Here is a 56,089-nt window from a genome sequence, read left to right on the forward strand (position 1 = left end):
ACCAAGAGCTACGACAAGCTGATGGAAGAGTTCGGCGGCAGCGACGACAACTGAGGCGCCCGCCGAATCAGGCTTGAATTAAGAATCAGCCCCGGAGAATTTCTCCGGGGCTTTTTTATTCCAGCCTCGTCCTCGGTTCAGAGGCAGCAAACCATCGGTCCCGTCATTGCGAGCGAAGCGAAGCAATCCATCGCGCAGCAAGTACAGAGATGGATTGCCTCGTCGCTATCGCTCCTAGCAATGACAAGCAGTGTAAAACCGTCGCGTTCGCCTCAAGTCCGCGTGCGCATCCGCATCATGAAGCTGTCGAACGAGAGCTCGGCGACCTGCATCCAGGCCAGCGATTCGTTGCGATAGGCGGAGAGGCTCGCATACATCTTGCCGAAATGCGGATTGCTCTTGGCGAGATCGGCGTAGATCTCGTTGGCCGCGCTGTAGCAGGCCTCCAGCACCTCCTGCGGGAACGGCCGCAGCTGCGCGCCGGCGACGATCAGGCGTTTCAGCGCCGGCGGATTGACCGCGTCATATTTGCCGGTGACCCAGGTGAAGGTGTCTTCGGAGGCGGCCTGGATCGCGGCCTGATAATGCTTCGGCAGCGCGTTCCACTTGTCCTTGTTCATCACATTGTGGCCCTGGCCGGTGCCTTCCCACCAGCCGGGGTAGTAATAGAATTTCGCGACCTTGACGAAGCCGAGCTTCTCGTCGTCATACGGCCCGACCCATTCGGCGGCGTCGATGGTGCCTTTCTCCAGCGCCGGATAGATGTCGCCGCCGGCGATCTGCTGCGGCACGCCGCCGACCTTGGCGATGATGGTGCCGGCGAAGCCGCCGACGCGGAATTTCAACCCCTGCAAATCCGCCATCGACTTGATCTCCTTCCGGAACCAGCCGCCCATCTGGGCGCCGGTCGAGCCGGTCGGAATGCCGACGCAGTTGTACTCGCTGAGCAAATTGTTGATCAGCTCGCTGCCGCCGCCCCATTGCAGCCAGGAGATATGCTGGCGCGTGTTGAGGCCGAACGGCAGCGACGTGCCGAAGGTGAAAGCAGGATTCTTGCCCCAGTAATAATACAGCGCGGTGTTGCCCATCTCGACCGTGCCGTTGGAGACCGCGTCCAGCACCTGCAAGCCGGGCACGATCTCGCCGGCGGCAAAGGACTGGATCTGGAACCGGTTGTCGGTGATCTCGGCGACGCGCTTGCAGAAGAATTCACAGCCGCCATAGAGCGTGTCGAGCGCCTTCGGCCAGCTCGCCGCGAGCCGCCACCTGACCTCGGGCATCGATTGCGCGACCGCGGGCGCAGCCACCGCCGTCGCAGCCAGCCCAACGCCGCCTGCCGTCAAGAAATCACGACGCTTCATGCAATTCCCTCCTGTGTGCCGATGCCTCGACAAGGGGAGCGATCTTGGTGCCGTCTTTCTTCGCCGATCGATCGACGTTGCTGTGATGAATGTGTCCGGTGGCCCTCGACGGGCTCTTGTGTGGAAATCCGGGCGCCCGGTTCCGCCGGTCAGGATGATCGTTTGCCGGAGGAAATCAAGCGTCTGCCTACACTGCAGGTGCGAAGGAAAGTTGCGCTACAGGTCTCATCCGATACTCGCCGCGACGATGCCGGCGCCGCCGCGATCTGCTACGCAGGGCAGGTAAGGGAGTTCAAGGACATGGCCAACAAGAAAGTTGTGATCGCCGGCGCGACCGGTCTCGTCGGCAGCGCCGCCTTGCGACACTTCGGCGCATCCGGCGATTGCGAGCGCATCGCGCTGTCGCGCCGCAAGCCGCGCGAGCTCTACGGCGCGCGGCACGTGCCGATCGATCTCGCCAATGCCGAGGATTGCCGCCGTGCCGCGGCCGCGCTCGCCGGTGCAACGCACCTGATCTATGCCGCGCTCTATGAGGCGCCCAGCCTGGTCGATGGCTGGCGCGATGCCGGGCAGATCGCAACCAACGACCGGATGCTGCGCAATCTGATGGGCGTGCTCGAACCCGCAGCGCCCGACCTCAAGCATGTCGCGTTGCTGCAGGGCACCAAGGCTTATGGCGTGCATGTCCGGCCGCTCACTGTGCCGGCGCGCGAGGGCCGCTCGGAAATGTACGAGCAGCCGAATTTCTACTGGGCGCAGGAGAATTTCCTGCGCGAACTGCAGCGCGGCAAGAGCTGGTACTGGAGCATCCTGCGTCCGGTCCTGATCATCGGCGAAGCCATGGGCGGCGCGATGGATTTGATCCCGCCGCTCGGCGTCTATGCGGCGGTACTGCGCGCGCAGGGCAGGCCGCTGGATTATCCCGGCGGGGCGCCGCGCGTCGCCCAGGCGGTCGACGTCGACCTCCTGGCGCGCGCGATCGCCTGGTCGGGCGAGACCCAGGCCGCGCGCAACGAGGCGTTCAACGTCACCAATGGCGACGTCTTCACCTGGGAAAATATCTGGCCGTCGGTCGCTGATGCGCTCGAGATGGCGCCGGGCCGGCATGTGCCGCTGTCGCTGGCGCAGGAATATCCGAATTGGATTCCGCTATGGGACGAGCTGCGCAGCAAGCACGATCTGATCGCGCCGGGTCTGGAGGAGTTCGTCGGCCTGTCGTTTCAATATGCCGATTACAGCATGCGCTACGGGCAGACCGAATCCGGTCCGCCCTCGATCGTCTCGACGGTGAAGATCAACCAGGCCGGCTTCACCGAGATGATGGACACCGAGGTGATGTTCCGGAAGTGGTTTAGGCTGGCGAAGGCGAGCCGGCTGCTGCCGTGAGTTGTTGGAGTCGTGCTCTGGCCGCTTGCTCCTCCCTCTCCCTGTTCTCTTGTCCGCCGAAGCCCGCCTTCGGGCGAAGGCGGATGCGGGGGGAGGGCTGGGGTGAGGGGCTCGTTCCGCAAATATAGTCGAAAACGAACTCGCGGAGATCGCCCCTCACCCGGCGCTTCGCGCCGACCTCTCCCCGCAAGAGCGGGGCGAGGTGACTTCCTACGAAAACGCCCGCTCCATCGCCTTGCGCGTCTTGATCGTGTCGTTCGCTTCGTCGACCTCGACGTCGCTCCATCGCACCACCGCGCCATGGGCGACGTCGTTCTTCAGCTTGACGCGATGGGCGAGCCCGATCGGGAGCGCGCCGGTGGCGAGGCTCGCAGCAGCCGGCATCAGTTTGCCCCACACCGTGTAGCCGCCTTCGCCGTCGAGCATCTCGCCGGCGCGCAGATTGCGCTTGGCCACCGACGCGACGTCGCCGCGGAAGCCGCGCGGCTGTCCGGTCGGTTCGTTGCGCAGCGCCGCCGACAGCACGGAAATGTTCAGCTCGAGCCCGATCAGATGATAGGGCTTGTACATCGCGGCGTAGCGGCCGGACGCATCTGTCTTGAGGCCGTATTGCTTGAAGCAATCGGCGGCATAGTCGTTCGGCGCCTCCAGCACCACATAGACGCCCCAGCGCAGATCGCGAAACACCGGGCGGCCGTCGCGCTCCAGCGACGACACCACCTCGACGATGCCGGATTTCTCCAGCACGCCGCCCGCCTCGCGCGGCCGCATCACATGCGGCAGATCGTCGACGCCGCAGGGCGGAAACAGCAGTCCCTCCGACGGCACGTCGAGCGTGCAGGCGTTGGCGATCGCCGCCATCTCGATCGCGGATTTGGTGCCGTCGAGAAAGGAGTTGAACATCTGCGGGTTCATGCCGGCGGATTGCGCCTCACCCGGGGTGAGCCCGTAATGCTGCCACACCCCCTCCGGTGTCACGTCATGATAGGCCGGCAGGTACTTGGTGCCCTTGCCGGCGGCGACGACGCGAAAGCCGGTGGCGCGCGCCCAGTCGACCATCTCCGCGGTCAGCGCCGGCTGGTCGCCATAGGCGAGCGAATAGACCACGCCGGCCTTGCGTGCCTCTTCGGCGAGCAGCGGGCCCGCCAGCACATCGGCCTCGACATTGACCATCACGACATGCTTGCCGGCCGCGATCGCCGCGCGGGCATGGCGGATGCCGACGGCGGGATTGCCGGTTGCTTCCACCACGACATCGAACGTGCCGCCGGCGCTCGCGCGTGCGCCGTCGTCGGTGAAGGTGGTCGCGTTGATCCGCGCCTCGTCCCAGCCGACGGTGCGACACGCCTCGCGGGCGCGATCGCGATCGAGATCGACGATCACGGGCACCTCGAGCCCCGGCGTATGCGGCACCTGCGACAGGAACATCGAGCCGAATTTTCCGGCGCCGATCAGGACAACGCGCACCGGCTTGCCGGCGGCGGCGCGGGTTTTGAGGAGGTGATGCAGGTTCATGTGCTGGTTGCCATCGGATTTGATCGCGCGGATGCGACGAGGAAAAGGCCGTCATTCCGGGGCGCGACGAAGTCGCGAGCCCGGAATCCATTGTACTACGAACCGTGCGGTTAAATGGATTCCGGGCTCTCGCTTCGCGAGCCCCGGAATGACGGGGTCTCGAGAGCTTACTCCGCCGCCTGCCGCGGCGCACGGGCGAGCCGCAGCAGCGCGTCGTCGGCAACCGTCTGGATCGGCGTGAAGTCGCGATGCGCGATGTAATCCGGCCGCGTCGGGGTGCGGATGTAGTTGGAGACCGCGTTCAAGGTCAGATAGACGATCTTGCGCGGGTAGGGCGTGATGTTGCCGCTCGATCCGTGCACCAGATTGCCGTGGAACATCAGCATGCCGCCGGGCTTGCCGGTCGGCGCGACGATGCCGCCCTGCTTGACGAGGCGGGTCACGGTCTCCTCGTCCAGCGTCCACAGCGGGTAGGACGTGGTTTCGAGATCGTGCGAGGCCTTGAGGTCGCCAGCGGTCTGGCTCTGCGGCACCAGCATCAGCGGCCCGTTGATCGGCATCACCTCGTCGAGGAAGATCGCGATGTTCATCGCGCGCGGCTCCCGCATGCCGTCGTCGCGCTTCCAGGTGCCGTAATCCTGGTGCCACTGCCAGACGTCGCCGGTGAAGGCCGCCTTGGCGTTGATCTTGAACTGGTGCATGTAGACCTTCTCACCGAACAGCTGCTCGATCGGGTCGATCATGCGCGGATGCGCGCCGAGGATGCCGAACGCCTCGTTGTAGAGATGCGCGGCGAACGCCGTGCGCGGCGCGCCGCTCTTCTCGCGCCACACCTCGGGACGGTTGGCGTCATAGATCGCGACCGCCTCGCGGGCGAGGAAATCGACCTCTTCCTGGCTAAACAGTTCGGGCAGGAACAGCCAGCCTTCGCGGTGGAAAAAGTCGACCTGTTCTTGGGTCAGTTTCATGGTGCTTTCCTCCTGTTGTTATGATTGTCATTCCGGGGCGATGCGAAGCATCGAACCCGGAATCTCGAGATTTCCCGATGCGCAATCGCGCATCTGCGGTCTGGTGCTGACGCACCATCCCGGAATGACGGAAGGATCACGCCGCCACGTCGATGGCCCTCAGCTTCTGTTCGGTCATCCGCCCCGCCGTCTGCGCATGCGCCAGCGCGGCAGCCTCGGCGGCGGCGGCATTGCCGGAGAAAATATGCGCGGCGATGGCCTCGTGCTCGGTCCAGGCGCTGTCGCGGTAATCGAGCTCGGCGAGCACAGTCGCCATCGAGCGGCGCATATGCGGCCACTGCGGTGTGATCATCTCCTCAATCGCGGAATTGCCGGCGAGCCGATAGATCGCGCTGTGGAAGTCGACGTCGAGCGCGATCAGCCGCGCCAGCGGCGCGTGGTCGTCGATCGCGCGGCCGGCCTCGAGCGCGGCCTCGAGCTGTGTGCGTGCCGCCGCATCCTCTTTCACATGCATCGCGGCAAGCCGTGCGGCGAGCGCATCGATGGCGCCGCGCACTTCATACAGCTCGCGGATCCGCTGCGGATCGAGCTGCGTCACCTCGAAGCCGCGCTTGCCGCTCTCCGCGACGAGGCCTTGGCGATGCAACAGATGCAGGGCGTGCGAGATCGGCTGGCGCGAGACGCCGAGCTTTTCAGCCAATTCGTTCTGGGTGATGCGCTGGCCGGGCAGCAATGTGCGGTCGATGATCGCTTCGAGCAATCGCCCGTAGACCTGGTCGATCAGGTTCGGAAGCGGGTCCAACGGGATCATGCCATCAGTCCAATTCGGAATACGGAATTCCGTATTCGAAATAGACGCTACTGCGGGTTGCGAAAGCGGTCAAGGCAACAGTTTTCGGCGGGGCTAAGCTATTGATATCTTGATGCTTTCTTCCAAGACTTGATGGGTGCCTCGATTGCGGCGGAGATTTGTCGGAGCGATGGGCACCGTGGCCCGGGCGGATAATGAGCTCAGTGAGGTGAGCGTCGTGCAGGGCTCCCTCCCCCCTTCTTGTCCGCCGAAGCCTCTTGGCGAAGGCGGATGCGGGGGAGGGTGGGGAGAGGGGTGGCCCCGGGCGCCGGCGCGAAAGATCGGCGCTGCTGTCCCAATGCGATGCCGTTGCGCCCCGCTACCTCGCCTTGCCCAGCTCCATCAGCATCCGCGTCATCAGATAGAGCCGCGGCACGATCGAGTTGGTGTCGATGTATTCGTCGCGCGCGTGATAGCCCCAGCCGGCGAGGCCGAAGCTCTCGACCACGATCGCCTTGCCGCTGCGCGCGGCGTAGCCGGCGTCGGTCGCGCCGCCGGTCATCTCCGCAATGTCGAGCGTGCGGTCGAGCTCGGCATAGATCGCCTGTCCCTGTTTTGCGAGTGCGCGGCCGCGATCGTTTGCGATGAAAGGCGGGCGGCCGGCGACGACCTTCACGCTCAACTCGGTGTCCGGGATCAGTCTATTCTTCACCTTCTCGTCGAGTGCCGCTTGCAGCTTCTGCACGCCGTCCGGAATGGTGAGGCGGATGTCGGCGCCGGCGGTGGCTTGATCGGGAATCTGGTTGCGCACGGTGCCGGCCTTCGCGGTGGTCCAGTTCAGCTGCGTGCCGGGAATGGATTTCGCGACGTCCTGGGTTTGCAGCAATTGATGCGCGAGCTCGAGCAGCGCGTTGCGGCCGAGCTGCGGTGCGGCGCCGGCATGCGAGGCCTTGCCCTTCACATCGATCGTGCCGGTCGCGGTGCCGCTAGCGCCGAGCAGCAGGCTCTCATTCCTGGCGACCGGCGGCGCCACGGTCGGCTCGCAGGACAAGACCACATCGTGCTGGTCGGCGAGCTCGGCGATGATCTCGCCGGAACCGATCGAGCCGACCTCCTCATCCGGATTGAACGATACCGTAAGCCTGGCGTAGTCGTGCCAGCCCGCGTCGTTCAGGATCTTCAGCGAATGCAGGATGACGGCGATGCCGCCCTTGTCGTCGGCGATGCCGGGTCCATAGATCCTGCTGCCGTCGACCTTGTAGGGCTGGCTGTCGAGGATGCCGTGCTCATAGACCGTATCCATATGCGCGATCAGCATCAGCTTCCTGCTGCCGGTGCCCTCAAATGTGCCGATCACCATGTCGGCGCCGGCACCCTTCGTGCTCTTGCGGCGCTCGGTCCTGGCGCCGAGCGCCTTCAGCCGCGCTTCGGTGTAGTCGGCCATCTTGTTCAGGCCGTCGACATCGCTGGAGCCTGATTCGATCAGCACCATGTCGTGCAGGCTCTCGATCACGGCCGGTTGGGCCTGCTCGACGGCCGCGCGCAGCTTCTCATCCGCGGCAGCAAGAGCGGAGGACGAGGCGAGGGCGAGCAGTCCGGCCGACGCGAGCAATTTGATGCATCGTTTCATGATTGTCCTCCCTGCGTGAGCGCAGCGAGAGACTAGCATCGCGATCCAGCCGCGTCAGGCGCGATCGAGCACCTCGACATCGAGTGCTTCGATCTCTGCCGGCTCGGCGGTCGCGTCGATCGCCGCGATTCTGTCGCCTGCGATCGTGACCCGCAGCACGACGCGCAGCCTGCCGCCGAGAATGACGGCAACGCCGATCTCGCCGTCGACCAGCGCCGGCTTCGCGGCCTGGGCGCGTCCCTTGAAGCTTTCGGCGACCGCCGCCGCGCCGCGGATCACCGGCAGCGAGCCGAGCCGCTGCGCGGCCTGATCGGCGCGCACCACGACGTCGGGCGCGAGCACCGCAAGCAGCCCCTCGAAATCGCCGTTGCGGGACGCCGCAAGGAAAGCCTCGACGATGCCGCGCTGCCGGCTGAGATCGGCATCCGGCGCAGGCGGCGTGCCCTGCACGCGGCGACGCGCGCGGCTTGCCAGTTGCCGCGCGGCGGCCGGCGTGCGCCCGACGATCGGCGCGATCTCCTCGAACGGCACCGCGAACATGTCGTGCAGCACGAAGGCCAGCCGCTCGGCCGGCGCCAGCGTTTCCAGCACCACGAGCAACGCCGCACCGACCGAGTCCGCCATCTCGGTCTCGCGCTCGGACGGATTGTCCGCGATCGGCTCCGGCACGTGCGCCCCCATCGGCTCCTCGCGGCGCGATTTGCGCGCACGCAGCATGTCGAGGCAGATCCGCGCGATCACCGTGGTCAGCCATCCGCCGAGATTGTCGACCGCAGTCGTGTCCGTGCGGCCGAGCCTGAGCCAGGTCTCCTGCACGGCATCGTCGACCTCGGCGATCGAGCCCAGCATGCGATAGGCCACCGCCCGCAGCCGCGGCCGGTTGGCCTCGAACTGCTCAGCCAGAAATTTCTTCTCGTGCATCGGTCACATTCCCTTGGTCCGCTCCGTCATGGCCATGACGAACGAAACTGGGCCGATGTGACAACAGATCGGCACGGCGGCGTCAAAAGGCAAATCAGGAGACTGACATGATGAAAGCCCGCATGAACCACCCGGTGATGGTTGTTCCCGAGGCCATGAAGGCGCTGCAGGCGCTCAGCGAAAGCACCAAACAGGCCTTGCCGGAAAAGCTGCTCGAACTGGTCCATCTGCGCGCCAGCCAGATCAACGGTTGCAGCGTCTGCGTCGATATGCACCCAAAACTCGCCCGGCGCGCCGGCGAGACCGACGAACGGCTGTTCGCGGTCGGCGCCTGGCGCGATGCGCCGTATTTCACCGACGCGGAACGCGCCGCGCTGGCGCTGACCGAAGCGGTCACCCGGCTCAGCGATCGCGAGGATCCGGTCACGGACGCGGTGTGGGACGAGGCCGCGAAGCATTTCGACGAGCAGCAGCTTGCGTCGCTGTTGCTCGGGATTGCGGCGATCAACGTCTGGAACCGGCTCAACGTCGCCGTGCGGCAACCGGTCGGTGCGTGGAAGGTGTGAGAGCTCTCCTCTCCCCGTTCTCTTGTCCGCCGAAGCCCGCCTTCGGGCGAAAGCGGATGCGGGGAGACGGTTGGTGAGGGGCTCTCTCCGCGAGCAGTGTAGTCGGATAGACCTGTCCCCCTCACCCGGATCACATTTCGCTACGCTGCATGATCCGACCTCTCCCCGCAAGCGGGGCGAGGTGAAGTGTTGGGCCGGCTCAGCCCGCCAAAAATTCCAGCACGATCTCGCAGTAGCGCTGCGGGGCCTGCTCGAACATCGGGTGCGTGGTGCCGGGGATCATCTCGGTGCGCGCACCCTTCACGTTGGCGGCAAGCGCGTGCAGCACCTTCGGCAGCATGCCCTTGGTGTTGGCGCCGCCGATGAACAGCGTCGGCGTCTTGATTGCCTCGGCGTCCGCCTTCGAGAATGGCGGCCGCTGGTCGCGGGTCTGGCCAATCAGCGTGGTCGCGTTGTCGCGCAGCAGCTGCTTGGAGGTTGCCGGAATCCGCTTCCAGGCGCCGGGGCCTTCCAGCGCGTCCATGAATATCTGTAGGCCGCCATCGACGTCGCCCTTGGCGATCACCTCGGCGGAAGCCGCGATCCGCGCCGCCAGTGGTGAGGGGCCGGGCCGGAAATCGGGATCGAGCGTGCCGTCGAGTTCGCCGCCGGGTTCGGCGAGGATCAGCCTGCGCAGGAGGTCCGGCCTTCGCTGCGCGACGCGGAAGCAGATATGGCCGCCGCGGGAATGTCCCATCAAGTGGACCGGTTTGGTGTCGAAAGCCTCGATGAAGGCGATCACATCGTCGACATGCTGGGCGATCGAATAGGTATCGCCGACGCCATCCCAATGCGCCGGGAAGAAATGCCGCAGGCTGACCGCAATCACGCGATGCGCCCGCGTCAGCGGCCCGAGCACCGCCGACCAGATCCGGAAATCGCACAGCGAGCCATGCACGCAGAGCAGCGGCGGCCCCTTGCCGCTCTCTTTGCCGATATCGAGATAGGGCATGTCGAAACCGTTGACGTGGAGACTGTGCATTCGGGGGCTCGCGGACGGGCGGGAGATGTTGTTGATTTGGCCCAAGTTCCCACGGAATTCGGGTGGATAGCAACATTCTCCAAGCCTAGATTTCAGATCAACAGCAGGCTCACGCGTGAGCCGAAGCAACGATATCAGGGAACATCTGGAGCGAGCCATGACCGGCCAGCATTTTGCAATCTTCGAGACCATGATCGGCGCCTGCGGCGTCGTCTGGGGCGAGCACGGCGTCACCGGCGTGCAGCTGCCGATGGGCACCGAGGAGAAAACCCGCAAGCGGATTGCCCAGCGCAACGGCGAGGTCACCGAGGCGGCCCCCGCCGGCCGAGGTGCAGCACGCGATCGACGGCATGATCGAGCTGCTTGCCGGCAAGCCGAACGACCTCGCCGACATCGTGCTCGATCTGGACGGGGTGCCGGAGTTCAACCGCGGTGTCTACGACATCGCGCGGAAGATTCCGCCGGGCAAGACCATGACCTATGGTGACATCGCCAAGCAGCTCGGCGGCGTCGAGCTGTCGCGCGACGTCGGCCAGGCATTGGGCCGCAACCCGTGCCCGATCGTGGTGCCCTGCCACCGGGTGCTGGCGGCCGGCAACAAGCCGGGCGGCTTCTCGGCCAATGGCGGCGTGGTGACCAAGCTGAAGATGCTCGAGATCGAGGGCGCGGTGGTGAACCACACGCCGAGCTTGTTCGATTGAGCGGCGCAAGTTGCGAAACCGTGGGGTGGGCAAAGGGAGCGCAAGCGAACGTGCCCACCCTTCTTGCACCGCTTGAAGGTGGGCACGCTTCGCTTTGCCAGCCTACGGGTCGACCCCTCCAGGGGAGGGTGAAGCGCTCGCCTACCTCACCGTCTCGCACACGAACCCATTGCCCTTCCGCTTGATCTTGCCGACGGTCGGCGAGGGGAAATGCGCGGGGCAGCACAGCGTGTCGGTGTCGCAATAGCGTTCCAGGAAGCTGCGCCGCGTCTTCGCTGCCAGTGCCGGGTCGACGTCGAATTTCGGCGACAGCTCCGGATAAAGCGTCTGGATCGGCGAGTGCATCAGATCGCCGGCAAACACCGCGTCATCCTTGCCGCGGCCGAGAGTGAAGGCGACATGGCCCGGGGTGTGGCCGGGCGTCGGCAGGATGCGCAGGTGATCGCCGATCGCAAAATCAGTGCCGACGAGCTCGGCGCGCTTGGCCTCGACCACGGGCAGCACGCTGTCGACGAAGGGCGGGACCTCCGCCTTGGCATTGGTCTCGGTCCAATAGTCGAACTCGCTCTTGTCGAACACGTAGCGCGCGTTCGGGAAGGTCGGCACCCAGCGGCCGTTCTCCAGCCGCGTGTTCCAGCCGACATGATCGACATGCAGATGCGTGCACATCACATAGTCGATGTCACCGACCGAAAAGCCCGCCGCCGCAAGGCCGCGCAGATAATTGTCATCGGTCTTCATATTCCAGGTCGGCCGCGTCGGGCGCGGCTTGTCATTGCCGATGCAGCTGTCGATCAGGATGGTGTGGTGCGGCGTCTTCACGATGTAGGACTGGAATGCCAGGATCAAGGTGTCGCTGTCGTCGAGCGCACCGGCCGCCTTCATCCAGGCGCGGTTCTCGGCGAGCAGCTCCGGCGTCAAGCCGGGAAACATGTCCTGCGCGGGCAGGAACTTGCCTTCCTCCTCGACAATGCGATGAATGGTGAGGTCGCCGGCTGAAAATTTCAGGCTCATGGTGATTCCTTGGATAAGGTCGGTGCGCGTCGCGCACGGTGAGGTGATGATGTCGGCGCGGTAGCCAGCGCCGCAAGCGCTTCGTTCGGCCGGCCGTACCGGGCTGCCGCCGTCGTCATCACAAGATCGAGATCGGCAATCGTCGCGAGCGCAAGGCTCGCGCCGGGAAGCGGGGGGAGACGAGCGTGCATCGTCATTGTCCCCGCCTTTGTCCGGTTACGCCGGCGGCGGCGCCGAGATCTTCACCGACGGCCGCTCCAGCATTTTCTGGCAGAACGCGTCGAGCTTCGGATAGGCCTTGCGCCAGCCGCAATCGGCGAAGCGGAAATCGGCGTAGCCGAGCACGCAGACGAGGCCGATCTGTGCGATGTCGAACGACGAGCCATCGAGCACGTCCGGCCGGTTCTCGAACCGCGCCATGCCGGCCCAGGCCCTGTTCCAGTGATCGTCATACCAGGCCTGCCACAGCGAGCCCTGCGGCCGCACCATCTTCTCGTAGCGGCACAGCAGCATGGAATCGAGCATGCCGTTGAGCAGCGAATGATCGGTCTTCAGCTGCCAGCGTCGTGGGCCGTAGCCCGGGATCAGCCGGCCGCCGCCGATCTCGTTGAGATATTCGACGATGACGTAGGAATCCAGGATCACATCGCCATGGTCGAGGATCAGCACCGGCAGCTTCTTCAGCGGCGAGATCCTGGAGTATTCGTCGTTGGCCGTGCCGGGCGCAACGGTTGCCGGCACGAATTCGATCTTGTCGATCAGGCCAAGCTCGATCGCCGCGATGCGCACCTTGCGGGCGAACGGGGAGGCGGGAGAGAAGGTGAGTTTCATGGATGGTCCTTGCGCGGGCTATCGAATTTGAGCGTCATTGCGAGGAGCGAAGCGACGAAGCAATCCATTTGTCCGCTTGCTTGGATAGATGGATTGCTTCGCTTCGCTCGCAATGACGGCGGTGGCGCTGGCTGGACCTCAAGCCGCGACGATTTCCTGGCGCTGCTCGCCGAGGCCTTCGATGCCGAGCGTGACGACGTCGCCGACATTGAGATATTGCGGCGGCTTCATGCCGGTGCCGACGCCGGGCGGAGTGCCGGTGGTGACGATGTCGCCGGGCAGCAGCGTCATGAACTGCGAGACGTAGGAGATGCACTTCGCCATGGTGAAGATCATGGTCGAGGTCGAGCCGGTCTGGCGGCGTTGGCCGTTGACGTCGAGCCACATCGAGAGCTTCTGCACGTCGGCGATCTCGTCCTTGGTGGCGAGCCACGGGCCGACCGGACCGAACGTGTCGTGCGACTTGCCCTTGGTCCACTGACCGAGGCGCTCGATCTGGAAATTGCGCTCGGAGACGTCGTTGCAGATGCAATAGCCGGCGACATGGTTCAGTGCGTCGGCTTCCGAGACATACTTGGCGCGGGTGCCGATGATCGCTGCGATCTCGACTTCCCAGTCGAGCTTGGTCGAGCCGCGCGGCTTCTCGACCGCGTCGTTCGGGCCCGACAGCGCCGTGTTGGCCTTGAGGAAGAAGATCGGCTCCGACGGAATCGGGTTGCCGGTTTCCTTGGCGTGGTCGGTGTAGTTCAATCCGATCGCGACGAACTTCGAGATGCCCGTGACCGGGGCGCCGAAGCGCGGCTTGCCGGAGACGGCTGGCAGGGAGGCGGGATCGAGGGCAGCGAGCTTCTTCAGCGATTCCGGCGAATAGGCCTCTCCGGTCAGGTCCTTCAGGTGAGCCGAGAGGTCGCGGAGCTGGCCGGATTTATCGATCAGACCGGGCTTTTCCGCACCCTTTTCGCCATAACGAACAAGCTTCATGTTGATCACTCCCTACGATGTCCTGAGGATTGTTACTGGTATACCTCGACACGCTTCATGGAACAGCGCGGGCGGAAATTCAACTGCCATGAGGCCGCTGCATTGCTGCCAAGCCTTATTTCAAGGCCGGTTCGGGCCGATCACTCCAGCGCGATGAACCTGAACGCATTGCCGTCGCGCTTGATGTGGCCGGCATTGAAATGCCCGCCGATCACCAGCGTGGGCGTGTCGGCAAAGCGTGAGAACAGCTCGCGCCGCGTCACCGCCGACTGCTTCTGGTCGGAGTCCGCGGTCGATGACCAGTCGAGATGATACATCTGGCAGGGATGATGCGCGACGTCGCCGGTCAGCAGCCCTTCCTCTCCCGCCGACCTGATGTGGATGCTCATGTGGCCGGGGCTATGCCCCGGCGTCGGGATCAGCGTGATCTCCTCGGTCAGGCGGTGGTCGCTCGGCACCAGCTCGGCCTTGCCGGCGTCCGCGATCGGCTTCACGGAATCGGCGAACACCGCGGCGTGCGCAGCATCGTCACTGTGGTCGCGCCAGTGCTCGAATTCGGTCCTGCCGAATACGTAACGTGCGTTGGCGAAGGTCGGCACCCATTTGCCGCCGGCGAGCTTCGTGTTCCAGCCGACATGGTCGACATGCAGATGCGTGCACAGCGCGGTGTCGATGCTGTCAGGGGCAAATCCCGCCGCGGTCAGCTTCTCCAGGAACGGATCGCTGCGGTTGTTCCAGGTCGGCACGTTGCGGCCCTGCTTGTCGTTGCCGAGCCCGGTGTCGACGATGATGCGGTGCTCCGGCGTCTCCACCAGCAGCGAGTGGATCGACATTTTCAGCCGGCCGTCCTCATTGGCGAAATGCGGGATCAGCCAGGGCAGGCTCTGGATCTCCTCCCGGCCGGCGAGCGGCAGGATGAAGCGGGTGCTGCCGACGGTCTCGAGCTCGACGACCTTGGTGATTTTGACCTTGCCGATCGTCCATTGCATGCGGCGTGCCCTCCGTTTTTTGTTCTCTGGCCCGACCATGCTTGTTTCCGCGTGCCGGCGCAATGGATCAAGTCGGCGCCTCCTGCGTTACCGCCTCGTTGGACCAAGGAGTGCGCGAATGCCGGAACTCACAATCTCCCCCGAAAAGGTCGGCTTCTTGATCGAGAAGGCGCGCGAATTCGACGTCAAGGAGGGCATCGTCGATCCGGACTCCGGCTCGAACGGCGCCGACGACGAGATGATCGACGTGCTGGAGGATGACGGCAATGATCCGGTGGCGCGCGAGATCACCGGCTTCATTGACGCGCTGACCGAGGACGAGCAGGTCGATCTGGTTGCGCTGATGCGGCTCGGCCGCGGCGACGCCACGATCGAGGAATGGGCCGATCTGCGCCGCGAGACCGCGCGCGGCCGCAACGGCCGTACCGCGACCTATCTGCTGGGCGAGCCGATGCTCGGCGATTTCCTTGCCGAAGGGCTCGACGAGTTCGGCCTTTCGCCGAACGACGAGCGCATCACGCCGATCCAGTAGGAGGAGCTGTTCACTTATCTCGCCCCGCTTGCGGGGAGAGGTCGGATTGCATGCAGCGAAGCGGAATGCAATCCGGGTGAGAGGGGGAGTTTCCGCAGTCTCTGCCGTCACCTTTTTCGCGGCGAGAGCCCCTCACCCCAACCCTCTCCCCGTATCCGCCTTCGCCCGAAGGCGGGCTTCGACGGACAACAGAACGGGGAGAGGGAGAAGCAAAACATCCGCGTGTTATCGCCCGCAGTCGACGATCACGGTACCGATCTTGTCGCCCTTCTCGACCGCGAGATGGGCTTCGGCGGTCTCCGACAGCGCGAATTGGCCGGCGATGTTGTGCACGCGGGTACCCGACTCCAACCATTTGGTGATGTCGGCCTGCGCGGCCGCGAGCAACGTCGGCGGCAGCGCGAACAGCACCAGCGTGCGCACCGTGATGCATTTCTCCATCAATTCGCGCACCGGCAGCGTGGGCGTGCGGTTGCCGTTGCTGGCATAGACCGCGATGGTCGAGTTCATCGCCATGAGCTTCAGCGTGGTGGCGAGGTTGCCGCCGAAATCGACGTCGATCACGCGGTCGACGCCGCGGTTCTCGGTGAAGGCCATCATCTTGGCGACGACGTCCTCGGTTCGGTAGTTGACGACGGTGTCGGCGCCGGCCAGCCGCGCTTCGACGTCCTTGACCTCTGAACTGACGGTCGCGATCACGCGCGCGCCGCCCCACTTCGCCAATTGCACCGCGTAGTGACCGACCGCGCCGGCGCCGCCGGTGACCAGCACCGTTTGCCCTGCGATCGGACCGTCGGCAAACAGCGCGCACCACGCGGTCATGCAGGGGATGCCGAGCGTAGCACCTGCGGCGAACGACACGTCCTGCGGCAGCGGCGTCACCAGGTAGTCGGCGAGCGCGATGTATTCGGCCGCGGTGCCGAAGGCGCGGCCGTTGCGCTGGCCGTTGAACAGCCAGACGCGGTCGCCGACCGCAAAGCGCGTCACGCCTTCACCGACCTGATCGATGATCCCCGCGCCGTCGCTGTTCGGGATCACGCGCGGGAATTCCATCGCGCGATAGTTGCCGCTGCGGCGGCCGACATCGGCCGGATTCATGCCCGACGCTTCGAGCCGAACCCGCACCTCGCCGGGGCCCGCATCGGGCGTCGACATTTCGCCGACGGTCAGCACCGTCGGCGCCGCGCCGGTTTTTTCGTACCAGACTGCTCTCATCTAGCGCCCCTTTCCGAAGTTCGTGAACTCGTCCAGCGACCTCGTGCGCGAACTTCGGAAAGCAAGAGGGCGCTAGAAGACTCATGAATCTCTAGTGAGTGCCGCTTGACCGATTTGAAGCTCCAAACCGGTCTCGCCGCATACAGTGCAGGAGCTTCAAATCGGCGGCACTAGAGCGTGCCCGGGAAGGCGCCGCCGTCGAGCAGAATGTTCTGCCCGGTGATGAAGCCGGCCTTGTCGCCGCACAGGAACGCGCAGGCATAGCCGAACTCGTCGGGACGGCCGAAGCGGCCGGCGGGGTTCAGCTTGGCGCGCTCGGCCAGCACCTGGTCGGCCGAGATGCCGCGCTTCTCGGCCTCGGGCTTGGCGGTGCCGCGCAGGCGGTCGGTGTCGAACGGGCCCGGCAGCAGGCCGTTGATGGTGACATTGTTGATCACGGTCTTGCGCGACAGGCCGGCGACGAAGCCGGTGAGGCCGGCGCGGGCGCCGTTGGAGAGGCCGAGGATCTCGATCGGCGCCTTCACGGCGGCCGAGGTGATATTGACGATGCGGCCGAACTTGCGCGCCATCATGCCGTCGACGGTTGCCTTGATCAGCTCGATCGGCGTCAGCATGTTGGCATCGATCGCCTTGATCCAGTCGTCGCGGGTCCAGTTGCGGAAATCGCCGGGCGGCGGGCCGCCGGCATTGTTGATCAGGATGTCCGGTTCGGGGCAGGCCCTGAGCACGGCCTCGCGTCCGGCCGCCGTCGTGATGTCGCCGACGATCTCGGTCACCGTGACGGACGGATGGGCCTTGCGGATGTCGTCGGCGGTCTGCTTCAGCGCCTCGGCGCCGCGCGCCGTCAGGGTGACGTGCACCCCTTCATTGGCGAGCGCGATCGCGCAGGCACGGCCCAGTCCCTTGCTCGATGCGCAGACGATGGCCCGGCGGCCTTTGATTCCAAGATCCACGAGTTCACTCCCTGTGATGTCGGGTCGGTTTGTAAGGTTTCGATGGCGCCAGTCTAGCCAGGCTCGGCCGCGGCGATAAGGGAGGTGCAATGCATAAGTGCATGCCGGGCCGGAGCGGCCGGGCCAGCGCAACGGGCTAGATGCGCTGCTCCCGCCGCAGCCGCTCGATCGCCATGGTAGCTTCGGGCGGCAGCGAGCGGAATCCGGCCTGACCCGCCGCGGAGAACAGCGGCCGCAATTGCGATCCGTTGAGGAATTGCGGCTGCTTCGCCAGCGGCACCAGCTGATCGAACACCAGCACCAGCGTGGTCACCACAAGGCCGACCCTGACCGCGCCGAGCAGCGCGCCGCCCAGCCGGTCGCCGATCCCGATCTCCGCGCCGATGGTGTCGTCGAGCATCGTCCGCGCCATCTTCCCGAGGATGACGCCGGTCAGCAGGAACAGGCCGAACAGCAACACCCCATTGGGCGGAAACGGCGACGACGGCAGCGTCGCGATGTGGGGCCCGATCATCGCCAGCAGCGCGACCGCGATCGGCATGGCGACGAGGTAGGCCAGGATGGTGACCGCGCTGCGCAGCAGGCCGGTGGTGAAGCCGGTGACGACTGCGAACAGCAGCCCGAGGGTCACGACGATGTCGAAGAGGTTCATGGATGACGATTTCCTGCCCCGATCTCCTACGGTTCCCAGGTTGATGAAACCGGTTTGCATCGAGGACAATTGTAGCAATCAATCGTCCGTTTTCCGCAACCTGTCGATGTCCGGCCTATGCGATGCCGGTAAAGAAATCATCCTCCTCGCCCGCCACAGGCGTCATTCCGGGCGCGACGAACGTGCGAGTTCGTAGCCCGGATGGAGCGCAGCGCAATCCGGGGAGCCTGTGCGCGAAATCCCGGATTACGCTTCGCTTCATCCGGGCTACGATGTCTCGTATTGGCCGCGATCGTTACCGCGCCCGCATCTCCGCCCTGGTCATATCGGCCGCCTTCCGCCGGCGTGTCGAGCAGCCGCCTGGTCATCTTGAAGCCCGCGACCATGGTCTCGACGTCGCTGTCCTCGCCGTGTCAGTCACCCCACTCTCTTGCCGTTCGGCTACGACAACATCCGCATCAGCTTTTCCAGTCGCGCGACCTTCGCGCCATAGGGCGGATAGAGATCGGCGAGCCGGTTGAAGCGCGAGCGGTAGAACACCGGCTTCAGCTTGGTCAGCGTCTTGAATCCCCATTCGCCGTGATACGCGCCGGTGCCGGACGCGCCGACGCCGCCCATCGGCTGATAGGCCTGCGCGAAATGGAACAGGCAGTCGTTGACGGTGACGCCGCCGGACACCGTGCGCGCCAGCACCGCGTCGCGGGCGGCATTGTCGGTGCCGAACCAGTACAGCGCCAGCGGGCGGTCGCGCTTGTTGATGAAGGCGATCGCCTCATCAGTGTCGCGGGTGCCGATGATCGGCAGCAGCGGTCCGAAGATCTCCTCCTGCATCACGGTCATCTCGGGCGTCGCATCGACGATGACGGTCGGCGGGAATTTGCGCACTCCCTTCCATTCGGGATCGTTCGGCGCCGCCGGTTGCATGATGGTCGCGCCCTTTGCGGCGGCATCGGCGACGAGGCCTTCGAGCCGGGCGTAGTGCCGGTCCGAGACGATCGAGGTGTAGTCGGGATTTTTCGGATCGGTGCCGAACATGTGCTGCATGTGGCCCAGCAGCCGCATCGCGAACGGCTGCACCGCGGCTTGCGGCAGCAGCACGTAATCGGGCGCGATGCAGGTCTGCCCGGCATTGAGCAGCTTGCCATAGGCGATGCGCTGCGCGGCCTCGTCGATGTCGGCGGAGCCGTCGACGATCGCGGGCGACTTGCCGCCGAGCTCGAGCGTCACCGGCGTCAGATTGCGGCCACAGGCTTCCGCGACCAGCCGGCCGATCCGGGTCGAGCCGGTGAAGATCAGATGGTCGAACGGCAGCGCGGCGAAGGCCTTTGCAATGTCGTCGTCGATCGCGGTGACCGCGAGCTCGGTGGGGTCGAATTTCTTTTCAATCGCCTCGGCCAGCAGTTCGGCGAAGCGCGGCACCAGCTCGCTCGGCTTGATGATGGCGCGGTTGCCGGCCGCGATCGCGGCGACCGCAGGCGCCAGCGTCAGTTGCAGCGGATAATTCCATGGTGCGATGATCCCGACCACGCCGAGCGGCTGCGGCATCAGCCGGTTCTTCGCCGGCGCGAACTGCATGGTGGTCGGCACCTTTTGCGGCGCCATCCACGACTTGAGGTGCTTGGCCGCGTGCTTGATCTCGCCGAGCACCAGCATGGTCTCGGCGATCGCGGTCTCGACGGTGGAGCGGTGGCCGAAATCGGCCGAGATCGCCGCCTCGAATCGCGCCTCGTTCTCGGTCAGGGCGGCGCGCAGGCGGCGCAGCCGGTCGAGCCGCGCCTGCAATGTCGGCGCCGGCTCGCTCCGTGACAGCTCGATCTGGCGGTGAAAGGTCTCCTCAAGCGCGTACAGCCCCGGGCTCTTCACCAGCCGGTCCATGGCGTTCCCCCTCGGATGACATTTCCTTGACGGATTTTGTTGGGCGCCAAGCTCCGCTTTTGCGGGCGGTCTGGCAAGCCCCGGTTCCCGGCGGTCATTTTGTCAGGAAAGCCGGTGATCTGGACGTCACAAAATCCTCAAAAACCCGCATCCGGGGCTTTCCAAACCCACTTCACATTGATACATACGCCCCGCACCCGACGGCTTCGGCCCGGGTCGCCTTCTCAGGAAGCCCTCCGGACGGATCGATCGGCGCCGTTAGACGCGTTGGCCGACAGGTTCGGGCACTCTTTCTGCAAGGCACGCAACGGTTTAACGCGGGGTGGAGCAGCCCGGTAGCTCGTCAGGCTCATAACCTGAAGGTCATAGGTTCAAATCCTATCCCCGCAACCAACTTTTCCCTAGTTGGATCAATGAATTAGCCCGCCATTGGCGGGCTTTTTCATGTCTTACAAGGCATTCCCAAACGCTCCCGACGGAAACCGTTGATTGACAATGGGTTAGGTCGATTCCGGCTCGGATTCCCAAATAGTTCGAAATACTCCACGGCACAAAACTGGCACAAAGCGGCACAAAACCGAGAGGGGGTAGTTCGCGCAAAGTTCACCACTGCTCCGCGCCAAATATGGAGCCCGGACCGCCGGCCATTCTGCAGCTGCTGTCCCGTTTGTTGCTTGCAGCGCGACTTCCTGCGTTAGTGTTGGAGGACGCACGAGAATTAATTGCAATCTGTAGATGTTGAGAGCATATCGTGTCGCTCGGTCGGCCGCGGTGCGTGGAATCGAGAGGGCTCGCGAACGTTGCGGGAAAGTCCATGCGACATGACGCAAGTGGATTTGAATGGACGCAGACGATCATATTCGCCGAATTGCCTACGCGTGAGGGCGGTGGTTAAAGACGTTGACTTCCTTGGCGTGTGGCAAGCTTTGCGCTAGCTTTAGCAAACGACGAGCCATCGGTAGCTGAAAGGGCGGCAGAGTAAGCCCGGCTAGCCAATTGGGAGTGTCGACGCCGCGAAGACGGCAATTTTTTTGTGCTGTGGGGGGCGCAGCGCCGGAATGAGGGTAACGAGTAAGCCGTCAGATCTCGAATTGATGCCAACGCTCAATCGGCGTTTGCATGATCTTCGACGTATTGCACTGCGCGTCAAGCGTTCCCCCATGACGCCCCTTCAGGCCTGCGAGGCCATTCTCGAAAATCGGTTTCTCCATCCGGAAATTCGATCGTTCTTCGCAAATCTTCCCGACGACGAGCGGCACTATTGGATCGCCAGCCTCTATGCGCTTTTGATGCCGAAAGCGCGCCGACGGAAGCTCGCCGCCTACTTTACGCCCCCACACCTCGCACATCACGCGATCGACGCTTTGTTAGAGGCTGGCATCAAGCCAGGGCATCATCGGATTCTAGATCCTGCATCAGGCGGCGCTGCCTTCCTAGTTCCGCTCGCCGCTCGCATTCTGCGTCAAGGGCGGCAGCGCGGAAGTCGCGCGAAGACTATTGTACAGACTATCGGCGATACACTTCATGGAGTTGAAATCGATAATGGTCTTGCGCAACTCTCGGAAGCTTTGCTTACAGATCTTTTGTATGCCGAAATCGATGCCTCCGGAATCGAGCTTGATGGTCTCGTCGATCGGGCCAACACGTTGGAGCTGAATAAGCCAGATGTACTTTACGATGCGGTCATTGGAAATCCGCCATACGGCAGAATTCTGCGGCCTACCAGATTTTTGAGAGAGAATTTTAGTTCAGTTATTTCGGGTGGCTACGTCAATCTCTACGCGCTGTTTATCGAACTGGCGCTGCGTTGGACACGACCGGGCGGCGTGATTTGTCTCATCGTCCCGATGTCGTTTGTCGGTGGGCCCCACTTCGCCGCGTTACGCAAGCGGATTCTGCAGCGTGCGAGCGTCTTGCGTCTGGACCTTATTGATAAGCGGAGCGACGTATTTCTCGACGTGCTGTATGATCTATGTGTGATGGTGCTCCGGCGGCATGACGGGCAACCCCACCCGGTTACAGCAGAAACATCCCTTCTCACAATCGACGAGCAAAGCCGCTATCTTGGTAAGCTTGAGCTTCCCGCACGACCTAGTTCGCACGTTTGGGCCCTACCCGATAGCTCAAGTGGATCGCCGCTATTTCAGCCTGGCCTAACGACGCTTGATGGTTACGGCTATCTGACCCGAACGGGCTATTTTGTGTGGAATCGCGAACAGCATCGCTATCGCGTCGGCAAAACCCCGCGCTCGACTGAAGTGCCGTTGTTTTGGGCGCATAACGTCCGCGCAAACAAGAAGTGTCAGCCAAAGGACGGGGATGACGGTCGCATCGGATTTGCGAGGATTCCTCAGGATTCCAATGCGATCCTGCGAACCGACGCGCTCATTCTCCAACGCACCAGCAACCGAAGGCAGAAGAGACGCCTCATCGCCGGCATCGTGCGGCAAGCGGACGTCGTTGGCGGCCAAGGCTATATAACCGAGAACCACACGATCGTTGTTATGCCAAAGCCAACAGCGAAGCGATTGCTTCCGTTCAGCATGCTGTGCCGGCTTCTCAACACAAAGGCGGTCGACGACCGGTTTAGAAGGATGTCTGGGTCTGTCAGCGTGTCCACCAAGGCGTTGCGGGATCTCCCTTTGCCTATGGCGTCCGACGTCAGGCGCTTCTTTGCCAACAACAAACTTAGTGATGATGAGGCGGCGGAGGCTGCCTATGCGGCGTCTGAACGGGCCGGACGTCAAGCCAAATCCCAGAAAGGAAGGCGACCGTGAGCCGCTCGCCTCAGGACTTCAGGGATGGCAGGCGCCAGTGGAACTCCAAAGATGGAATCCACGAGGCTCGTCAGAAGGCGGAGGCTGAACGTAAACGCCACCTAGACAAATTTCGAAAGCATCAAGACGAGATCGACCTTGAACGCGGTAAGAAGGAAGCGGCCCTTACAGCAAAGCGCCAGCGCTTCGCCGCTCTCAATATCGCCGATACGATGGCCGTTTTGCGAAAGATGTCGTTCGTCGACCTGGAAGCTGAGGGCCCGCGCCAGTACACGCCGCTGAACCGACCGACTCTAACGCTGCTTGAACTGTTTTTGCATGCTTTGCGCAATCGCGATTCTGTTGCGGTGTTGCAGTGGCCGCGAGGAGTTCGTGATCTTTCGATCCTGCATCCCCTGGCGATGCTGGCGATCTTAGGCTCGCCCCAGGTTCGGCTCAGCGGCACGTTCAAGTGGTGTCCCTCAGTCCCAGATTTTCGAACGATCTATTTCCCATGGCGAGGTAGTGGTACGGGCACCACACAACGCCGAATTTTGGTCGATCGTGACCAGATCACTAAACACAATAATCTGCATCTCACGCGCCGGCAGGTTGGCGAAGCAGAGCTATCTTCCGAACTCGGGCACCTCCATGTTACGTTAGGCCATCTTCACAATCTCAAATCTCGCGATGTTTCGAAACCTCACTTGGCGCATCCGACGCTCGGCGAGCTTTACGCGACGTTCGGGGCTCTGGGCTGCGACAACGCGCCGCTTCCTTTTGCTGGTCCTGCACACGAATTGTTCGGCCGGGTGCGCCACGGCGCCGGCCTCGATCAGATGATCGATCATCGAGGCGAAATCAGCCAGCCCACCACCGCACCGTTCGGCTTTTTCGGCGTTTGCCCACGTACCAATGTTAAGGCCGTTTTGCAGCACACCGCACTCTCCTCTGGGCGGCCTTCCGACATTTGTATCCTCGATCTTGGACCACCCGGACTTTCACGTCTTGGGCATGATTGGGAAGATAAGGTTCGGACGTTTCTGCAGACACTTACGTTAGTTCAGCCCGAGACGCCCGTAATCGGTGTAACGCAAGACATCTACGTGCACCGTCGGCTCCTCCAGCTGCTTGCGGCTGCGGAGCTTACAGTTAAGGCAGCCAAGATCGACCGTTCCGGCTCCCGTATCATCGTCCGATCTTCAGACAACTGTTTCTCCCCTGATCCTGAAATCGGTGACGTGACCGGAGTCAAATTCCAGTTTCATTCTGCGGGCGGACAAGGGGCTGCAGCGCTCCAAGCAATATCCGAAGCTGCGCGCAAAAGTTCGGACAGCAGTGCTGCTGGGCTTCTTCGGCAGATGATGGGCGGTTTTCGCCGCGCGATGAGCCTGCCCTGCGGACTTGCTATGGCGCATGAGGTTCTTAACGAGGCTGATGCTGGCGCGGCAATCTTCCTCGAGCGCCGGTCCCCGGGAACGGTCTTGGCTACCGTCAAGCGCCAAATCGACCTGTCGTCGGATAGCGGCCAGCGGGCGAGACTGCTCGAACTGGAAGGCGCGCTGGAATCCGCATTTAACGAATTTGAGACCGATACGCCGATCGGATCAATGTTAGCCGAGATCGCGACGGGTCTTGGGCGTAAGTCGAGTCCTAGTGTTGTGGCGTTTGCAAGTGACTATGAATTACAACTCGGCAAGCGCAGGATCGGCGCGGCCGACGATGGGCCAGACGAGCAGCTAACGAAAAAAGTAGCGAGCGGATTTGTTCGCCTCGTCACCTTGCAAACACTCGATACAGAACTGGCAAATATCGAGAGCGGCAAAAGCCGCAACTCTTGGAAGCGACTTGTTCTTGTCGCGCCGCCGCGTGACCAATTTGCTATTCTCCTCGGCAGGAAGTGGTTGCCGCAAGAAATCATCGTTATCGCTGATCGAGAATTCGTCAGCCGCTTAGGCGCTACGTATCGCATCCTCGCCGCACAGCCGGACCTGGCCGGGCAGGGCAAGATCGGTGGCCGACTTGCCGTGGCCGCTGCCGCGGCTGAAGCAGAGGCTCGCGCGCGCGCGGTAGGGCCCGTGGACCTCGAACTCGATAGCCGCGATCCAGCGCCAGCTGATGATAGAGTAATCGATCTGACCGGTGAAGGCGATGACGATGATCAGGAAGTGATCGAGATCTCGCTTGAAAGCGGTCGGATTATGCGGGTTCGGCCGCGGTTTGATTATCCGCCATGACCGCTTTGCTGACATCAACCCCTTTCAGCGCGCTACCGCACACGAGATAGTCAAGGGAAACACGATCGTTGTGCCGAATGAGGCGTTCGTGCACGAAGCCCGTCGCGTTCTGCCTGTTCGTATATTGGCCCAAACGAGGGTCCAAATTTATCATGCCGCCGTCGAAGCTGCTTTGCCTAGTATTCCGGGCGACAGTCGCGCGGCCAAGGCGCGCTACATAATCGCGCATCTTCGTAGCGCCGGAGCCCGACCGGTAGTTGAAGCAACCGTCCTGGATTGGCTCAACGTCGCTGAGCACAAGCAGTTGCCAGCGGATCGCCTCCGACCCCACGCACCCCAGCACTGGCCAGAGTTTCGAGCTTTCATGCAGGTTCTTAAGGTTCATCCTCAGCTCGCAGAGAGCATTTGGCGAGAAGGCATTGAACCTCTACGGATCGACAGGCGGCGAGCGGGCGCAAGGATGGCGCAGGCGTTTGTATCGGTGCTGGTCGATCCACACGGGGGATCGGGCGGCGTGCCGACTGAGGTCAAAGACGGAATTACGAGATTGCGGCAGCAAGCCATGGAGCATCTCGACGGCGTCTTATCCGTCTCTTGTATCGATGGGTGTGAGGCCGCATGACCGATCAAAGTCCCTCAAACACGGCCCAAGCCATTCCAACCGGCGTCAATCTGGACGAAGTCGAGCGCGCTGCACGCAATGCCGGCGACCGGGATTTGACCGAAGCGAAGGAAGCGGTTGTTGAAGCGCTTCTGCAGCTGACGGTGCAAAGATGCACGGGCGACGGACCGGCAGGTGAGTTCATTTACGGTTCAAAGCCGTCTTCCAAGCTCGTAAGTGGCTTTTTGCTGCCGCGATACGACGCCACGGGTCAAGGCGACGATACGACGGACATTCATATAGCGACCATGGGAATCGACCTCCAGGTTGCCGCCGACGGACATGGCGACATTGAGGTCGTTCCTCGCTTTGCCATCTATGTACGCGTCTTACCGACTTGGGAGGAATTAACAGATCCCAGGCACGACATGTTCCCACGATCGGAGCTGTCACGCGAAACCCGTCAGGCAGTCGAGGCAAGGGCTCGTGAAATCATCAACGAGGCAAGGGCGGCGCTTCCTCCCGTAGACGAAGACGATGAGCCCGACGAGCGGCCGGGAGAAGCCATAGCGGAAGCCCAGCGCGCTCGCGATCTGGCTGACCAGTCGGATCAGCGGATCGCAGAAGACGGTGCATCCGATCCCGATCTGCGCGGGCAGAACAGAGCAGCGCAAGCGGCTGCCGTACGCGCTGAAGATGTTGCGGCTGCACGCCGCCGCAGAGTCGAAGAGCGGCTTGCCGCTCGCCGCCAACGCAACGCGGCTATCGCTGCAATTCGGCGCGAAGCATTTAACCGTGCATTTGCCGAACTTGGTTTGCGATTGAGCATCGACCAAAATGGCACTCGTGAACGGGCTATTACCACCGAAGATCTTACGGTTGATCCCGCTGCTGATGGTTCGGAAACCGGTACGCCCGAAGCTGACAACGAACTGCGACCCCAAGATACAAGCGAAGGCGCCTCAATCGAGGGTACGCCTGCGGAAGTAGCGGCGGGCGCCGAGCTAGCCGTGCGCCCCGATGTCGGCGTCCTCAATGACCAAATCGCCGAACGGCAACCAATTCCGATGAAATGGCGCCGATTTGTTCTCAATCTGGGCGAATTCAGATTTTCCAGTAGTGATCCGGCGACTCAAGATGCGGCGTCACTTGCCTTCGAGGCGCGGGTCTTGGCGCAGGCTCGCGAGATATTGCAGACTTGGCTCAATTCACCGGAAGGGCAGCGGGACGCTTACCGGCCCAATGAAAGAATACTGCCGAGCAACTTCTCAAGCAGAGAAGGATGGGAACGGTATTTGACCGCGCTGCGTCAACGGCGGCAGGCCGTCTTGGCTGACATTCTACCAGACCTTACCGGCGTCGCTTTGGTTGTTGATGCTGGTCCGGACTTTATCGACCCGTCGCGTGTGAATATGCGGGTTGCGATTGAAAATGCTGCTCAGGCTCCGACACGGCAATCGTTCGCGGATTTCGAGCCATCTCTATTCCAGGTTTCGTTGGAGTTAAGCCTCCCGAAGCCGCTACATCAACCTCTTAGGCTTGATCGCGTGCAACCATCGTACCGATTTAGTGACTGGCTGACCTATCCTGCAATGGGGCTGAACTGCGGTGTGCGTTTATTGCCCTCGCCAGATGACGTGGTTCATATCGGCACCACCTGGGCTCCGCGTTATCACCAGCCGCGCATCGATCCTACCGTCGTTGATAACCTTCCGACTAGTTACAGCGAGCTTGCCGACCGAAATTCTGATGTCCGGCGGCTGCTTCTACTACCAGACAGCTATGACGACTGGATTGGCAGGCAAGCAGTCGTTGATGCCGGCACGAATCTGCCGCCTGAGCTCGCGGAGCGCGAACGGCAAGCCCATGGGCGCGATCTGGAAGCCTATCGACGCGAAAGCAATTATATTCGTGCGGGCGTTCAGCTACTCATCGACTCTCGGTCGGCCGCCATTGCCGTTTCCGCGAATGCCGCCTTTGGCTCTTGGTCGACGCTCGATCCACGGGCAGCGCCATGGGAGGCGTGGCTCCTCACCAATGAAACGTTCGCTCGGTATGGAGGAACGCGCTTTACGGATTGGCGGCTATTTCAACTCGCCTTCATCTTAGCTCATATCCCCACATTTTCGTCCCGCATGCCTGAGTTCGCTGACCGGTTTGATCCGGAACGCGACGAATTGACGGCAAGTCTCCTTTATTTTGCAACAGGAGGCGGTAAATCCGAGGCGTTCTTCGGCTTGCTTGTCTTCAACTTGTTTCTCGACCGGTTGCGCGGAAAGCATCGGGGCGTAACTGCCCTTGTGCGATATCCGTTGCGTCTCCTGACGCTGCAGCAGGCCCGACGCTTGATGCGTATTCTTGTGAATGCGGAACTAGTCCGAATCCAGCATCGCGTCGTGGGAGCGCCTTTTGAGATCGGCTTCTGGGTCGGGTCAGGAAATACGCCAAATCGAGCAGCACAAGGTTTCGGCGGAGTCCCAGCGATCACGCTGGCCGGCTACGCAAACGATGCAGCTCTTCTAAATCCGCCCCAAGACGATACCGAAGCCGCGCGCACGGCGCGCCGCCGTTCTGACCGCTATAAAGAGACATTGGAGGCTTACGACAAGCTGCGAACCTGTCCTTGTTGCGGTCGCGCCACGGGGATGCGGCGCTATCCACTCCAGGCTGGCCGCATTGGTATTGTCTGCTTCAATGACCTTTGCGACTGGAACAGAGCAAACCCAGCGTCGCCTCATCGCGTGCCTCTCCCCTTCTTGCTGACCGACGATACGATCTATCAGCGGGCGCCGTCCGTTGTGCTCGGAACGATCGATAAATTGGCGTTGATCGGACAGCATGATCGCACGATCAATGCGATCGTCGGAATGCTCGGCGCCGCTCGATTTATGGATCCGAGCAATCGTCACTTCCACATGCCTCGCGGATCGCGTTCATTGGCCCGGGCGCAGGACGAGGGCTGGACGAGGCTTAAGCCGGCGTACACAGATGGCGTTGCAGTCTTCCATGATCCTTTCCCTAGTTTGATTATTCAGGACGAGGGGCACTTATTGGAAGAGAGCCTCGGGACGTTTTCAGGGCTTTTTGAAACGGCCTTCGAAGGAATTCTGACACGGCTCGGCAATGGCATCTTGAAGGACTACGTTGCAAGTTGGCGGCCCGATGGCAACGACAGTAGCCGCCGACCGAGAATGGCCAAGGTGATTGCGGCGACAGCGACGATTTCCGACCCCGATAGGCAGCTGCGCGTCCTTTACCAGCGCGAGCCTCTACGGTTCCCGTGCCCCGGCCCCAATCTTTACGAATCGTTCTACGCGATGCCGCGCACGCCTCGCTCCGCAGAAAGGCGACAGCTCAGTGCACTAACGTCGCCCTATCTACGGCCTGAGAAATTTGCGCCGAGGATGCGAACATACGTATCGATTATGACGAATGGTCGCTCGCACACGATGACGACATCGGCGGTCGCTTCAGCGTACCACCTCACCATCACCAATATGTGGAGGGCTATTATCGAGCTAGGAGCGGCCCAAGCAGCAGTCAATGACCTCGTAGCGGCTCTCGACCCAGACGATCCGCTGACGAATTTGCGCCGGCAAGCTCTGGTGGATCTCGTTGCGCCGGCTACTCCCAACGGGGCAAGCATTCTGGCTACCCTGCTCGACCTTCTGCGTATTTCCTTAACTTATGTCACCAACAAAAAGGGCGGCGATCAGATCATTGAGACCCTGCAAACTCAAGTTGAGCGTGATCAGAGAGGTGAGGGGATCGATGATCTGCCTTTCGTGACTGACTTGATCTCCGGCGGGGTGACTATTGCGGAGATTCAAGAAGTCATGCGCAAGGCCGAGACGAGTGTGGCCCCTGGCGCACAGTTTCCGCCTCTAGGCGACAGCCTTCGCAATATTGTTGCGACCTCGGCAATCAGCCATGGCGTTGACGTCGACAAATTCAACGCGATGTTCTTTGCCGGCCTGCCAGCGGATATCGCTGAGTATATTCAGGCATCCAGCCGGGTGGGGCGCACCCATGTAGGCTTCAGCCTACTCATACCGACGCCGCATAGCCGTAGGGACCGCTATGTCATCGAAACACACGATCAGTTTCATCGGTTCCTCGAGCGCATGATACCTCCACCCGCCGTCCAGCGGTGGGCAGAAAGGGCAATTCGGCGAGCCATGCCGAGCATTGTGCAGGCATACCTCTGCGGCGTTGTCGAACAGGAACTATTTGCGACAGCCAGCGGTGACAAGTCTGCGGCCCGGACATTCAGCACTGCCTCGGCAATCAAGACTTGGGCAGATCGCTATGCCGGTGGAAATCCTGGAGCAATCCGCGACGTCACGGAGTTTGCACTGGAGGCAATCGGCATCGACGGTCGCGGTCAGCGCCAGACTGGAGCTGCCACGCATACCGAACACTATCGTCGGTTTGTTGAAGATCGCGTTCGAGAGATATTGGGGCTTTTCACGCAACGTTCCGACAGCAGCAAATTGTCTAATTTTTGGGAAAGCCGACAGACGCGAGACATGCGCAAGCCCATGATGTCGCTCCGCGACGTGGATGCAGGCGGCGTCATTTTGGGCGCAAGCCGCGATCCGTTTCGAGGCAAGAGCGTTCATTCCGAGACGATACGGCAAGTTATGCGCATCATCCGCGGCCAGCGCATGGCCGTTCAGGCTGACGTCGATGCCGACCCGCCACCCATAGACGTTGAGGATTAACCTATGCCTCAAGATCAACAAGGCGGTGCCGGAGCGGCGCAAGGTCTGAGAGCCTACCCGCCGCGGATGACGCGCTCTCAACCGCAACTGGCCACCGCCTACGCGCCAGGTTCTATTTTCACGTGGGAAGGAGGCCGCGGCGCCTGCTTGTCCGTGCCAATAGACGGCTCGGCGATAGATTTTTCGGCTCGCCAGACGCGGCGGGATCAGATCATCGATAGTATGCAGGAGTTTTGCCAAAATTGGCTCGCGCGAGGAATGGCGATTAACCGCAACGCGCCGGTTTATGAGCAACAGCTTCTCGACGGATGCTTTCATAATCCGATGCGACAGGGCAACGCCTCGGTTGATATTGCGCTCGACAGATTTGAATTCCTCCGACCAGAACGCATGGGATATTTACCGGGACCTCTGGTGTACCGGTGCGACACGTGTGCGTTGGTTCGCGAATATGTCTCTCCTGCCCATCAGCTAGCCGAGCCACTACCGCAAACCTGCGCTGCCGAGGGCGGAAGACCGGCGCACGATTCGCGCTGGCGCCAACTCGACGTCGTCTACGTGCATTGGTCGGGGGGCGTTGAGGGTCTTTCGCCTTATCGATACACTATGGATAGGGAAGGCGCCGTCCAAAAGATCCCACGCTGCCAGTGCGGCACTGAGAATTTCCGTCTCTTGAAGCAGGGTAATCAGTTCTCGCGCTGGAGGTTCGTCTGCACTGGCTGCAGCGCGCAGCGGGAGGTTTATCAGACCGATCCTTTCAGCCTTAATCTCCTGAAGCCCCTGATTGACTCCGGCGTGCCGCATCAGTGGAGCGAGATTAATATGATTCCGGTTTCGTACCGGGCGTCGCCGGTGTTCTATGTCCAGACCGCGCGGTTCATCGTTTTCGACACAGATCCCGAAGTCATCACCCTCATGGCTCCATCGCGGGAGGACGATTTGGCCTCGCGCGTTGCCTCATTGCATGGCTTTGCCGGGAACGACCCAAGTGATGAGCGTATCAAAGCGCAACTTGACAGAAACGGTCAGGGTTCGATTTTCGCTTCTTATGAGATGTTCCGTACGCGAGAGGCCTCTGCACGCGCCACCGGCGATACTGCCGGTGCCGACTTATGGGCGGATGCGGCACGTACCACGCTCAATGGATGGTATGAGGCCGGTCTTGTCTCGCGCGAGGTGGCCGCCAGCCCTGCTCTGCAGGCTCAAGTCCGGACTCGTTCTCGCTTTGCGCGCCGATATGATCCAATCCGTAGCACGATCGAACACGATGCGCTGCGAAGGAGAAAGGTGAACCTCGCCGGCGAAGCGGCTAACTTAAAAATTGCCTATCCCGATCTTTGCGCCGAATATGAAACCACAGAACTTCAACGCGTGTATGAAAGGCGCGTATCAGATGATCTGGCAAGGGCTGGAATCGAAGAAGCGCGCCTGATCCGAAACCTCGAGATGGTCGAGTTTTCGTTCGGCTACTCTCGCGTATCCGCTACTCCCGAGACGATGCAAAAGGAGCGCAGGATGCCCGTTCGTCTCATGGGCTTTCCGCCACTCCCAAGCAACAAGCGGCCCGTCTATGTCATCGAGCAGCAAAACGAGGCTGTCTACATTCAGTTGAATGCGGAGACGGTTGCGGCATTCCTCCAGCAAAATGGTGTTCTTCCGCAGCCTCCCGTTGCCCCCCGAACCATCGGGGGAAGCTTAATCGAATCGTACGTCGATTTTGGCCTCTTTCTGAAGGAGTTTTCTGTCCGCGACGAGGCATCGCGCGTGAGAGGACGCGATATCGCATCTATGACATATCTCCTGCTGCATTCCATGGCGCATCATGTCATGCACGGTATCGCCCGATTTTCCGGGCTCGATCTGGGCTCGCTGAGCGAAGTGATTTTCCCTGCTGACCTAGCCTTCATTGTGCACCGTCGCGGGATGACCGAGGATCTAGGCAACATATCCTCGATGTGGCGGGACCAGAACAGTGCCTTTCTGCGTTACCTTGTTGCGCGTCGAGAGCTGCGTTGTGGCTCTGGTACGCTTTGCGATCATCGTGGAGGCGCGTGCCCGGCATGTATCATGATTCCCGAAACATCTTGCGTGGCTGGAAATCAACTACTGTCGCGTGCTGCCCTGATCGGGGGACGCGCGCCCCTATGGGACACGGACCAAACGCCATTGCGTGGCTATTTTGAGGTCGTCCAAACCCTGCGCGCGGCTCCGGCGCCTGCTTCGGGATAATGGCGTCGGATGCCGATATTGTTCGGTGTGCGGCTCCCTGGCCGGGAGTTGCCGCGCGTTTGCTCGAAGCGCTGGCAGCACTTGGACCGGGGACATGGCGGGTCGAACGAATTTGCGAAGCATCGGGAATTGTCACGGATGCTGGACAGGCAGCACAGGTATTGGCTGGACTAGCGGATGCCGGGGTCTGCTCTGCAACGGACTACGATATTTGGCAGTGCCAATATGCACCCTCTGAGCTCCAACGCTTAGCGCAAGTCTTGAATGGGGCAGAACACTTTCGACGTATGCGACTTAGTCCCGCGGCCGTCGAACTAGCAGTCACAATGCCTCTTGTGCCAAGTCACCTCGAAAAGGAATTGGCAGCTAGCCTCGGACGTCCTGGCGGGTTCTTGACGACGACGGCGGCGTTCACGCGGTTATCGCAAGCAGCGAAGAAGAAGCTGGTCGTGATGTCGCCTTTTATCGATGCCGGTGGCTTTCGTTGGCTGCGCCGGCTGTTCGAAGGTGCCCAGCCGGAATGCGAAAAAATCCTCATCTTGCGCAACACCGATAAGTATTTGGCGGAGCTTGGCGTGGAGCACGCCGAGTGGCTGCGCGCGCTGCGCGTATCGGTTCGAGACTACCATCTATCGCACTCAGTCGGCCGGGCGGTACCCGTGGAAACCTTCCACGCGAAGATCGTCCTCGCTGACGACGGCTTGGCTTACGTTGGATCGGCTAACCTGCTCAGTTCTAGCGAAGGATTATCTTTGGAAGCCGGGACTCTTGTCGATGGCGGTGCAGCCGGTCAAGTTGCACGCCTGGTGGAAGCTGTGTTGCGTGTCGCTCGCCCGTTGTGACCCGTCTGGCCTCCGCATCTTCCTATTTCCCGGGTCCGGATTTTCGAACCGCTTCGAAGAACGTGTCTAGGACCTGATCTGTGATCAATAGATATTCATGTCCTGGCTTGTCATTCCACTTAGCCATTTCCTTTGTGTCGAACAGGTCTGGTCGTACTTTGTAAAGGTCATCCGCTGATTTGCCCCCGCTGTGCTTCGCCACATTTGCCGCGAGCCGCAATGCTGTGAGGCTTGGTTCATCCGGCGAAAGCCCCCGATTCTTCAAAAATGCAAAAGTATCTTGGTCCTTATATTGAGTCTTTTTCATCACCTTGAGTAGTTCCCGCTCCCAGAAGTGATAGAGGGAAATCAGGAACGCTTCACGGTAGATGCGCTGGACGCCTTCAATTTCAGAGAACGCTTCCCCTGCCTGCTCCCCCCAGTCGATCACCACGTTACCCTCTTCGTCTTGCTCGACGAGTTGCGCAGTTCCAGCATCGACACGGCTCTCAAGCTCCTCCCATTTCTTCTCTAGCTCTTTGAGCTCAACGTCCGAAGCCTCTCGCGCCGCTCGGTATGCGCGACGCAATTCGCCGAGCTGATATCTGAACAGCCAACCCCACATGCCCGTCCCGTACGATTTAGAAAATATGTCCATGGGTTAGTTCCAAGGGATGTATGCAGCGAGACATGGCGTGTGCAAAAGCCTACACGAGGCGGAGAACGCCGCTTGCGATAACATCGGCAATCTCACTCATCGGCACGAACATTCCGCCATCGCGGTTGATCCACACATCGCTTTGACGAACCCAGTTGAAGATTTGTCTCCACCTAGCGTCGTTCTGCGTCACCTCAAAACCGCATGCCTTCTCAACGCGCTGCGCGATTTGATATCTCCCACCTTCTCGATCGTTTTGCGCGGGAGCAACAATCCACGTCCCATCTTCCGTCATGCCACCGCGTGGTCCGATCCAAAAGCAAACAATCGGCGCTTCCCTGGGAATGGTCGGCCAGCTTTCAAATACCCCGAAGCTGGGCCCGTACTCGCGCATCACCTTCTCCTCTTCTCTGTCGCCACTCTTGCTGAGAGGCTCGTCATAGGCCGCAAAATATAGTTCTAGTCGTTGCACCAGTTCTGGCTCGGATATCAAAACGTCCAGTATGGTGCGAGAATTCGGCGGTTCTTTCCGAGGGAGGCGTGCGCGGGTCTTTTCCGCGTTCAGCAAATCGTTTTCTGTGATTGGTCGCCCGCGAAACCGTTCGTCGAACATCGTTCGAATTGATGCCAAGCCGTCGGCATCGGTGATCACAGCATTCGCCTCTAACCATCCCTTTAGCTCATTGCCTTCAAGGCGCAGTCCGTTGGTGGAAGCGTTAGATGATCCTACGATTGCCAAATCGTCAAAAAGATACACCTTTGCGTGGAGCCTATCGTTTTGAACGATGCGGTCGCATCCGACCTGCGGCAATCCCATGAGCGTCCGTATTTCGTCAGGGTTCGTTCCCCCTTGCGACAAGTTACAAATGATCTCCACCCAATCCCGTCGTTCAGTTATGCCGAGGTTTCTGGCGGCTCCAAGCCCCCAGAACGCCACGGCAAGCCGCGCTGTCCGGCTGCGCTGCATTTGCTTCTTGATCAGGCCCAGCGTTGCGATCTCGTCGAGCACTTCCATATTGCCGTCCTTCGCGATCGAGACTTTCGAAACAGCCAATCCGAGTAGGGAATGCTCGAAGGCGGACCCTTGCCGCAATATTGAGTGGGTCGTCTCTTGGCTCTACAGCTTGTTCGCCCACTTTGCGATATCTGCCAGTATTTGCTCAAAAGTCGGCTTACCAGCGTAATAGAGCGCGCTGCTGCGCTTGTAAGCGTCAGCGTACAGCGCGCGTGTCTCCGCGTCGCCCAGGATGAAGGCTTGGTTCTCTGCGATGTTCTGATTATCACCCTGCCTAAAGCGTGCCTGCTTGTGAGCCTTGTAGGGTTCCGTGCCGATGAATTTCTGAACGTCAGGCTGTTTCAGCAACTCATGGATATCGTAGTAGTGACGCATGAACCCGACCGGATCGCTACCGTCCGCCTGCTGCTTGCGGAATTTCGTTGAGACCGTCTGCAGTTTTTCAACGAAAGTATAACCTGCGTCATAGCAAGGCACCTCCATGGCGCGGTTGTCGATGACTTCCACATTGCTTGCAACAGCCCGATCGTAGAGCCAGGAGCTGATGTCTTTTGGCGCGTTCGGCGCCACCGTGTCGAAGCCGACCTCAAGCAGGACGCCCTCCCGCAAGCCTTCCATGGCCTCGACGACCGTCGTGTAGTTCAGTTTGATGCCAGCGCTGCGATAGTTCGGCAGATCATCGAACTCGGTATCGCGCTCGACGTTTGAGATGCCATCAATCTTGATCTCGCCAGCCAGCCACTCATAGAAGTCTTTTCGGGTCTTGATCTGCGCGGCGCTATTCTGGTTCTTGCCGGTTTTTACGTCCTGGCCAGGAAACGGTTCGATCAGAATATCGATGTCCTCCGAGAACCGGTTGATGATCTGGTGCCCCTTAGAGAGGGATGTGCCGCCTTTGAGTTGGAAGATAAAGCCGAGCTCATCAAGCCCGTAGAGGCAGTGCATGATCCAGTAGTCCTTTTCGACCAGAGCCGGATCAATGTTCTTCTCGTCAGCCACAATCCGAATCAGATCAGCAAACTGCGGGTGATTGTGGAGGAAGTTACGCGGCATGCAAATCGCTCGTTCTCAGCGCGCGCTCAAAGAACTTCTTGGCTCGCTCGCTTCCGTAATCGCGCACCGCACGACGCAAGCGCTTCTGATCGGATTGGGCAGCACGCTCCGCCACACGCTTGAGAACTTCGTCCTTGGCCTCGGCGAGCTGGTCGACGTTGTTGACGAGATCGACGAGCAGGAATTCCTTCGTCAATGATTTTGGAAAGCGCGGCTTCACACGGAATGCGAACTTGCGATTGCCGAGCTGAAACTCGCCATGTCGCTTGTGATTGTAAACCACGGTCTTGTCATAGAGCTGCGTCGTGCCCACGCCCAGACTGTTGTAGGCGTTCGGCGACGCCAGCAGAAACGTATTGTCCTTCAGGAAAGCACTCACGACATCCTTGTCGGCCGCCGGTGCCGGTCCAAAGGCCGTTTCTTTCGGATGCATGTAGAGGCCGCCGGCGAGCTTCCTGAGGGTGCCGCTCTCAACCAGCTCCTTGAGATGCCGATCGACAGATGTCGACCAACGCGCGAGATCGGCGCGCCGGTAGGCTTGGCCGGGCTTCAAGTGGCGCTTGAGTTCATCGAGCTTCGTCATGTCTCGAATATAGGTCAAAAATCGACGATTTGCAAGTTTTTTCATTGAAAAATCATGCAATCTCAAGAGTAACATATTGAGATAGAACGATTTATCTGCATACGTTTGAACTCACGTGTGCCGGCTGTTTCGGGTCAATCCGTGCCCGCTACGGATTTCGGTGCAAGCCACGCCGAAATGACGACAACTTAAGGCGGTTAATAAAATACTTGCAACTCGAGAACGTTGCGAGCATATCGGTGCCTCTTCAGGCCGCGGGATGGAGCAGCCTGGTAGCTCGCAAGGCTCATAACCTTGAGGTCGCTGGTTCAAATCCGGCTCCCGCAACCAACTGCCTACGCACGCTGAACAGTCTGGCAGCAAGCGATGTGTCGGCCATGCCAACCCTTGCCCGCCCGGAGCACTCCGGCGTTTGTCCAGCTTGGCAGAAGTCAGTCCAGCGGCTGACTCAATCTGTAACATTGGTGAGCTGCACGTGAAGACCGTACAACAGATTACCAACCTTCCCTGATGCGGGACGCTTAAGAGCCGCTAGCTTCCATGCATGACATCACATCGCGCAAGGGAGGGAGACCATGGAGTTGCGGCAGCGACTTACGATCTATCGCGGAACAAGAAGGTACCTCGCGAAAGCGGTCACTATCGGGCGCCGCCATGATCCTCTCGGCATTCTGATCGCTTTCAAGCCCTTTCGGGCTCCTGGCTGGCGCTACTATGAAGACAAAGACGCCAACACGGTCGTTCTTGCAGGATGGGACCACCCCGAATTCGAGGAGTTCATCGGCGGCTTCCAGGATGCCCCTGTCCGGCACCTGTCGGCATGCGTGACCACCCAGACGGTCTCCACCACCGTCACTAGGGATGCGAGCCAGTCCAAGAGCTACGAAGCCTATCTGAAGTCGCTGGCTCCGGAAGCCATCCTGTTCGATAGCCGGATGGCAACCTGCGCGGCGCCTCAACAGGAGTTGCCGTCATGACTCCCAAACAGCATCGTCGTGCCCGTCTCACCGAGAAACAAGCCGAGATTGAAGCCCATCAGCAAATCGGCCGGGCTGTTTGTGCCCTGCTCAGCCATGCGCCTGCCTACGATCCAGACCGGCAACCGACGAAGAGAGAGGTGAAGGCTCGGCGCTTCGGACTCAAACTTACGGCAGCCTTGATGAAGCAGGTGCCGGAAGATGGCTTTGGTTCTCACTTGCTCGTCGATGCCAGCTCTAAACTCTGGAAGTACAAGCCATTTGCTGGAACGGTCACCGACGAAGATGATGTTCCTTTCTGAGGAGATGGAGTGATGTGGGAACCGCTAACAGCAACTGGTGAGCGGATTCATGGCCTCACCGGTGACCAGCGCGCCGAGGTAGAGCGGGGACAGGCCTGGGCCTACTACATTAACGGAGGGGGCGGCGAGATTGCGCATTTCGACGGCTACAAATGGTATGAAATGGCATGCCGCCATATTGCCGCCGACGAGGAGCGTAGACGCGAGCACTCCGGCCGCGAGGAGGAGCGGAGGCGCGAGCAATCTCGTTAGGTGCAGTCTCGCGTGCTACGCCTTCGCTCGACGGGGAGCGCCCTCCTTAGGCGCTCTTTCAGCTTCCACCAGCGATCGCCTGTCAGGGTTTCGTTTCGCCAACAACGGGAGGTGTTCACCTGCTTACTGCCCCTGCTCAGTGCTCGTCTTCCCTTCCTGCTGGAAATTGTCATCGCGAGCCGCGCGTCCGCCCCTTCTCCGGGGATGATAAACTTTCGGTGGCAAGACACGGATCTCCTGCGAAGCTATGAAATCCAGCAGCACGGATTTGCGTACACAAAGTATGGCGCCGATCCTGAAGAATGGGAGCTGGCAGTTCTCGGCGAGGTAATACACCTTGCGACGATTGCGACCGCGCTCATGGTCGCTCGTGCCGCTAAAAAGGAAGTCGGCAATCGCTTCCGCCCCTTCCAGGATGTCATCCGCGAGATGAAGTTGGTTCTTTTGGGGAGCGGCGCCTGACTGCATGTATCCTCCCAATCTGTGTTTAAGATGTCCTTCGCGGACGCGCAGGACTTCAGAGTTGGGAGTGATCGCTTGTACCTCGCTGACAGCGCTCAAATGCAATGCTGCCAAAAACAGGTAACCCCCTCTGTTGGTATGCTTCATCGGCCAACAAAAGGCCGAGTGAACGGAGGCATTGTCTTTTTTTGGTAGGTGTAAGGCAAACACAAAATGCTGCATCTGCGAAACGTTCCCGATGATTCCTTCGACGGACGATCGTATGCAGATCATCTCGCGCGGATCTTTCACGAACCATTGCGAGACATTCCGGAAGATTCCGATTCCGCGCTCTGATTCCCAAACGTTCTCGATTGCTACGCCTCGATTCCCAATCGTTTCGGTCCTGTTGGTGATGTCATTTCGCTAGCGTGATGCCTCGATCAACCCAAGCGAAAGGAAGTCATCATGAAAGTCGTCACCATCGGAAAGAGACTGGTACCTGTCGAGCAGGTCGCGTTTGTCGAGCCCTTCGACCCGACAGCGAACCCGGAATTTAAACCGGAGAAGGAGTTCAAGGCGCGGCTTGTCCTTCTGAACCGCGACATCGTCCTCACCGAACAGACGGTGCAAGAATTTGCCACCGAGCACGAGCTGCATCTGTTCACCGAGGATAGCGTGGCGGTCAACCGGGCGATCGCCTTCCGGGTCGAGACCTTCGAGCCGACCGAGAGCTTCAATCCAGCGAAGCCTTACAAAACGCGGCTCAAGTGGAAGGATCTCGCGGGTGGGGAGCAGAGCAAGCTCCTGCTCACAGTACCCGAGACCGTCATCTCCGAACTGCTTGAGGCGAAAGCGAAGTTGGTACGAACGCCGAAGCGCCCTTCCAAGAAGCCCGGACGCGGAAGAAGCGGCTCGCGCAGGATGGAAGCGTTCAGCGGTTAGGACCGAATGACAGTATTGAAAGCGGGGCGCCCCTGCCGAGAGATCGGCAGGGGCGCTCTGCTTTGGCCTGCCGTCAGAAGTGGAAGCCGCGGATCGCCATAACACGCCGGATATTTTCGAGGGTACTCAAAGCGTGAAGCCGTTCCACGGTGCCGGGCTCATGCCGCGGCAGGACATGCTCGATTTCGGTCGAGAGCCTGCAAAGCTCATCGCGGGTGAAGTGCATCAGTTCGCTTATTGTCCAAAGTTCCATCTCATCCTCCATCGTTTGACCGCGCCAATCGCGGCCTTGAACGGAGGCCGACGCGACGGAGGAGGTGGGCGCATCCGGAGGGCGGGAGCGAAGCGGACGAGCGCACAGCGCTTGCGCCTTCAAGCCGAGGACGGTGCAACAAGGCCGGAGAAGGACGCGTGGGGCGGTCAGATGGAGTTAGGACAGGTGGAGCGCGGCTGACCGGTGCTGTTCTGGCTGACGCGTTAGTGCTTGCTCCGGCCGGCTGTGAGGTCCGCCATTTCGTGTGCGGGTCTGTCGCGCTAAACTACTGGTTCAGGCGCCATCTATTCTCGTCCAGAACGGAGGGAAGCGATGCCATGGTCATCAAGAACCGTCATCGAGGCCAGGCAACACTTTGTAATGCTGGCGACTGCCCCGGGAGCCAATATCCGGGCGCTTTGTCGCCAGTTCGAAGTCAGTCCCAAGACCGCTTACAAGTTTCTGGCGCGTGTCCGGACGATGGGCTCACAGGGTTATCAAGATCTCTCGCGCCGCCCTCACCGAAGTGCCAGGAGGACTCCGGACACCGTCGAGCGAGATATTCTCAGCGTGCGCGCCGGCCAGCCACAATGGGGCGGACGGCGCATCGCGCGGGAGCTGCGCCAGCGTGGCCTGACGAAGGTGCCGGCGCCCTCGACCATCACGACCGTACTCGCGCGAAACCGCGCGCCCGTGAGCGAGAGCGCTATCAGCACCATCGCAGCGTTCCCAGCGGCGCAGCCTCAGGCGCTCGTCACGACCTGGAGTGCCAGGTTGCCGCAGGTCACTGAGGAAGCCGATCTTCAGTCAATCTTCAAGCATTTGCTGAGCGAGCGGATTCTCGATCGAAGGCGGGCCATGGTGCTGTTGGCGCACTGGCTCGGCATTCGGCAGAGCTTCTTGTGCAGGTTGATCGGTATAAGCCCCGTCACCTGGCGACGATGCCTTCGGGTTTATACCGAATGCGGCGCGGATGCGTTGTTCGCGCCGCGCAGGTGTGCGCGGCGCAAGTTCGACAATGAGGAGATCAGGAGCGCCCTGTTCGAAACGCTCCACCGGGTGCGAATTCGGCATCAATCGCACCACATGGAAAGTTGCCGATCTCAGTCGCGTGCTTACGGAAAAAGGGCAGCCGGCGGGCGAGGACCTTGTCCGCAGGATCATCCGATCATCCGGCTACAAATGGCGGAAAGCCCGCATCGTGCTGACCTCGAATGATCCGGAGTTCGCGCAAAAACTCGACCGGATCAAATGGATACTGGCCAATCTCGCCCCGGATGAGGCCTTCTTCTCCATCGACGAGTTCGGGCCTTTTTCCGTGAAGGATCAGCCGGGCCGTGCGCTCACGGCACCCGGCGAACAACGGCTCGTCCAGCAATGGCAAAAATCGCGTGGGAGGGTAACCCTCACGGCTGCCATTGAACTCTCATCCAATCAGGTCACGCATTTCTATAGCGAGAAGAAGAACACGGCGGAGATGATCCGCATGATGAACGTGCTTCTTGAGAAATATCAGGACCGCCGATGCATCTATCTCTCATGGGACGCCGCCTCCTGGCATATCTCGAAAGAACTCAACGCGGCTGTTGAGGATAACAACAGTCGCATCTTGGGCCCGACGGTTGTCATCGCGCCGCTTCCCGCGCGGGCGCAATTTCTTAACGTCATTGAATCCGTCTTCAGCGGCATGGCGCGGGCCATCATCCACAACAGCAATTATCAGTCGCCGGGCGAGGCAAAGGCTGCGATCGACCGCTACTTTGAGGAAAGGAATGAGCATTTCCGGCTCAATCCGCGCCGGGCCGGCAATAAGATATGGGGCAAGGAGCGGGTGCCTGCCGAATTCTGTCCGTCGAACAACTGCAAGGACCCGCGCCTCGGATAACGTCGGAGATGTTGCATGCGGGGAAAGCGCATTGTCCGGCCCGAAGATGCCGTCTCCTGCTACATCCGTGAGATCAAGGGCTGGGACTGGAGTTACAGCTTCGGCGTGAATGATCCGCGCTACGATGATCGCCCCTATAGCGCCTTTCGGCATATGCAGGTTCGGGCACAGGTGCTGCTGCCTACGAAGGTCAAAGCCAAGGCGGAAATGGCCGAACTAACCTTTATGCCCGATGTGCCGCCATCGCGGATCGAGGCGAAAGCTGAGAAGCATCCTCTCGGAGTCGGCTATCTAGATCTTCGAGCAGGCAGGCTCACCGGAGGTTTCTCGATGACGGCGGATGCTCTCGGGCCCCTTATGCAAATGCTGCTCGCAGGACGTTTCCGGTTTCTCGTGCTTGACGGAGCCACCATGCGTTACGGTAAAGCCCGCATCCGGCACTACCGCTTCGAGGAGAGGATCATTCTGGAAGAGTATCCGGACCATTGAAGGGACGGCGCGTCCCGCTGTTGGGACCAGGCTCTAGGCTCCGCCCCGAGCCGCAAGGTCTCGTCCCTTCGGGTGACGATCCTTCGCGCAAATACTGGTCGAGGGACATCCCGGCCTGATCATTTGTACCGGCGTTCCTCCTGAACTTCGCGGTCACATTTCTCGCAGATCAAGCGGGTGTTAGCAGCCATGTATCCTCGTGATGCTTCGATCCGGTCCAGAACCACATACTTTTCCGGAAGTGGTTCGCGACAACGTGCGCAGCGGCCCTCCTGCTCAACACGTTTCTGGACCTTCAACCTGCGGCGCGCCATCGGCGGGCTGCGCTCATCATAAATCAATTCTTTCGCTATCTTGCGACGGTACGCGAACAGCAGCTCGCTATCCTCACCTGCGAGCGCGGTAAGCCGTTCCCGGATCTCAACGAGCAGCGCACGAGCACGCTCCAGTTCTGCGGGCGTTAGCATCCGGTTTGGCATTACACGTGATCAACAAAAAGAGGCGCGATTCATTCTGATTACATTAGGGGCCCGCAGCCCCCAGGCCGTCAAGGCCGAGCCCCACCAAGAGGTGGGGCGGAAAACGGCAGGCCGTGTAGTCGCCTCGCTTCGCTCGTCTCCGGCCCGCACCAGCCCTGCTCGTTTTCCGGCCTGTGACGGCCAACCCCCGCTCATTGGCGCTGGCCTAGTTCCGGTTGCATGCGCAACCGGCAAACTAGGAGAAGCACGTGAAAGCCGACATCTACCAAAAGATCACCGACCAGATTGTTCAGAAACTGGAGCAAGGCGCCAGGCCATGGCACCAGCCATGGAAGGCGCAGCACGCCGAGGGACGGATCTCGCGGCCCCTGCGCAGTAACGGCATGCCCTACAACGGCATCAATGTTCTGATGCTGTGGTCTGCCGCCATCGAACATGGCTACAGCGCCCCCATCTGGATGACCTTCAAACAGGCCAACGGCCTTGGCGCCCATGTGCGCAAGGGCGAAACCGGAACGCTGGTCGTTTATGCCGACCGCATGATCCGAAAGGACACCAACAAAGAAACCGGCGAAGAATCCGAACGCGCCATTCCCTTCATGAAGGGCTACACGGTATTCAACGTCGAGCAGATCGAAGGACTTCCGGCGCACTATTACGGCGAGCCGCAACAGCCGACCGGTTCCGTTGAGCGAGTGGCTCAAGCCGATGCGTTCTTTGCAGCGACGGGCGCCAATATCGTCCATGGCGGCAGCCGGGCCTGTTATGTGCCCTCGACCGACAACATCCATATGCCCTGCATCGATTTCTTTCAGGATGCCATTTGTTACTACGCAACGCTTGCCCATGAAACCACGCACTGGACCAAACATGAGAAGCGCCTTAACCGTGAGTTTGGCCGCAAGCGCTTCGGCGATGAAGGCTATGCCATGGAAGAGTTGGTCGCGGAGCTTGGCGCGGCATTCCTGTGCGCCGATCTCGGCCTGACGCCGGAGGTGAGGGAGGATCATGCCTCCTATATCGCCTCTTGGATCAAGGTGCTGAAGAACGACAAGCGCGCGATCTTCACGGCTTCGTCCCATGCCCAGCGCGCGGCGGACTTCCTGCACGCGTTTCAGACAAAAAATTCCGCCGCGGCCTGAGCCGCGGCGGCGATTGATCTCCTTTGGTCTGGCCTTATACCAAGCGCGATCTCGCTTTTTGGCCGGGCCTATCAACGAGCGTGACGGGTGGACTGCCCCTGCTCACGGGCACGCATGCCACGGCTTCCATAAGGGCTCGGAAGGTTTCGTCCCGGGCCTGTAATCTGTCGGAGGTCGGGCTTACGCGCAAAGGGTTCAAGTCCGATACCAATCACCTCAAGGCCCTTCCAGCCAAAGTAAGCCGCGATCACGTCCAGAAACCACGAACTGCCGGACGGCAGCACGAGCCAGACTGCGAAGGCGATCGATAGGCCGCCAATTGCGCAAAGAAATACGGCCCTTCCACTCAGGACGGCTAAGCGGACGAAATTGGCGATGCGCGTGATGCTGCTCATGGACCCCTCCTGAAGAACCGGAGCCAGGCTAACGGACGTCGCCCGCTATCGAAATCGGTCTGTTTGGGAATGTTGCGTAATATCGCGTAATCCCGTGAGCAGTATCGCTTTCCTGAGAGGCAGCGAAGTGCGACTTAATCGAACTAGCTCTGGAGTTCGCCGATAAGGCTGAGCATCTTGATCAGCGTCTGTTTGGAATCGCCAAGCTTCTTCGCCAAAATCAAGTCGTTCCTGCCCGACATGCGCAATACCGCTTCGAGGACTTCGTCCGACGTACGCACAAGATCAACCAAGTGTCGACCCGTTGGCCCATTCTTGGCTGAGAACCAGTTCTTCACTGCGCGTTCGTTGGCCTTGGTCAGCGCAACGACTGTTTTAACGGCGGCGTGGGTGTCGCCAAACTCCTTGTGAAGAGCGTCTGCGATCTCTCGCGCAAACTCCGCGCTTCCCAGGTCTGTTGGACCGTTGGGAGGAGAGTTTCCTGAAACGGACTGAATTTTTCGGTCCTTTTTCGGAAGCGACATTCCGGCTCTCCCTTGGGTACGCTGAGCTATCCGCGAGGCTCGACCCGAATTCAGGTTGATCGATGACCGAGTAGCTTTCCGTGCGACGTCCCAAACAAGCAAATGCCGAGGAGCCAACCAAAGACCCGGCACGGGCTGCGCAATATGTGCGCATGTCGACGGACCATCAAAAGTATTCGACGGAGAACCAGAAGGATGCGATCGCAGCCTATGCCGCCAGGCACGGCCTCACGATCGTTCGCACCTATGCTGACGAAGGCCGCAGCGGGCTGCGGATCGAAGGACGGGAGGCCCTCAAGCAACTGATCGAAGATGTCAGAAATCGCCGTACCGACTTTAGCATCGTGCTGGTCTATGACGTGAGCCGCTGGGGCCGCTTCCCCGATGCCGACGAGAGCGCCTACTACGAGTACACCTGCAAGGAAGCGGGCATCCGGGTCCAGTATTGCGCCGAGCAGTTCGAAAACGACGGCAGCCTGTCCTCTACAATAATAAAGAGCATGAAACGGGCGATGGCCGGCGAATACAGCCGGGAACTCTCAGCCAAGGTCTTCGCGGGGCAGTGCCGGCTGATCGGTCTTGGATTCCGGCAGGGCGGCACTCCCGGATATGGTCTCAGGCGGCAATTAATCGACGAACACCGGACGCCGAAAGCCGATCTTGGGCGCGGCGAATACAAGAGCCTGCAAACCGACCGGGTCATCCTAAAGCCGGGACCGCCGCAGGAAGTCGAGCTGGTGCGGCGCATCTACAGATGCTTCGTCCTCCAGCTCAAAACCGAGGCCGAGATCGCCGCCATGCTCAATCTCGAAGGAATTCCGAACGAGTTTGGTCGGCCCTGGACCCGCGGGACAATCCACCAGCTTCTCACCAACGAAAAATATGTGGGCAACAACGTCTATAACCGCGTTTCTTTCAAGCTGAAGCAGGCGCGTGTGATCAATCCGCCGGATATGTGGGTACGCGCCGATCATGTGTTTGATGCAGTGATCGATAGCGACTTCTTTCTTGCCGCGAGGCGCATTATCGAGGAGCGCAGCAAGCGGCTGACTAACGAAGAAATGCTGGAGAGACTAACAATGCTTCTGAAGCAGAAAGGGCACCTTTCCGGTCTTGTTATCGACGAGATGGACGAGATGCCCTCAAGCTCTGTCTACCGAACCCGCTTTGGCAGCCTTATCCGGGCTTACCAGCTCGTCGGATACGATCCCGGGCGCGACTACCAGTATATCGAGACAAACCGTGCGCTCCGGACCATGTTTCCGGACGTTCTTGAGAAAGCGATGGCCGGAATACGCGAGGCGGGTGGGACGGTCGAGTTCGATGAGCTAACGGACATTCTGACGATCAATGGTGAATTTACGGCCTCGATCGTGATTGCCCGCTGCCTGCACACCCCGGCCGGCTTTCTGCGGTGGAAGCTCAGGCTTGATACGAGCCTGCGCCCGGACATTACAATCGCAATCCGCATGGACGGCGAGAACAAGGCGATACTCGACTACTATCTTTTGCCCAGTATCGATATGTCAGCCGATCGGCTCAGGCTTGCGGAGGAGAATGGTATCTACCTGGACGCCTATCGCTTCGATGATCTCGACGCGCTCTTTGGACTTAGCGCGCGCGACGAACTAGGAGTTGCCGCATGAGCGACGAAACGGCTCCGGAAATCATCAAAATTCCCGTAACGGACATCAGGGTTCTCAACCCCCGATCGCGCAACAAGCGGATCTTCGGCGAGCTCGTAACGAGCATCGCCCATCTTGGCCTCAAGAAGCCGATCACGGTTAGCCGCCGTAATGGTCATGGATTTGATCTCGTCTGCGGGCAAGGCCGGCTCGAAGCCTTTATAGCGCTTGGTCAGACGGAGATACCCGCGATTGTCATCGAGGCGTCCGAAGAGGATTGCTTCGTGATGAGCCTCGTCGAAAACCTCGCGCGGCGGCATCATTCTCCTTTGGAGCTGGTCTCTGAGATCGGCAATCTCAAGAAGCGCGGCTATTCGATTGGGCAGATTGCGGCCAAGATCGACTTCAGCACCGAGTATGTCTACGCAATCTGCTCCCTCCTGGAGAATGGTGAGCAACGGCTATTGGCCGCGGTAGACCGAGGGCTCATTCCCCATAGCATTGCCATGGAGATTGCAAAGGCCAAGGACGGCGACGTCCAAAAGGCACTTGCCGAAGCCTATGAGGCTAATGCGATTCCCGGCAATCAGGTCCTCGCAATCCGCAAAATCATCGAACAACGCAACCTGCTCGGCAAGGCAAAGACCCCCACGGGGCCGCGGCAACAGGCAAAGCGCGTAACCTCCGGCGCCCTTGTGCGCGCCTACAAGAAAGAGGCTGATCGGCAGAAACTGCTCGTGAAAAAGGCTGGTCTCGCCCAAGGCCGCCTGCTCTTCGCCGTCAACGCCCTGCGAATGCTGATGGGAGAGGTCCCGTTCGTCAAGCTGTTGCAGGGGGAGGAGTTGCATACACTCCCGAGGCCTATTGCCGAAAGGCTACAAGGTGCAGGAGGACAGTCATGAGCATGGCCGATGTCCGGATAGCCTTTGAGCAGAAGATCATTGTGCTCCCGTTTGATTCGATCCTGCCGCTCAAGCAGATCTCCGACGAGACCAAAAGGCTTGTCCGGTACAAGCGCGTGGCCCAGTCAATTGCGGAAGTCGGATTGATTGAACCGCTGGTCCTGTCGAAGAACCCCGACGAGAACGGGAAGTATCTCCTGCTCGACGGCCACTGGCGGCGCGCGGCTCTCATGGATCGCGGCGAAACGAGCGCCCGCTGCATTCTCGCGGATGACGATGAGACCTTCACCTACAATAAGCGCATCAATCACCTCGCGACGATCCAGGAATACTTCATGATCGTGCGGGCCCTCGCGAGGGGCGTTTCGGAAGAGAAGCTGGCGAAAGCACTAGACGTCAATATCGGTCACATTAAGCGGCGGCGGGCCATGCTGGACGGCATCAGTCCCGAAGTCATCGAGATGCTGAAGGACAAGATGGTCAGCACGGTAACGTTCGATGTCATGCGGAAGATGGGTTTAATGCGGCAGATCGAAGTCGCGGAGCTGATGCTGTCAGCCTCGAACTTCACCGTCGGTTATGCCAGGGCGCTTCTCGCGGCGACCAAGCAAGCCGATCTGGCGAAGCCGGAGAGGGCGAAGCGGATCGATGGCATGACGCCGGAGCAACTGGCGCGCATGGAGCGCGAAATGAGCACGCTTCAGCAGGACTTCAAGGCCGTCGAAGCATCCTATGGCGAGGACGTCCTGCATCTCGTGATTGCTTCAGGCTACATATCGAAACTGATCGCCAACCGGAAGGTCGAGCGCTATCTCGATCAGAACCACCCTGAGATCCTTGAGGAGTTCAAGGCGATCGTTTCAGTGACTTCCCTCGATCATCCAGTCCCGGAGTCCACCGCGCGGTGAGCCGCATAGGTGAAATTGATTCGCCGAATCCTTGAGACGCCCACGAATTATCGCAGTTCTAGGGGCATAAACAGAACTTCATTGACCGGCGCTACCGCCGTGGCAGTGTCGAGGTGAGGGCAGAGAAAGCCTGCCTTCGGGGTGTGATGACCTCCTGTCTAGCGGTATGTAGCGTTGCCGCAAAACGCTGCCTTTCGACCCTATGGGCCGGGAGGCGGCGGCGGAGTTCGTGCGGTGCACGGCCTCCGGATGTCCAAGCCTCGCGGCCAAAGGGCCGTCGCAATCGTCTAGACACGATTCATCAACTCCCGTGCTCGCCAGTGGAAGGTTCTCTTCCCGGTGTCTTTCCGAGCTTTCCGGAAGGGAGTTTTTGTGAAGCGTTGCGTCTGTGTCCTCTCGCTTGTCCTGATCTTGCTCGCACCCGTCGGCGCCGCTGCCGATAAGCAGGTAAACTCGCCGAAAACTGATCCGCTTGGTGGTATGGTCTTCTCAGGTGTCGGCCACTGCTGTGTTGGCATCGGTACCGGATCTCCGGCCGCGCATCTGGACGTCTATCAGGGCGAGCTCAAGGTCGGCTCGTCAGGTGTGGCCTGCTCCGGCGCTAATCCCGGTTCGCTGCGGTACGCCGATAAACACCTGCAACTTTGCGATGGAACGAGCTGGCGAAATGTCAGCCTCGATAAGGCTGAATGAAATGGCCTAACCTCCAGCGCACGTTCGGTGTTCTACTAGTCTTAACCGCTTCTTGTAGCTCCTCGCCTGCATTCGCACAGTTCGCAAGCAGGCCCGGCGTACCTGTCGGGACGGCGGGCAATGCGTGCGACGGCACAAACATTGTGTATGGCTGGCCGGACTCAAATGGCCAAATCCTCAAATGCTCGTCCAACGTCTGGCAGGTGCAAGGCATCACGGCCTCGGCCGGCGGCTCAAACGGCCAGGTGCAGTTCAATAGCGGCGGTGCGCTGGCAGGCAGCAGCAATTTAGTGTGGGACAATACGAATAGCAGACTTGGGATTGGTACCGCAACTCCACTCAACCCGCTCCATGTTTACGCATCCGGTGGGACACAAGGTTCTGTGGCAGTAACAAGCACGATCAACAGTGCATCAAACCCCTCAATTTTGATTTTAGGGCTTGATCCCGGTTACAATACGGGTGGCTCGCAATTTAGCCTCGGCTCGGTTTTATTCGCCGGGCGGAGCAACAGCGGCGCTCTCCCCGCAGCTTCAACCGTTTCAGGCTACTCGGATTATGCGGCAGCAAGCTTGATAGGCGGAGGCTTAATCTTTTCTACCGCGCCCGCCAGTGGCGGCGGCAATAATCCCCTGGAAAGAATGCGCATCGACCATTCCGGCAATGTCGGCATCGGGACGAACAAGCCGCTCAACACACTCGATGTCTCCGGCGGTTCAGTCATTGGCGCGGGTTATGTCGGCACCACTACCGCACCGTCGAACGGCCTTATCGTGCAAGGGAATGTGGGGATTGGAACGCAAACGGCAACATCGATTTTGCATCTGAACGCCGGAGCGCCGGCAATTAACTTTCAGAGCACAACCTATTCGTCTATGCCGAGTATCTCGGTAACCAATCTCGTCAATAGCAATCCAACACTGACTTTTGGATTCCCCTCAGCCGAGGGTGGAAGCAGGGCATTCGATTTTCGTGGCAACGGCAATCATTTGATGGTGCTGGATGCGAATCTGAATGGCTCACTACTGATCGGGGTCAATGGCACGCCGTACCTGAATAACCTTGGGGTCGGTGGAAATGTTGCCATCGGCGCGGGTTACGCGAATACGAATGCCGCACCAAGCAACGGCGTGATCGTGCAGGGGAATGTCGGTGTCGGAACATCGGCACCCTTAAATGCGCTCGACGTGTCCGGCGGTTCGGTCATCGGCACGGGCTATGTCGGCACCACGACCGCGCCCTCCAACGGCCTTATCGTGCAGGGGAATGTCGGGATCGGGACGCAGTCGTCGAGTCAGCCTCTCGATGTATATACAACGTCAACTTCAAATGGGCTCGCTCTAAACGAAAAAACGGCCTTTGCTGGCTACGACAATTGGCTTCGCATTAATTCGAACAACGCATTTACGAATGGCACGTGGACGCCAGCATTATTTCGCTCAGACACGGCACTTCAGTCCGGATCGGCTCAACAAACCTATTTTCCTGCATCCGGCAACAGTTGGATCAACAACGGCAGCAATGTCGGCATCGGGACGGCGACGCCTCAGGCGCTGCTAGACGTCTATTCAACGACCAAAGGCATCTTGCCGCCGCGCATGACGACGGCGCAACGTAATGCGATCAGCTCACCGGTTACGGGCCTCGCCATCTACAACACCGACAATGCCGAACTCGAAACCTATAATGGCGCTGTCTATGGCTGGGAAGCCGTTGGTGCAGGTGCGTTGGATGCCGGAGGCTCGAACGGGCAGGTCCAGTTCAACAACTCCGGCGCCCTCGGCGGCAGCGCCAATCTGTTCTGGGACAATACGAATGGCAGGCTGGGGATTGGGACAAACGCGCCAAACGCGCTAACCGAAATTGCGGGAGGTAATGCGGGCGAAAAGTTGCGCTTCTCCTACAATACTGCTCCGGCGTCATACTATAGCCACGTCGATGCAGGCTTCGATGGCAGCACCGCATCCGCCAACAATCTGACATTTTTTATCAACTACGGCGCGGCGGGAACGAATATCAAGACTCTGTCCTTGCGAGGCGATGGGAGCGCCATCTTCCCCAGCGGCAATGTGGGTATCAGTACGACCAAGCCACTCAACGCGCTCGACGTGTCCGGCGGTTCGGTCATTGGCGCAGGCTATATCGGCACCACCAGCGCACCTACCAACGGTCTCATTGTCCAGGGAAATGTCGGCATCGGCGTCACCAGCACCAGCTATCCGTTGTACGTCATGAGCACAGGCGGGGCGGACGCAATTCGCACCGACGGGCCAATCGTATTCAGTGGCAATCAAAAGATCCGATCCAACACCGGTCTTAGCTTTTACAACGGAACCACAACCCAACCCTATCAGTTCGCTAATGACGCTGCCGTTATGGTCGGATATAGCAGCAACAGCGGAAGTGGGACTTATCCGGCAGGTAATCTGCTCATCAGTGGCAACGTTGGCATCGGCACGACGAACCCGCTGGCGGCGCTTCATCTTTTCGCGGACAGCGCGAGCAACACGACGCCTAACGTCCTTGTAGGCTCGGGCGGAAACGGAAACAACTTCGTTTCGCTTTCCGGCGGTCGCGCCATGTTTGGGTACGACAGCGTCACCGGCGCCCTTGCGCTCACTGCCGGTGGCGGAAAATCAACCGAGTTTTTTGTCAACGGAACGACAGGTACGTTCTTAAGCGGCACACAAGCGGTCACCATTTCATCTAGCGGCAACGTCGGCATCGGGACGACGGCGCCAAGCTCTCCGTTGCAAGTCGAGAACGACACGAACACCAACGGATCGATTATCCTTGCTAAGAATGCAGGAACAGGAACGAATTACACCTCGCAGGTTTCGGTTTCTAGTGATGCCTCTGGCGGCTCGATATTCTCAACATCCTCGACCTATTCCGATGCCGCAACGTTTGATGCCAACCCGGTTGCAAAGGCCTTCTATGTTCGCTCCAGTGCTGCAGCATTAGGCGGCATTCAGCTTTTAGCGACATCGGGTGATATCGTCATGAAGCCCGGCGGTCTAGAGACCATGCGTGTCAAATCTGGAGGCAACGTCGGCATCGGGACGACCGCGCCGGCCGATGTGCTCGAAGTGGTAACGGGCGGCAGCGGAGCCGGAATCAGGATCAGTCGTTCTGGTAATCCGGCCGCCTATACCAGGCTATCCGCCCCGTGGGGCTCGTACACAAGCACGACGCTGAATATCAGTGGAACGGTGATCGCGGATTTCGACGCCAATGGCGGCTTGGCCCTGGGAAACAGCTATGCCGGAGCTCAAGCTCAGGCCCCCAGCAATGGGATCATTGTTCAAGGCAACGTCGGCGTCGGCACAACCGTGCCGCTCTCAACTTTGGACGTGAACGGGTCGATATACAGCCGTGCTGTGAGCACCAGCTCGGCAACGATCAACTGGGCGTCCGGCAATCTGCAAGGCACATCGCAAAGCTGCGGTGCATTCAGCTTCAGCGGGATGCAGGATGGGGGCACCTACACCTTGACTGTTGAGGGCACCACGAGCGCCACATGCTCATTCAGCAACTCGGACTCGCCGACGCTCACATTCAAGATGCCGTCCAACCACGGCTCGACCACGGCCGGGACCATGACGGTTTATCATTTCATGCGAAGGGGCACGAACGTGTTTGTGTCCTGGATTCCGGGCTACTGATGCGGCGTTGCCGCTTCCTGCTTACCGCTCTTCTGCTCCTAATGTTGGCGAGCTGGGGGCGAGCCACATACGCGCAGGTGCCCGACTGGCTTCCTCTGGTTAACTGGTACCGAAATGGATCAACCCTCGATCTCGATTTTTACAACGACCGCTACTGGCTGAACGGCACTAGCTATAGCGGAATCTCAAACTTCATCACGGGTGCGGGCGCGACCTTCACTCGGTCCGGCACTAACAACGTTACTTCGAGCATCCCACCGTTCTATCTCGACAGCAGCCAGGGCCAAGCATTCGTCAGCCGAGCAAGTACGGCCACCTACTTCAACAGCAGTGGCGTATTGTCCACTGCTGCAACGAACACGGCCCGGACCAACTACACCTACAACGGCAGTTCTTGGGTAAACTCCGGAACGCTCATCGAACCGGCGGCGACGAACATTCAGACATCCAGCGGTGACCTCACATCGGCCACTTACTGGAATCCAGTCAATTGCACGGTCGCCACAGGTTCTGTTCTTGGCCCCGATAATAGCACATACCTGGGGCTTATTACGGCCACAGCTACAAACGGTAATCGCGTTCAAAGTACAGGGTCGGGGCTTTCGATCTCGGCCAACACGACCTACACATTCTCGATCTACGCATCGCCGGGCAGTTCGCAATATCTTGGACTCGGTTCCTACTCGAACGGCGGAACGGGCGTATATACTGGCGCGATATTTAATCTCAGTGGGTCGGGCTCAGTTGTCAGCAACAATGGCTATACATCGGCAACCGGCATTACCAAGGTTGGGGCCAACCTTTATCGCGCGTGGATCACCATCAACACAGGCACCGGCAACACTAATACCCAGTTCTGGGCTGGCGTTAGCGATGGCTCGACCTATGCATTGAGCAACTATCCTTCCGCTACTTCCGGCACTATCAACGCCGGCTTTGCACAGGTTGAGACCGGAACCGTTGCAACGAGTTACATTCCCACGACATCCAGCGGCGCCAGCCGCTCCGCCGATGTCTATTCCGTGCCGAATGGCGGTACCTATTTCAACAGCTCCGGCGTGATGAAGAATGCGCCCGCCAATACGGCGCGGCTCGATCATGATCCGAGTGCTTCTTCTCATCCGTCGAAAGGCATTCTGATCGAGGAAGGTCGGACGAACCTTGCGCCATATTCGGCAAATTTCTCGTCGTACTCGATTGGCAATGCAACGCTCACGGCGAACGCGGCAACGTCCCCCGATGGGACTAACGGCGCAACATTGCTCGTGCCTAACACAACATCCTCGGTCACTCATTATGTCAGACTGACAGGAGCGACGCAGACAAACGGTACGACTTACACATTTTCGTTCTACGCGAAACAAGGCGGTTATGCTTACACGTACTCTGGCGTAAACAGTGTCGGCGCGGTCGTGGTCGATCTGACGACCTGCGCCATCACATATAGCGACTCGGGCCCGACTTATTCTGCATCGAGTGTCGGGAACGGCTGGTGCCGGATCGTTGAGACTTATACGTCCAACACTAATCCTCCCGAGATCGATGCGGGGAACAGCTCCTCTGGTGGGGCCGCGACCTTCACCGGCAACGGTACTTCGGGGGTTTACATTTGGGGCGCACAGATTGAAGCGGGCGCCTTTGCTACATCGTACATTCCGACTTCCGGCAGCAGCGTTACCCGGTCTAGCGACAGCTTCGCCATTCCTACGGGCGCTTGGTGGAATGCGACGACAGGAACGTTTCTGTCGTGGAGCTACGGACAGTTAAATACGAACCAGACAAATTATGGCCGCATAGTCGGCGGCGACTATCCAAAGGCGTTCGCAGGCTTTTGGGGGACTCTCGGAGGGGCTAATCCCTGGAATGGCTCCACTCAATACTCGATCAACGGAACTGTCACGGCATCAATGACTACGCCAGTGAAGATGGCATTCGCATGGGACCAGAATTCTACGACAGCGACTTTGGCCATGAGCAGTGCGCAGTACAATTCGACGGCGTGGAACGGCGCGCATAACGTATCGTCGTCCACTTACAGCGGCGACTGGACAACGAACTACATTTATATCGGCGCAGGTGGGTTGAGCGGACAGAATGTAGGTGGCTTTAATCCTGTGAATAGCGGCGTCCTGCGTGTGACATTCTTTCCCACCCGAATGCCGGATGCGGCAATGGCCGACTTCACGCGCTGAAGTCCGTCTGAAACCCGAGAGGAGCATGCGAACGGCTCACAAAGTGAGAAGTCCGACTTTCGCCGGACTTCGTTTCTTGATGCTCACTTCGGATTGTGATCGGCGTAGACGATCAAGCGCCAGCGGATCGAGCCTTGCGCCGCCGTGTGGGTATGATGGCTTTGCGGTGGCAGGATATGCCCCGATGCAATGCCGATCTCACGATGACATCCCATGCAGCGGTAGATCCCGGCATAGGGAGCCGCTGAGCCCGGTGCGTGGTCCTGGTCAAACGCTTCATGCGTCGATTGCGATAGATAGGTTCCATACTTGTAGCTAGCCATTCGACTTTCTTTCGACTGAAGAAAGCCGGACTTGACCTGTCGGTGATGACCGAATGTAATGCCGATGCTGTCAACATCAGCAATTGGCCCGCAGTCCGGCTGGATTGCGCGGGCAATTCGGGGCCGCCAGTCGCAAGCTGGCGGTCCTCCCCGAATCGTCAACTGCAAGTTGACCATGTCTTGATGCGGGCAAGGGTTAATCGCCGCCTTTATCCCAGCTATTCACAGGCACATCCTGTGGAGAACTAAAGAATCCAGCTCTCCGCGGCGGACGCTCGACGTGGGTGGTCATGAAGAAGCGACGGCAGCATCATGTCTGGCAGCATTACCTGAAATCGTGGACGGTTGACGGCCAGATCTATTGCTTGAGAGACGGTATGATATTTGCCACCGGCACGAACAGCGTTGCCGTGGATCGCGACTTTTACAAGCTGCATAAGCTGATTGACGACGACCTCGCCTTGATCAAGATGCTGGCGATTGATGCGGGGCATCCTCTCGCGAAACGTCATCACGAGAACCTGCTCGTAAATCTTGCGGGGCCCGCTCGCTTTCTGGAGGAAAACAGGCACTGGCTTAACAACGTCGAAAAGATCGAGGAACTGCTCGACGTCCATCAGACCAATGCCCTAGAGGACTATCATTCAGGCGTCGAGAATCGATTTTTGCCGCTCCTCGACATGATACTGGCAGGGGACCTTTCATTCTACGAAAGCGATGCTCAGTGTATTACGTTTCTTCACTTCATCTCCATGCAGACTATGCGGACGAAGGGTGTGAAGGAGAGAACGATCGACCGCGTCAAGCTTCACGATGGAAAAGATCTGACGCGGATATGGGACATTATGAGTGCCATGTTCGCATTCAACATCGGCATGACCCTCTATCTTGAGCGGAAGCAACGAAAGCTGATCATGCTCGACAACAATACGGACGTCCCCTTAATTACAGGGGACCAGCCCATCATAAACCTGCACGGCGACGGCGTACGGCCTCCGACCGAGCTCAGTTTCTATTATCCCGTTTCTCCCCGTTCGGCCCTTTTGCTGCCAGAGGTCGATGAGGAGCCCGCCTTCTCGTCCCCCAGCCTGACCGCGGCGCAAGTTGGCGATTTGAATC

The 56,089-nt window shown here is 60.2% G+C and carries 51 protein-coding genes, 2 tRNA genes and 1 pseudogene (2 of these 54 cut by a window edge); 28 read left to right on the top strand and 26 right to left on the bottom strand.

Annotation, left to right across the window (positions count from 1 at the left end; translation table 11 throughout):
• A protein-coding gene (locus ACVMB0_RS13045) for a hypothetical protein (protein ID WP_456750393.1) crosses the window boundary here: on the top strand, positions 1–54 show its final stretch. 555 nt of this gene lie to the left of the window's left edge; 54 of the gene's 609 nt are visible here — the last part of the coding sequence; its start codon lies off the left edge, out of view; the stop codon is at positions 52–54.
• A gap of 218 nt (positions 55–272) precedes the next feature.
• Here the strand turns inward: ACVMB0_RS13045 and ACVMB0_RS13050 are convergent, their stop codons facing one another.
• Positions 273–1,361, bottom strand: coding sequence for a TRAP transporter substrate-binding protein (locus ACVMB0_RS13050; protein WP_456750392.1), 1,089 nt, complete (start codon positions 1,359–1,361; stop codon positions 273–275).
• 300 nt (positions 1,362–1,661) lie between these two features.
• Here ACVMB0_RS13050 and ACVMB0_RS13055 point away from each other — a divergent pair, with 300 nt between their 5' ends.
• Positions 1,662–2,747 (top strand): NAD-dependent epimerase/dehydratase family protein, encoded by a 1,086-nt coding sequence (locus tag ACVMB0_RS13055; protein ID WP_461346490.1) that lies wholly within the window; start codon positions 1,662–1,664, stop codon positions 2,745–2,747.
• A gap of 210 nt (positions 2,748–2,957) precedes the next feature.
• Here the strand turns inward: ACVMB0_RS13055 and ACVMB0_RS13060 are convergent, their stop codons facing one another.
• The 5 genes from ACVMB0_RS13060 to ACVMB0_RS13080 form a co-directional block, all read right to left on the bottom strand.
• Positions 2,958–4,262 (bottom strand): NAD(P)H-dependent oxidoreductase, encoded by a 1,305-nt coding sequence (locus tag ACVMB0_RS13060; RefSeq protein ID WP_456750390.1) that lies wholly within the window; start codon positions 4,260–4,262, stop codon positions 2,958–2,960.
• Positions 4,263–4,429: 167 nt separating this feature from the next.
• A complete protein-coding gene (locus ACVMB0_RS13065) occupies positions 4,430–5,230 on the bottom strand; it encodes a phytanoyl-CoA dioxygenase family protein (protein WP_461346491.1) in 801 nt (266 codons plus the stop codon).
• Between the two features lie 136 nt (positions 5,231–5,366).
• Positions 5,367–6,041: a GntR family transcriptional regulator gene (locus ACVMB0_RS13070; protein WP_461346492.1), complete on the bottom strand. Its 675-nt coding sequence runs from the start codon at positions 6,039–6,041 to the stop codon at positions 5,367–5,369.
• Positions 6,042–6,399: 358 nt separating this feature from the next.
• Entirely contained in the window at positions 6,400–7,650 is a 1,251-nt protein-coding gene (locus ACVMB0_RS13075; RefSeq protein WP_461346493.1) for a M20/M25/M40 family metallo-hydrolase, read from the bottom strand.
• Positions 7,651–7,704: 54 nt separating this feature from the next.
• Positions 7,705–8,571 (bottom strand): sigma-70 family RNA polymerase sigma factor, encoded by an 867-nt coding sequence (locus ACVMB0_RS13080; RefSeq protein ID WP_461346494.1) that lies wholly within the window; start codon positions 8,569–8,571, stop codon positions 7,705–7,707.
• Positions 8,572–8,681: 110 nt separating this feature from the next.
• Between ACVMB0_RS13080 and ACVMB0_RS13085 the strand changes: the two genes are divergently transcribed.
• Positions 8,682–9,137, top strand: coding sequence for a carboxymuconolactone decarboxylase family protein (locus ACVMB0_RS13085; RefSeq protein ID WP_461349645.1), 456 nt, complete (start codon positions 8,682–8,684; stop codon positions 9,135–9,137).
• 199 nt (positions 9,138–9,336) lie between these two features.
• On the opposite strand, the gene ACVMB0_RS13090 is transcribed toward ACVMB0_RS13085, so the two are convergent.
• A complete protein-coding gene (locus tag ACVMB0_RS13090) occupies positions 9,337–10,158 on the bottom strand; it encodes an alpha/beta fold hydrolase (RefSeq protein WP_461346495.1) in 822 nt (273 codons plus the stop codon).
• Between the two features lie 157 nt (positions 10,159–10,315).
• Between ACVMB0_RS13090 and ACVMB0_RS13095 the strand changes: the two are divergent.
• Positions 10,316–10,859: pseudogene (locus ACVMB0_RS13095) on the top strand (methylated-DNA--[protein]-cysteine S-methyltransferase).
• Between the two features lie 141 nt (positions 10,860–11,000).
• Here ACVMB0_RS13095 and ACVMB0_RS13100 read toward each other — a convergent pair.
• From ACVMB0_RS13100 to ACVMB0_RS13115, 4 genes are all read right to left on the bottom strand, one after another.
• Complete coding sequence (locus ACVMB0_RS13100) at positions 11,001–11,873, bottom strand: MBL fold metallo-hydrolase (RefSeq protein WP_461346496.1); 873 nt, start codon at positions 11,871–11,873, stop codon at positions 11,001–11,003.
• Between the two features lie 216 nt (positions 11,874–12,089).
• Complete coding sequence (locus ACVMB0_RS13105; RefSeq protein ID WP_461346497.1) at positions 12,090–12,704, bottom strand: glutathione S-transferase family protein; 615 nt, start codon at positions 12,702–12,704, stop codon at positions 12,090–12,092.
• A 138-nt stretch (positions 12,705–12,842) separates the two neighbouring features.
• Positions 12,843–13,685: a fumarylacetoacetate hydrolase family protein gene (locus tag ACVMB0_RS13110; RefSeq protein ID WP_456750382.1), complete on the bottom strand. Its 843-nt coding sequence runs from the start codon at positions 13,683–13,685 to the stop codon at positions 12,843–12,845.
• A 140-nt stretch (positions 13,686–13,825) separates the two neighbouring features.
• Complete coding sequence (locus tag ACVMB0_RS13115) at positions 13,826–14,674, bottom strand: MBL fold metallo-hydrolase (protein WP_461346498.1); 849 nt, start codon at positions 14,672–14,674, stop codon at positions 13,826–13,828.
• 118 nt (positions 14,675–14,792) lie between these two features.
• Here ACVMB0_RS13115 and ACVMB0_RS13120 point away from each other — a divergent pair, with 118 nt between their 5' ends.
• The gene (locus ACVMB0_RS13120) at positions 14,793–15,206 is read left to right on the top strand and encodes a DUF3775 domain-containing protein (RefSeq protein WP_461346499.1); all 414 of its coding nucleotides are present in this window, start codon (positions 14,793–14,795) and stop codon (positions 15,204–15,206) included.
• Between the two features lie 225 nt (positions 15,207–15,431).
• On the opposite strand, the gene ACVMB0_RS13125 is transcribed toward ACVMB0_RS13120, so the two are convergent.
• The 3 genes from ACVMB0_RS13125 to ACVMB0_RS13135 form a co-directional block, all read right to left on the bottom strand.
• Complete coding sequence (locus tag ACVMB0_RS13125; RefSeq protein WP_461346500.1) at positions 15,432–16,421, bottom strand: NADPH:quinone reductase; 990 nt, start codon at positions 16,419–16,421, stop codon at positions 15,432–15,434.
• Positions 16,422–16,591: 170 nt separating this feature from the next.
• Positions 16,592–17,374, bottom strand: coding sequence for an SDR family oxidoreductase (locus ACVMB0_RS13130; protein ID WP_456750378.1), 783 nt, complete (start codon positions 17,372–17,374; stop codon positions 16,592–16,594).
• Positions 17,375–17,510: 136 nt separating this feature from the next.
• A complete protein-coding gene (locus ACVMB0_RS13135) occupies positions 17,511–18,026 on the bottom strand; it encodes a CvpA family protein (RefSeq protein WP_461346501.1) in 516 nt (171 codons plus the stop codon).
• On the opposite strand from ACVMB0_RS13135, the gene ACVMB0_RS13140 reads away from it, so the two are divergent.
• A complete protein-coding gene (locus ACVMB0_RS13140) occupies positions 18,025–18,222 on the top strand; it encodes a hypothetical protein (RefSeq protein WP_461346502.1) in 198 nt (65 codons plus the stop codon). The genes ACVMB0_RS13135 and ACVMB0_RS13140 overlap by 2 nt on opposite strands.
• 245 nt (positions 18,223–18,467) lie before the next feature.
• On the opposite strand, the gene ACVMB0_RS13145 is transcribed toward ACVMB0_RS13140, so the two are convergent.
• Positions 18,468–19,901 carry a coniferyl aldehyde dehydrogenase gene (locus tag ACVMB0_RS13145; RefSeq protein ID WP_461346503.1) on the bottom strand — a complete coding sequence of 478 codons (1,434 nt, stop codon included), beginning with the start codon at positions 19,899–19,901 and terminating at the stop codon, positions 18,468–18,470.
• A gap of 316 nt (positions 19,902–20,217) precedes the next feature.
• Here ACVMB0_RS13145 and ACVMB0_RS13150 point away from each other — a divergent pair.
• The 3 genes from ACVMB0_RS13150 to ACVMB0_RS13160 all read left to right on the top strand — a co-directional run bounded on the left by ACVMB0_RS13150 (position 20,218) and on the right by ACVMB0_RS13160 (position 24,894).
• A tRNA-Met gene (locus ACVMB0_RS13150) sits at positions 20,218–20,294 on the top strand.
• Positions 20,295–20,995: 701 nt separating this feature from the next.
• Positions 20,996–22,678 (top strand): HsdM family class I SAM-dependent methyltransferase, encoded by a 1,683-nt coding sequence (locus tag ACVMB0_RS13155; RefSeq protein ID WP_461346504.1) that lies wholly within the window; start codon positions 20,996–20,998, stop codon positions 22,676–22,678.
• Complete coding sequence (locus ACVMB0_RS13160; RefSeq protein WP_461346505.1) at positions 22,675–24,894, top strand: hypothetical protein; 2,220 nt, start codon at positions 22,675–22,677, stop codon at positions 24,892–24,894. The genes ACVMB0_RS13155 and ACVMB0_RS13160 overlap by 4 nt, the downstream gene beginning before the upstream one ends.
• Here the strand turns inward: ACVMB0_RS13160 and ACVMB0_RS13165 are convergent.
• Positions 24,857–25,279, bottom strand: coding sequence for a hypothetical protein (locus ACVMB0_RS13165; protein ID WP_461346506.1), 423 nt, complete (start codon positions 25,277–25,279; stop codon positions 24,857–24,859). The genes ACVMB0_RS13160 and ACVMB0_RS13165 overlap by 38 nt on opposite strands.
• 233 nt (positions 25,280–25,512) lie before the next feature.
• On the opposite strand from ACVMB0_RS13165, the gene ACVMB0_RS13170 reads away from it, so the two are divergent.
• The 3 genes from ACVMB0_RS13170 to ACVMB0_RS13180 all read left to right on the top strand — a co-directional run bounded on the left by ACVMB0_RS13170 (position 25,513) and on the right by ACVMB0_RS13180 (position 33,290).
• Positions 25,513–30,219, top strand: coding sequence for a helicase-related protein (locus ACVMB0_RS13170; RefSeq protein WP_461346507.1), 4,707 nt, complete (start codon positions 25,513–25,515; stop codon positions 30,217–30,219).
• Between the two features lie 3 nt (positions 30,220–30,222).
• Positions 30,223–32,448 carry a hypothetical protein gene (locus ACVMB0_RS13175; RefSeq protein WP_461346508.1) on the top strand — a complete coding sequence of 742 codons (2,226 nt, stop codon included), beginning with the start codon at positions 30,223–30,225 and terminating at the stop codon, positions 32,446–32,448.
• 392 nt (positions 32,449–32,840) lie between these two features.
• Entirely contained in the window at positions 32,841–33,290 is a 450-nt protein-coding gene (locus tag ACVMB0_RS13180) for a phospholipase D-like domain-containing protein (RefSeq protein WP_461346509.1), read from the top strand.
• Between the two features lie 22 nt (positions 33,291–33,312).
• Here the strand turns inward: ACVMB0_RS13180 and ACVMB0_RS13185 are convergent, their stop codons facing one another.
• The 4 genes from ACVMB0_RS13185 to ACVMB0_RS13200 all read right to left on the bottom strand — a co-directional run bounded on the left by ACVMB0_RS13185 (position 33,313) and on the right by ACVMB0_RS13200 (position 36,623).
• Positions 33,313–33,927 (bottom strand): hypothetical protein, encoded by a 615-nt coding sequence (locus tag ACVMB0_RS13185; RefSeq protein WP_461346510.1) that lies wholly within the window; start codon positions 33,925–33,927, stop codon positions 33,313–33,315.
• A gap of 49 nt (positions 33,928–33,976) precedes the next feature.
• Positions 33,977–34,942 (bottom strand): phospholipase D family protein, encoded by a 966-nt coding sequence (locus ACVMB0_RS13190; RefSeq protein ID WP_461346511.1) that lies wholly within the window; start codon positions 34,940–34,942, stop codon positions 33,977–33,979.
• 102 nt (positions 34,943–35,044) lie between these two features.
• Positions 35,045–35,995 (bottom strand): nucleotidyl transferase AbiEii/AbiGii toxin family protein, encoded by a 951-nt coding sequence (locus ACVMB0_RS13195; protein ID WP_461346512.1) that lies wholly within the window; start codon positions 35,993–35,995, stop codon positions 35,045–35,047.
• Positions 35,985–36,623 (bottom strand): hypothetical protein, encoded by a 639-nt coding sequence (locus ACVMB0_RS13200; protein ID WP_461346513.1) that lies wholly within the window; start codon positions 36,621–36,623, stop codon positions 35,985–35,987. The genes ACVMB0_RS13195 and ACVMB0_RS13200 overlap by 11 nt, the downstream gene beginning before the upstream one ends.
• A gap of 208 nt (positions 36,624–36,831) precedes the next feature.
• Here ACVMB0_RS13200 and ACVMB0_RS13205 point away from each other — a divergent pair.
• The 4 genes from ACVMB0_RS13205 (at position 36,832) to ACVMB0_RS13220 (ending at position 38,109) form a co-directional block, all read left to right on the top strand.
• Positions 36,832–36,908 (top strand) — tRNA-Met (locus tag ACVMB0_RS13205).
• A gap of 245 nt (positions 36,909–37,153) precedes the next feature.
• A complete protein-coding gene (locus ACVMB0_RS13210; RefSeq protein ID WP_461346514.1) occupies positions 37,154–37,555 on the top strand; it encodes a hypothetical protein in 402 nt (133 codons plus the stop codon).
• Complete coding sequence (locus tag ACVMB0_RS13215; protein ID WP_461346515.1) at positions 37,552–37,857, top strand: hypothetical protein; 306 nt, start codon at positions 37,552–37,554, stop codon at positions 37,855–37,857. Before ACVMB0_RS13210 ends, ACVMB0_RS13215 begins: the two co-directional genes overlap by 4 nt.
• A gap of 12 nt (positions 37,858–37,869) precedes the next feature.
• A complete protein-coding gene (locus ACVMB0_RS13220) occupies positions 37,870–38,109 on the top strand; it encodes a hypothetical protein (protein WP_461346516.1) in 240 nt (79 codons plus the stop codon).
• A gap of 123 nt (positions 38,110–38,232) precedes the next feature.
• On the opposite strand, the gene ACVMB0_RS13225 is transcribed toward ACVMB0_RS13220, so the two are convergent.
• Entirely contained in the window at positions 38,233–38,793 is a 561-nt protein-coding gene (locus tag ACVMB0_RS13225; protein ID WP_461346517.1) for a hypothetical protein, read from the bottom strand.
• A gap of 225 nt (positions 38,794–39,018) precedes the next feature.
• On the opposite strand from ACVMB0_RS13225, the gene ACVMB0_RS13230 reads away from it, so the two are divergent.
• Positions 39,019–39,495 (top strand): hypothetical protein, encoded by a 477-nt coding sequence (locus ACVMB0_RS13230; RefSeq protein ID WP_461346518.1) that lies wholly within the window; start codon positions 39,019–39,021, stop codon positions 39,493–39,495.
• 73 nt (positions 39,496–39,568) lie between these two features.
• On the opposite strand, the gene ACVMB0_RS13235 is transcribed toward ACVMB0_RS13230, so the two are convergent.
• On the bottom strand, positions 39,569–39,748 hold the full coding sequence (locus ACVMB0_RS13235) for a hypothetical protein (RefSeq protein ID WP_461346519.1): 180 nt from the start codon (positions 39,746–39,748) through the stop codon (positions 39,569–39,571).
• A 333-nt stretch (positions 39,749–40,081) separates the two neighbouring features.
• Here ACVMB0_RS13235 and ACVMB0_RS13240 point away from each other — a divergent pair, with 333 nt between their 5' ends.
• Genes ACVMB0_RS13240 through ACVMB0_RS13250 form a run of 3 tightly spaced genes read left to right on the top strand, consistent with a single transcriptional unit; the run spans position 40,082 to position 42,122 of the window.
• Complete coding sequence (locus ACVMB0_RS13240) at positions 40,082–40,966, top strand: helix-turn-helix domain-containing protein (RefSeq protein WP_461346520.1); 885 nt, start codon at positions 40,082–40,084, stop codon at positions 40,964–40,966.
• Positions 40,860–41,633: an IS630 family transposase gene (locus ACVMB0_RS13245; RefSeq protein ID WP_461346521.1), complete on the top strand. Its 774-nt coding sequence runs from the start codon at positions 40,860–40,862 to the stop codon at positions 41,631–41,633. The genes ACVMB0_RS13240 and ACVMB0_RS13245 overlap by 107 nt, the downstream gene beginning before the upstream one ends.
• 15 nt (positions 41,634–41,648) lie before the next feature.
• A complete protein-coding gene (locus ACVMB0_RS13250) occupies positions 41,649–42,122 on the top strand; it encodes a hypothetical protein (protein ID WP_461346522.1) in 474 nt (157 codons plus the stop codon).
• Positions 42,123–42,241: 119 nt separating this feature from the next.
• On the opposite strand, the gene ACVMB0_RS13255 is transcribed toward ACVMB0_RS13250, so the two are convergent.
• A complete protein-coding gene (locus tag ACVMB0_RS13255; protein WP_461346523.1) occupies positions 42,242–42,601 on the bottom strand; it encodes a hypothetical protein in 360 nt (119 codons plus the stop codon).
• A gap of 248 nt (positions 42,602–42,849) precedes the next feature.
• Between ACVMB0_RS13255 and ACVMB0_RS13260 the strand changes: the two genes are divergently transcribed.
• Positions 42,850–43,743 carry an ArdC family protein gene (locus tag ACVMB0_RS13260; RefSeq protein ID WP_461346524.1) on the top strand — a complete coding sequence of 298 codons (894 nt, stop codon included), beginning with the start codon at positions 42,850–42,852 and terminating at the stop codon, positions 43,741–43,743.
• A gap of 71 nt (positions 43,744–43,814) precedes the next feature.
• On the opposite strand, the gene ACVMB0_RS13265 is transcribed toward ACVMB0_RS13260, so the two are convergent.
• Both ACVMB0_RS13265 and ACVMB0_RS13270 read right to left on the bottom strand, forming a co-directional pair.
• The gene (locus ACVMB0_RS13265; RefSeq protein ID WP_461346525.1) at positions 43,815–44,138 is read right to left on the bottom strand and encodes a hypothetical protein; all 324 of its coding nucleotides are present in this window, start codon (positions 44,136–44,138) and stop codon (positions 43,815–43,817) included.
• Between the two features lie 143 nt (positions 44,139–44,281).
• Entirely contained in the window at positions 44,282–44,662 is a 381-nt protein-coding gene (locus tag ACVMB0_RS13270; RefSeq protein ID WP_024338924.1) for a hypothetical protein, read from the bottom strand.
• An 80-nt stretch (positions 44,663–44,742) separates the two neighbouring features.
• On the opposite strand from ACVMB0_RS13270, the gene ACVMB0_RS13275 reads away from it, so the two are divergent.
• The 6 genes from ACVMB0_RS13275 to ACVMB0_RS13300 all read left to right on the top strand — a co-directional run bounded on the left by ACVMB0_RS13275 (position 44,743) and on the right by ACVMB0_RS13300 (position 54,647).
• Positions 44,743–46,308, top strand: a complete 1,566-nt coding sequence (locus tag ACVMB0_RS13275; RefSeq protein WP_461346526.1) for a recombinase family protein — start codon at positions 44,743–44,745, stop codon at positions 46,306–46,308.
• Positions 46,305–47,189 carry a plasmid partitioning protein RepB C-terminal domain-containing protein gene (locus ACVMB0_RS13280; RefSeq protein WP_461346527.1) on the top strand — a complete coding sequence of 295 codons (885 nt, stop codon included), beginning with the start codon at positions 46,305–46,307 and terminating at the stop codon, positions 47,187–47,189. Before ACVMB0_RS13275 ends, ACVMB0_RS13280 begins: the two co-directional genes overlap by 4 nt.
• Positions 47,186–48,097, top strand: a complete 912-nt coding sequence (locus ACVMB0_RS13285; protein ID WP_461346528.1) for a plasmid partitioning protein RepB C-terminal domain-containing protein — start codon at positions 47,186–47,188, stop codon at positions 48,095–48,097. Before ACVMB0_RS13280 ends, ACVMB0_RS13285 begins: the two co-directional genes overlap by 4 nt.
• A 372-nt stretch (positions 48,098–48,469) precedes the next feature.
• Positions 48,470–48,790 (top strand): hypothetical protein, encoded by a 321-nt coding sequence (locus ACVMB0_RS13290; RefSeq protein WP_461346529.1) that lies wholly within the window; start codon positions 48,470–48,472, stop codon positions 48,788–48,790.
• Between the two features lie 203 nt (positions 48,791–48,993).
• Complete coding sequence (locus ACVMB0_RS13295) at positions 48,994–52,455, top strand: beta strand repeat-containing protein (protein ID WP_461346530.1); 3,462 nt, start codon at positions 48,994–48,996, stop codon at positions 52,453–52,455.
• A gap of 77 nt (positions 52,456–52,532) precedes the next feature.
• Entirely contained in the window at positions 52,533–54,647 is a 2,115-nt protein-coding gene (locus tag ACVMB0_RS13300; RefSeq protein WP_461346531.1) for a beta strand repeat-containing protein, read from the top strand.
• An 83-nt stretch (positions 54,648–54,730) separates the two neighbouring features.
• On the opposite strand, the gene ACVMB0_RS13305 is transcribed toward ACVMB0_RS13300, so the two are convergent.
• Positions 54,731–55,147, bottom strand: coding sequence for a hypothetical protein (locus ACVMB0_RS13305; protein WP_461346532.1), 417 nt, complete (start codon positions 55,145–55,147; stop codon positions 54,731–54,733).
• A 113-nt stretch (positions 55,148–55,260) separates the two neighbouring features.
• Between ACVMB0_RS13305 and ACVMB0_RS13310 the strand changes: the two genes are divergently transcribed.
• On the top strand, positions 55,261–56,089 hold the 5' portion of the coding sequence (locus tag ACVMB0_RS13310) for a DUF4238 domain-containing protein (protein WP_461346533.1). The gene runs 74 nt beyond the window's last position; the window shows 829 of its 903 coding nt (coding positions 1–829); its start codon is at positions 55,261–55,263; its stop codon lies beyond the right edge, outside the window.

The sequence above is a fragment of the Bradyrhizobium sp. USDA 4451 genome, from assembly GCF_054822585.1.

Excerpts from the sequence above, each read along its gene's own strand:
- ACVMB0_RS13050 (WP_456750392.1), bottom strand. The coding sequence starts at position 1,361 with ATGAAGCGTCGTGATTTCTTGACGGCAGGCGGCGTTGGGCTGGCTGCG.
- ACVMB0_RS13055 (WP_461346490.1), top strand. The coding sequence starts at position 1,662 with ATGGCCAACAAGAAAGTTGTGATCGCCGGCGCGACCGGTCTCGTCGGC.
- ACVMB0_RS13060 (WP_456750390.1), bottom strand. The coding sequence starts at position 4,262 with ATGAACCTGCATCACCTCCTCAAAACCCGCGCCGCCGCCGGCAAGCCG.
- ACVMB0_RS13065 (WP_461346491.1), bottom strand. The coding sequence starts at position 5,230 with ATGAAACTGACCCAAGAACAGGTCGACTTTTTCCACCGCGAAGGCTGG.
- ACVMB0_RS13070 (WP_461346492.1), bottom strand. The coding sequence starts at position 6,041 with ATGATCCCGTTGGACCCGCTTCCGAACCTGATCGACCAGGTCTACGGG.
- ACVMB0_RS13075 (WP_461346493.1), bottom strand. The coding sequence starts at position 7,650 with ATGAAACGATGCATCAAATTGCTCGCGTCGGCCGGACTGCTCGCCCTC.
- ACVMB0_RS13080 (WP_461346494.1), bottom strand. The coding sequence starts at position 8,571 with ATGCACGAGAAGAAATTTCTGGCTGAGCAGTTCGAGGCCAACCGGCCG.
- ACVMB0_RS13085 (WP_461349645.1), top strand. The coding sequence starts at position 8,682 with ATGAAAGCCCGCATGAACCACCCGGTGATGGTTGTTCCCGAGGCCATG.
- ACVMB0_RS13090 (WP_461346495.1), bottom strand. The coding sequence starts at position 10,158 with ATGCACAGTCTCCACGTCAACGGTTTCGACATGCCCTATCTCGATATC.
- ACVMB0_RS13100 (WP_461346496.1), bottom strand. The coding sequence starts at position 11,873 with ATGAGCCTGAAATTTTCAGCCGGCGACCTCACCATTCATCGCATTGTC.
- ACVMB0_RS13105 (WP_461346497.1), bottom strand. The coding sequence starts at position 12,704 with ATGAAACTCACCTTCTCTCCCGCCTCCCCGTTCGCCCGCAAGGTGCGC.
- ACVMB0_RS13110 (WP_456750382.1), bottom strand. The coding sequence starts at position 13,685 with ATGAAGCTTGTTCGTTATGGCGAAAAGGGTGCGGAAAAGCCCGGTCTG.
- ACVMB0_RS13115 (WP_461346498.1), bottom strand. The coding sequence starts at position 14,674 with ATGCAATGGACGATCGGCAAGGTCAAAATCACCAAGGTCGTCGAGCTC.
- ACVMB0_RS13120 (WP_461346499.1), top strand. The coding sequence starts at position 14,793 with ATGCCGGAACTCACAATCTCCCCCGAAAAGGTCGGCTTCTTGATCGAG.
- ACVMB0_RS13125 (WP_461346500.1), bottom strand. The coding sequence starts at position 16,421 with ATGAGAGCAGTCTGGTACGAAAAAACCGGCGCGGCGCCGACGGTGCTG.
- ACVMB0_RS13140 (WP_461346502.1), top strand. The coding sequence starts at position 18,025 with ATGGATGACGATTTCCTGCCCCGATCTCCTACGGTTCCCAGGTTGATG.
- ACVMB0_RS13135 (WP_461346501.1), bottom strand. The coding sequence starts at position 18,026 with ATGAACCTCTTCGACATCGTCGTGACCCTCGGGCTGCTGTTCGCAGTC.
- ACVMB0_RS13145 (WP_461346503.1), bottom strand. The coding sequence starts at position 19,901 with ATGGACCGGCTGGTGAAGAGCCCGGGGCTGTACGCGCTTGAGGAGACC.
- ACVMB0_RS13155 (WP_461346504.1), top strand. The coding sequence starts at position 20,996 with ATGCCAACGCTCAATCGGCGTTTGCATGATCTTCGACGTATTGCACTG.
- ACVMB0_RS13165 (WP_461346506.1), bottom strand. The coding sequence starts at position 25,279 with ATGAACCTTAAGAACCTGCATGAAAGCTCGAAACTCTGGCCAGTGCTG.
- ACVMB0_RS13170 (WP_461346507.1), top strand. The coding sequence starts at position 25,513 with ATGACCGATCAAAGTCCCTCAAACACGGCCCAAGCCATTCCAACCGGC.
- ACVMB0_RS13175 (WP_461346508.1), top strand. The coding sequence starts at position 30,223 with ATGCCTCAAGATCAACAAGGCGGTGCCGGAGCGGCGCAAGGTCTGAGA.
- ACVMB0_RS13185 (WP_461346510.1), bottom strand. The coding sequence starts at position 33,927 with ATGGACATATTTTCTAAATCGTACGGGACGGGCATGTGGGGTTGGCTG.
- ACVMB0_RS13190 (WP_461346511.1), bottom strand. The coding sequence starts at position 34,942 with ATGGAAGTGCTCGACGAGATCGCAACGCTGGGCCTGATCAAGAAGCAA.
- ACVMB0_RS13195 (WP_461346512.1), bottom strand. The coding sequence starts at position 35,995 with ATGCCGCGTAACTTCCTCCACAATCACCCGCAGTTTGCTGATCTGATT.
- ACVMB0_RS13200 (WP_461346513.1), bottom strand. The coding sequence starts at position 36,623 with ATGAAAAAACTTGCAAATCGTCGATTTTTGACCTATATTCGAGACATG.
- ACVMB0_RS13210 (WP_461346514.1), top strand. The coding sequence starts at position 37,154 with ATGGAGTTGCGGCAGCGACTTACGATCTATCGCGGAACAAGAAGGTAC.
- ACVMB0_RS13215 (WP_461346515.1), top strand. The coding sequence starts at position 37,552 with ATGACTCCCAAACAGCATCGTCGTGCCCGTCTCACCGAGAAACAAGCC.
- ACVMB0_RS13220 (WP_461346516.1), top strand. The coding sequence starts at position 37,870 with ATGTGGGAACCGCTAACAGCAACTGGTGAGCGGATTCATGGCCTCACC.
- ACVMB0_RS13225 (WP_461346517.1), bottom strand. The coding sequence starts at position 38,793 with ATGCAGCATTTTGTGTTTGCCTTACACCTACCAAAAAAAGACAATGCC.
- ACVMB0_RS13230 (WP_461346518.1), top strand. The coding sequence starts at position 39,019 with ATGAAAGTCGTCACCATCGGAAAGAGACTGGTACCTGTCGAGCAGGTC.
- ACVMB0_RS13235 (WP_461346519.1), bottom strand. The coding sequence starts at position 39,748 with ATGGAACTTTGGACAATAAGCGAACTGATGCACTTCACCCGCGATGAG.
- ACVMB0_RS13240 (WP_461346520.1), top strand. The coding sequence starts at position 40,082 with ATGCCATGGTCATCAAGAACCGTCATCGAGGCCAGGCAACACTTTGTA.
- ACVMB0_RS13250 (WP_461346522.1), top strand. The coding sequence starts at position 41,649 with ATGCGGGGAAAGCGCATTGTCCGGCCCGAAGATGCCGTCTCCTGCTAC.
- ACVMB0_RS13255 (WP_461346523.1), bottom strand. The coding sequence starts at position 42,601 with ATGCCAAACCGGATGCTAACGCCCGCAGAACTGGAGCGTGCTCGTGCG.
- ACVMB0_RS13265 (WP_461346525.1), bottom strand. The coding sequence starts at position 44,138 with ATGAGCAGCATCACGCGCATCGCCAATTTCGTCCGCTTAGCCGTCCTG.
- ACVMB0_RS13270 (WP_024338924.1), bottom strand. The coding sequence starts at position 44,662 with ATGTCGCTTCCGAAAAAGGACCGAAAAATTCAGTCCGTTTCAGGAAAC.
- ACVMB0_RS13280 (WP_461346527.1), top strand. The coding sequence starts at position 46,305 with ATGAGCGACGAAACGGCTCCGGAAATCATCAAAATTCCCGTAACGGAC.
- ACVMB0_RS13285 (WP_461346528.1), top strand. The coding sequence starts at position 47,186 with ATGAGCATGGCCGATGTCCGGATAGCCTTTGAGCAGAAGATCATTGTG.
- ACVMB0_RS13305 (WP_461346532.1), bottom strand. The coding sequence starts at position 55,147 with ATGGTCAACTTGCAGTTGACGATTCGGGGAGGACCGCCAGCTTGCGAC.